General features: G+C 59.8%; 47 protein-coding genes, 2 tRNA genes and 7 pseudogenes. 24 read left to right on the top strand and 32 right to left on the bottom strand.

The window, feature by feature from the left end:
- Nucleotides 1–751: 751 nt before the first annotated feature.
- The 4 genes from AUQ37_RS02475 to AUQ37_RS02460 all read right to left on the bottom strand — a co-directional run bounded on the left by AUQ37_RS02475 (nt 752) and on the right by AUQ37_RS02460 (nt 2960).
- Nucleotides 752–1381: a hypothetical protein gene (locus AUQ37_RS02475; protein WP_058747271.1), complete on the bottom strand. Its 630-nt coding sequence runs from the start codon at nt 1379–1381 to the stop codon at nt 752–754.
- Between the two features lie 40 nt (nt 1382–1421).
- On the bottom strand, nt 1422–1991 hold the full coding sequence (locus tag AUQ37_RS02470) for a hypothetical protein (RefSeq protein ID WP_058747270.1): 570 nt from the start codon (nt 1989–1991) through the stop codon (nt 1422–1424).
- A 275-nt stretch (nt 1992–2266) separates the two neighbouring features.
- The gene (locus tag AUQ37_RS09860; protein WP_157844255.1) at nt 2267–2464 is read right to left on the bottom strand and encodes a hypothetical protein; all 198 of its coding nucleotides are present in this window, start codon (nt 2462–2464) and stop codon (nt 2267–2269) included.
- 422 nt (nt 2465–2886) lie between these two features.
- Nucleotides 2887–2960: transfer RNA gene (locus tag AUQ37_RS02460), tRNA-Ile, on the bottom strand.
- Nucleotides 2961–3068: 108 nt separating this feature from the next.
- On the opposite strand from AUQ37_RS02460, the gene AUQ37_RS02455 reads away from it, so the two are divergent.
- The 3 genes from AUQ37_RS02455 to AUQ37_RS11950 are packed head-to-tail and all read left to right on the top strand — an operon-like array spanning nt 3069 to nt 4035.
- On the top strand, nt 3069–3347 hold the full coding sequence (locus tag AUQ37_RS02455; RefSeq protein ID WP_058747268.1) for a hypothetical protein: 279 nt from the start codon (nt 3069–3071) through the stop codon (nt 3345–3347).
- Nucleotides 3320–3553, top strand: coding sequence for a hypothetical protein (locus AUQ37_RS02450; protein ID WP_058747267.1), 234 nt, complete (start codon nt 3320–3322; stop codon nt 3551–3553). The genes AUQ37_RS02455 and AUQ37_RS02450 overlap by 28 nt, the downstream gene beginning before the upstream one ends.
- The gene (locus AUQ37_RS11950) at nt 3550–4035 is read left to right on the top strand and encodes an RNA-binding domain-containing protein (RefSeq protein ID WP_082662355.1); all 486 of its coding nucleotides are present in this window, start codon (nt 3550–3552) and stop codon (nt 4033–4035) included. Before AUQ37_RS02450 ends, AUQ37_RS11950 begins: the two co-directional genes overlap by 4 nt.
- Nucleotides 4036–4081: 46 nt before the next feature.
- Here the strand turns inward: AUQ37_RS11950 and AUQ37_RS02440 are convergent.
- Nucleotides 4082–5272 (bottom strand): annotated as a pseudogene (locus tag AUQ37_RS02440) (hemolysin family protein); the annotation flags it as partial.
- A gap of 160 nt (nt 5273–5432) precedes the next feature.
- On the opposite strand from AUQ37_RS02440, the gene AUQ37_RS02435 reads away from it, so the two are divergent.
- Together AUQ37_RS02435 and AUQ37_RS02430 are read left to right on the top strand one after the other, a co-directional pair.
- Nucleotides 5433–5663 (top strand): YdbC family protein, encoded by a 231-nt coding sequence (locus AUQ37_RS02435; protein ID WP_058747265.1) that lies wholly within the window; start codon nt 5433–5435, stop codon nt 5661–5663.
- Nucleotides 5664–5726: 63 nt separating this feature from the next.
- Entirely contained in the window at nt 5727–6275 is a 549-nt protein-coding gene (locus AUQ37_RS02430; protein ID WP_058747264.1) for a zinc ribbon domain-containing protein, read from the top strand.
- Between the two features lie 203 nt (nt 6276–6478).
- Here AUQ37_RS02430 and rbr read toward each other — a convergent pair whose 3' ends face one another.
- Complete coding sequence (rbr, locus tag AUQ37_RS02425; RefSeq protein WP_058747263.1) at nt 6479–7018, bottom strand: rubrerythrin; 540 nt, start codon at nt 7016–7018, stop codon at nt 6479–6481.
- Nucleotides 7019–7169: 151 nt separating this feature from the next.
- Between rbr and AUQ37_RS02420 the strand changes: the two genes are divergently transcribed.
- Entirely contained in the window at nt 7170–7979 is an 810-nt protein-coding gene (locus AUQ37_RS02420) for an alpha/beta hydrolase (protein WP_058747262.1), read from the top strand.
- A gap of 9 nt (nt 7980–7988) precedes the next feature.
- Here AUQ37_RS02420 and AUQ37_RS02415 read toward each other — a convergent pair whose 3' ends face one another.
- The gene (locus AUQ37_RS02415; RefSeq protein ID WP_058747261.1) at nt 7989–8639 is read right to left on the bottom strand and encodes a lipopolysaccharide assembly protein LapB; all 651 of its coding nucleotides are present in this window, start codon (nt 8637–8639) and stop codon (nt 7989–7991) included.
- A gap of 51 nt (nt 8640–8690) precedes the next feature.
- Nucleotides 8691–9443, bottom strand: a complete 753-nt coding sequence (locus AUQ37_RS02410; protein WP_058747260.1) for a hypothetical protein — start codon at nt 9441–9443, stop codon at nt 8691–8693.
- Here AUQ37_RS02410 and AUQ37_RS02405 point away from each other — a divergent pair.
- Both AUQ37_RS02405 and AUQ37_RS13400 read left to right on the top strand, forming a co-directional pair.
- Nucleotides 9442–9876, top strand: coding sequence for a hypothetical protein (locus tag AUQ37_RS02405; protein ID WP_157844254.1), 435 nt, complete (start codon nt 9442–9444; stop codon nt 9874–9876). The genes AUQ37_RS02410 and AUQ37_RS02405 overlap by 2 nt on opposite strands.
- Before the next feature lie 144 nt (nt 9877–10020).
- Nucleotides 10021–10200, top strand: coding sequence for a CxxC-x17-CxxC domain-containing protein (locus AUQ37_RS13400; RefSeq protein ID WP_082662359.1), 180 nt, complete (start codon nt 10021–10023; stop codon nt 10198–10200).
- Between the two features lie 236 nt (nt 10201–10436).
- Here AUQ37_RS13400 and AUQ37_RS02400 read toward each other — a convergent pair whose 3' ends face one another.
- Nucleotides 10437–10835, bottom strand: a complete 399-nt coding sequence (locus tag AUQ37_RS02400; RefSeq protein WP_058747258.1) for a pyridoxamine 5'-phosphate oxidase family protein — start codon at nt 10833–10835, stop codon at nt 10437–10439.
- A gap of 524 nt (nt 10836–11359) precedes the next feature.
- On the opposite strand from AUQ37_RS02400, the gene AUQ37_RS02395 reads away from it, so the two are divergent.
- The 9 genes and pseudogenes from AUQ37_RS02395 (at nt 11360) to AUQ37_RS02360 (ending at nt 20899) form a co-directional block, all read left to right on the top strand.
- A complete protein-coding gene (locus AUQ37_RS02395; RefSeq protein ID WP_235584831.1) occupies nt 11360–12307 on the top strand; it encodes an NAD(P)/FAD-dependent oxidoreductase in 948 nt (315 codons plus the stop codon).
- A 60-nt stretch (nt 12308–12367) separates the two neighbouring features.
- Nucleotides 12368–13396 (top strand): hypothetical protein, encoded by a 1029-nt coding sequence (locus AUQ37_RS02390; protein ID WP_058747256.1) that lies wholly within the window; start codon nt 12368–12370, stop codon nt 13394–13396.
- A gap of 5 nt (nt 13397–13401) precedes the next feature.
- Complete coding sequence (locus AUQ37_RS02385; RefSeq protein WP_058747255.1) at nt 13402–13845, top strand: universal stress protein; 444 nt, start codon at nt 13402–13404, stop codon at nt 13843–13845.
- A gap of 26 nt (nt 13846–13871) precedes the next feature.
- Nucleotides 13872–14255 (top strand): universal stress protein, encoded by a 384-nt coding sequence (locus tag AUQ37_RS02380; RefSeq protein ID WP_058747254.1) that lies wholly within the window; start codon nt 13872–13874, stop codon nt 14253–14255.
- Nucleotides 14256–14260: 5 nt separating this feature from the next.
- A pseudogene (locus tag AUQ37_RS11945) lies at nt 14261–14553 on the top strand (CBS domain-containing protein); the annotation flags it as partial.
- A 63-nt stretch (nt 14554–14616) separates the two neighbouring features.
- Nucleotides 14617–15099: a CBS domain-containing protein gene (locus tag AUQ37_RS11940; protein ID WP_235584829.1), complete on the top strand. Its 483-nt coding sequence runs from the start codon at nt 14617–14619 to the stop codon at nt 15097–15099.
- On the top strand, nt 15096–16799 hold the full coding sequence (gene glyS, locus AUQ37_RS02370) for a glycine--tRNA ligase (RefSeq protein ID WP_058747253.1): 1704 nt from the start codon (nt 15096–15098) through the stop codon (nt 16797–16799). The genes AUQ37_RS11940 and glyS overlap by 4 nt, the downstream gene beginning before the upstream one ends.
- 137 nt (nt 16800–16936) lie before the next feature.
- Nucleotides 16937–18118 (top strand): CBS domain-containing protein, encoded by a 1182-nt coding sequence (locus tag AUQ37_RS02365; protein WP_235584828.1) that lies wholly within the window; start codon nt 16937–16939, stop codon nt 18116–18118.
- Between the two features lie 141 nt (nt 18119–18259).
- Nucleotides 18260–20899: a valine--tRNA ligase gene (locus AUQ37_RS02360; RefSeq protein ID WP_058747251.1), complete on the top strand. Its 2640-nt coding sequence runs from the start codon at nt 18260–18262 to the stop codon at nt 20897–20899.
- Nucleotides 20900–21091: 192 nt separating this feature from the next.
- Here the strand turns inward: AUQ37_RS02360 and AUQ37_RS02355 are convergent, their stop codons facing one another.
- The 3 genes from AUQ37_RS02355 to AUQ37_RS09395 form a co-directional block, all read right to left on the bottom strand.
- Nucleotides 21092–21637, bottom strand: coding sequence for a flavodoxin family protein (locus AUQ37_RS02355; RefSeq protein ID WP_058747250.1), 546 nt, complete (start codon nt 21635–21637; stop codon nt 21092–21094).
- A gap of 88 nt (nt 21638–21725) precedes the next feature.
- Nucleotides 21726–21902 carry a rubredoxin gene (locus tag AUQ37_RS02350; RefSeq protein WP_058747249.1) on the bottom strand — a complete coding sequence of 59 codons (177 nt, stop codon included), beginning with the start codon at nt 21900–21902 and terminating at the stop codon, nt 21726–21728.
- Nucleotides 21903–21904: 2 nt separating this feature from the next.
- Nucleotides 21905–22069, bottom strand: coding sequence for a rubredoxin (locus tag AUQ37_RS09395; protein ID WP_082662353.1), 165 nt, complete (start codon nt 22067–22069; stop codon nt 21905–21907).
- A 279-nt stretch (nt 22070–22348) separates the two neighbouring features.
- Here AUQ37_RS09395 and AUQ37_RS02345 point away from each other — a divergent pair, with 279 nt between their 5' ends.
- Nucleotides 22349–23782: a DEAD/DEAH box helicase gene (locus AUQ37_RS02345; RefSeq protein ID WP_058747248.1), complete on the top strand. Its 1434-nt coding sequence runs from the start codon at nt 22349–22351 to the stop codon at nt 23780–23782.
- A 16-nt stretch (nt 23783–23798) separates the two neighbouring features.
- Here the strand turns inward: AUQ37_RS02345 and ybaK are convergent, their stop codons facing one another.
- On the bottom strand, nt 23799–24305 hold the full coding sequence (gene ybaK, locus AUQ37_RS02340; protein ID WP_235584827.1) for a Cys-tRNA(Pro) deacylase: 507 nt from the start codon (nt 24303–24305) through the stop codon (nt 23799–23801).
- A 57-nt stretch (nt 24306–24362) separates the two neighbouring features.
- Between ybaK and AUQ37_RS02335 the strand changes: the two genes are divergently transcribed.
- The 6 genes from AUQ37_RS02335 (at nt 24363) to AUQ37_RS02305 (ending at nt 31495) form a co-directional block, all read left to right on the top strand.
- Nucleotides 24363–25844, top strand: a complete 1482-nt coding sequence (locus tag AUQ37_RS02335; protein ID WP_058747247.1) for a DUF1846 domain-containing protein — start codon at nt 24363–24365, stop codon at nt 25842–25844.
- An 83-nt stretch (nt 25845–25927) separates the two neighbouring features.
- Nucleotides 25928–26000, top strand: a tRNA-Gly gene (locus AUQ37_RS02330).
- A 273-nt stretch (nt 26001–26273) separates the two neighbouring features.
- Entirely contained in the window at nt 26274–27506 is a 1233-nt protein-coding gene (locus AUQ37_RS02325) for an ATP/GTP-binding protein (protein ID WP_058747246.1), read from the top strand.
- A gap of 225 nt (nt 27507–27731) precedes the next feature.
- The gene (locus tag AUQ37_RS02320; protein ID WP_058747245.1) at nt 27732–28421 is read left to right on the top strand and encodes a hypothetical protein; all 690 of its coding nucleotides are present in this window, start codon (nt 27732–27734) and stop codon (nt 28419–28421) included.
- A 99-nt stretch (nt 28422–28520) separates the two neighbouring features.
- A complete protein-coding gene (locus tag AUQ37_RS09760) occupies nt 28521–30188 on the top strand; it encodes an AAA family ATPase (protein WP_102134587.1) in 1668 nt (555 codons plus the stop codon).
- Nucleotides 30167–31495: a VWA domain-containing protein gene (locus AUQ37_RS02305; protein WP_320408842.1), complete on the top strand. Its 1329-nt coding sequence runs from the start codon at nt 30167–30169 to the stop codon at nt 31493–31495. The genes AUQ37_RS09760 and AUQ37_RS02305 overlap by 22 nt, the downstream gene beginning before the upstream one ends.
- 78 nt (nt 31496–31573) lie before the next feature.
- Here AUQ37_RS02305 and AUQ37_RS10625 read toward each other — a convergent pair whose 3' ends face one another.
- From AUQ37_RS10625 to AUQ37_RS02215, 19 genes and pseudogenes are all read right to left on the bottom strand, one after another.
- Nucleotides 31574–31792 (bottom strand): DbpA RNA binding domain-containing protein, encoded by a 219-nt coding sequence (locus AUQ37_RS10625; protein ID WP_201013656.1) that lies wholly within the window; start codon nt 31790–31792, stop codon nt 31574–31576.
- Entirely contained in the window at nt 31741–33339 is a 1599-nt protein-coding gene (locus AUQ37_RS02300) for a DEAD/DEAH box helicase (protein ID WP_201013655.1), read from the bottom strand. Before AUQ37_RS02300 ends, AUQ37_RS10625 begins: the two co-directional genes overlap by 52 nt.
- 137 nt (nt 33340–33476) lie before the next feature.
- The gene (locus AUQ37_RS02295; RefSeq protein WP_235584826.1) at nt 33477–34562 is read right to left on the bottom strand and encodes an ASKHA domain-containing protein; all 1086 of its coding nucleotides are present in this window, start codon (nt 34560–34562) and stop codon (nt 33477–33479) included.
- A gap of 110 nt (nt 34563–34672) precedes the next feature.
- Nucleotides 34673–35026: pseudogene (locus AUQ37_RS11935) on the bottom strand (4Fe-4S ferredoxin); the annotation flags it as partial.
- A gap of 86 nt (nt 35027–35112) precedes the next feature.
- The gene (pylD, locus tag AUQ37_RS02285) at nt 35113–35943 is read right to left on the bottom strand and encodes a 3-methylornithyl-N6-L-lysine dehydrogenase PylD (RefSeq protein WP_058747240.1); all 831 of its coding nucleotides are present in this window, start codon (nt 35941–35943) and stop codon (nt 35113–35115) included.
- Nucleotides 35943–36776, bottom strand: coding sequence for an ATP-grasp domain-containing protein (locus AUQ37_RS02280; protein WP_201013654.1), 834 nt, complete (start codon nt 36774–36776; stop codon nt 35943–35945). The genes pylD and AUQ37_RS02280 overlap by 1 nt, the downstream gene beginning before the upstream one ends.
- Nucleotides 36777–36779: 3 nt before the next feature.
- Nucleotides 36780–37025 (bottom strand): hypothetical protein, encoded by a 246-nt coding sequence (locus AUQ37_RS10615; protein WP_201013653.1) that lies wholly within the window; start codon nt 37023–37025, stop codon nt 36780–36782.
- 164 nt (nt 37026–37189) lie between these two features.
- Nucleotides 37190–38017 (bottom strand): pyrrolysine--tRNA(Pyl) ligase large subunit, encoded by an 828-nt coding sequence (pylSc, locus tag AUQ37_RS02275; protein WP_058747239.1) that lies wholly within the window; start codon nt 38015–38017, stop codon nt 37190–37192.
- 190 nt (nt 38018–38207) lie between these two features.
- Nucleotides 38208–39587 (bottom strand): annotated as a pseudogene (locus AUQ37_RS09390) (monomethylamine:corrinoid methyltransferase).
- 135 nt (nt 39588–39722) lie between these two features.
- Nucleotides 39723–41108, bottom strand: a pseudogene (locus AUQ37_RS09385) (monomethylamine:corrinoid methyltransferase).
- A 1-nt stretch (nt 41109) separates the two neighbouring features.
- Nucleotides 41110–41742 carry a B12-binding domain-containing protein gene (locus tag AUQ37_RS02250; protein ID WP_058747236.1) on the bottom strand — a complete coding sequence of 211 codons (633 nt, stop codon included), beginning with the start codon at nt 41740–41742 and terminating at the stop codon, nt 41110–41112.
- 564 nt (nt 41743–42306) lie between these two features.
- On the bottom strand, nt 42307–42441 hold the full coding sequence (locus AUQ37_RS12825; RefSeq protein WP_255354867.1) for a hypothetical protein: 135 nt from the start codon (nt 42439–42441) through the stop codon (nt 42307–42309).
- Nucleotides 42434–43828, bottom strand: coding sequence for a DMT family transporter (locus tag AUQ37_RS11930; RefSeq protein WP_235584825.1), 1395 nt, complete (start codon nt 43826–43828; stop codon nt 42434–42436). Before AUQ37_RS11930 ends, AUQ37_RS12825 begins: the two co-directional genes overlap by 8 nt.
- Nucleotides 43829–44042: 214 nt before the next feature.
- Entirely contained in the window at nt 44043–44183 is a 141-nt protein-coding gene (locus AUQ37_RS11925; RefSeq protein WP_235584824.1) for a hypothetical protein, read from the bottom strand.
- Nucleotides 44180–44338, bottom strand: a complete 159-nt coding sequence (locus AUQ37_RS11920) for a cobalamin-dependent protein (RefSeq protein WP_235584823.1) — start codon at nt 44336–44338, stop codon at nt 44180–44182. The genes AUQ37_RS11925 and AUQ37_RS11920 overlap by 4 nt, the downstream gene beginning before the upstream one ends.
- Entirely contained in the window at nt 44332–44679 is a 348-nt protein-coding gene (locus tag AUQ37_RS11915) for a B12-binding domain-containing protein (protein ID WP_235584822.1), read from the bottom strand. The genes AUQ37_RS11920 and AUQ37_RS11915 overlap by 7 nt, the downstream gene beginning before the upstream one ends.
- 74 nt (nt 44680–44753) lie before the next feature.
- A pseudogene (gene mttB, locus AUQ37_RS11910) lies at nt 44754–46175 on the bottom strand ([trimethylamine--corrinoid protein] Co-methyltransferase).
- A gap of 128 nt (nt 46176–46303) precedes the next feature.
- Nucleotides 46304–47713: pseudogene (gene mtbB, locus AUQ37_RS02220) on the bottom strand ([dimethylamine--corrinoid protein] Co-methyltransferase).
- A 60-nt stretch (nt 47714–47773) separates the two neighbouring features.
- Nucleotides 47774–48096 (bottom strand): B12-binding domain-containing protein (locus AUQ37_RS02215; protein ID WP_201013652.1); only part of this gene is annotated, 323 nt, incomplete at its 5' end.

Here is a 48096-nt window from a genome sequence, read left to right as displayed (position 1 = left end):
GCTTTTTTATCTGTACTTTGTACTACGAACAATAAAAATGAGTCGGAAGCTTTATATAAAACAGAAAGATAAATTAAAATGTTTATTCATTAAATGCATAAATGATGGTTATATTGGATAATTGCTGTATTTTTTAATATATTCTAAAACATCAGTTTGATAGATGATCGCGCATCTTTTCCTTTTGTATTTAGACGAATAAACATTTTTAAACATGCGTTTATAATCAGAGAATAATTAACGGACATGAATAATTCCTTTTTCACCGTTTTATGTAATCCGATGCTTGCCTGATGACTTTTAAAAAGAGCCAGACAATGAAATCGCAGGATCTACTCTTCTGCATCCGATGAGTGACTAGCACAATTGACATGTGCGAAGACGAAGAATTCAAACATCATAGGGAAAAATCTCTGATCATTGTTATCTATGGCATGAGTTGCGATAATCGACGTTTTCAAATCTCTGTACTTATCGTGAAAGACCCTAGCAGTCGCTTTGAGGTTCGAATCATCGCGCATTTCTGCATTAAGAAGAATCAGTAGACTACTGCCTGAGTTTACCGTCCATGCATTCCGAGAGGAATCTATCTTTTTGAATGCGTCTGACTGGATCTGCTCCGCAGGACCAAGGAAAAGGTAAGATGGGTTTCAATGGGACCCCGTCACAGAAGCATATACAGAAAGATTTTGATCGCTTCGTTATTCAAAGCCAGTATGGCGGCAACTCCCGATGCGGCGCCGAACTTTGTTCAGGACGAAGTCTGATCGGAATTCTTCATGACAATCTCGGCCTTAAGAGAGGAGAAATACCTGGTACCGTCGAACGTTATTTTTATGTCATGCTCGCCGGTAGTCCAGACAACGTCAGAAATACTCTCTGAGGTCATCAGCACCTTTTCCCCGTTATTCTGTCCCAGATAGACATAACAATGGCTATTGGCCGAATTCACAGTAGTGCTGTAAGTGGTCCCGTCGATGTTAAGTGTCATCGTAATAGATGAGATATTGACGCCTAAAAAGCTTCCAATGAACACCTCGAGGGCAAAAGCATAGCCCGCAGGGACGGTCACCTCAAGAGAAACACTGCCAAGCGCAGAGACCAGATTCGTGCCACCATTCCCATTGGTAACGTACGCTCCGTAGTTGCCGTCCGTGCGGCTTTCGTCTGCAACGAACGTTACGGAGCCATCTTGATTATACTCATTGAGAAGATCGACTACATCGGACGAGGAATTGACCTCAGATGCGACCTTCGTCAGGGTAACCTGATTGCCAGATACCGAAGTGACGGATTCCAAAGCTGCGGCCACCGGCATATAAGACAGGCAAAGAAGAGCCGCAACGCTCAGCAGGACAAAGAATCCGTTTTTCATGTTCATTCAATGCCCCCGTGAGGGGGAAAGAGGTTTGTTTCAACAATCAGTTAACATCCACTGAGAAAACGATGGTGTAGGTGAAAGCCACATCAGGCTTAGCACTAGTGTCACCGGCACCCAGAATGAGGGTGTATTCCTGGGAAGCTTCTCCACTCGTCAGCGTAACATCATTGAGTGCAGTTGCCGTATCGAGGGTTAGAGTTTTGCCATCCATGGTGAATGTAAAGGCACTGGATTTTTCGCAATTCTGCAGCGAGAGTGTTGCAGTGACTTTGGCAGTCGCCTTTGTCGTGTCAGTGCTGGTAATCTTCAGAATTCCCTTACCGATTTCTCCACCAGAAACAGTGTAAGTGAAGTTACCATTTGACTGAGTCGACGTGTAAGTAATGGCCGTCTGGGCGGAATTCGTGAAAAATCCACCTTCTCCGAGGGATTTTGTTCCATTATTAAGATCGACAACGAGTCCGGTTCCGCTCACCTGGTTGTTCTCATTTGTCGACGAGCTGGTCAGGCCGTATCCGATCCCGAGGATGGCCACAGCGCACAGCATGAGCGCGACAACAGGAACAATCAGCTTTTTGCGCGAGTCGTTCTGTTTTGTTTCCGTTTTCATTCCTCCGAACAGGCCTCTGATAGCCTGAACGTAGGCTCTATTATTTCGGATATATAAGCAGTTGCTTACTCAGTATCAGAAATTATGAAACAGTTACAACGTCTGGCCTCCATCCCCGTCGATGAAATCTTCGGTTTCTGATATTCAGTACAGACAATCCCTGCGGACTGACAATCCGGAGAAGAGCGCCGGCCTGCACCGCCGCATAAACTGATAAAATTACAGGAAGAAGTTTGAAGCGGGCTTCCGCCCGCTTCCCGACACACATGGCCCGATCAGTAGGCGATGTATCCGGTGTCGGAGTCGGTCATCTTCTCATACATGCGCTTGTACGCGACGAAGCCGATCGCTGCGATGAGAATCGCCGCATCCATGATGGCGTTACCAACGAGCCCAAGTCCGTCAACAACGTTGAGCGCGAGGATGGCGACCGCTGAGAAGATCCAGATTGTTGCTGCTGTGTAGAAGTCCATTTTCCAATCTCCTAGAGGGGCCTCGCCCCTTCTTGGTATTGATATTGTCACGGTCAACTTATATATGTTAGTAGATAGTATTAAATAATACTTTAAAAAACTATAAAACAAGTTACGAACATGTTCAATTAATGCCCGAACATGTGCATTCGGCGCAGAGGCATGAAAAATCTGTTTTTGCTTAACAGAAATGCACTTTCGGACCCGGTCCCGGAACCTCTGCCGCCCGACGTCCGCATATTCATTCATGATCATGAGAACAGGGCAATGCCCGGAATGCAGCCCGGCGGCAGATCCCGTCTTAGTATAATCGAAACGGGCGTGTCCGGATGAACGTACAGCCCGAATCAGTTCCCCCGAAGATCGTCAGAATAATCAAAGACCGCGAAAATCACAGACAGACCGGTCAAAGAGTGAGATAGTGGGCCCAATGCGATTTGAACGCATGACCTTCCGATTATCAGTCGGACGCTCCACCGACCTAAGCTATGGGCCCAACAGCCATTGTATCGAGATATCGTATTTAAAGATTCCCGATTTCCGGGCGGACGTCCAGACAATTGCGCCTGGTAACATTAAAACGAATGAACCCGATTAAGACCCGATGTCCGCTGATTTCGAGGAGCATGACAGGATATTCCAGCAGATGCCTTACATCTTCATGGTAGGTGTCTTCGCGGCTGCCAGCATATTCATCGCGGCCTGCGCCGCCCTCGATGTGGGCGGAACCCCCTGGTGGATGTTCTATGCCACCGCAGCTATCACTGTCTTCGTTGCCGTTTTCTGCCGCTGGCTCAGTGTGAAGATACGTGTAGAGGACGCGTCTTCAGCTCCGGGATCCTCAGGATGTACCCCGTGCCGCTGTCCGACATCATCGACGTGAAGACCGGGGACATCGACATCATGAGGAACTACAGCGGATGGGGCATCAAGAAGGTCAGGTTCAAGACCTATGCCTGCCCCGGGATAGACACTGCGGTCTCCGTCAAGGTGACCGGCAGGCTCGTCGTCACCGTCACCACTTCGGACCCGGAGGGGCTTGCCGCCGTCCTCCGCTCGGGGATCAAAGGCCCGGAGGCAGAGGAATGACGCACTCCGTGTTCCACTGGCTCAGGGTGGAGGCGTTCGTCTATGCCACAGAGAAGGAGGACCTCGTGAGGGAGACGTTCTCCTCGCTCGTGGGCACCGATGAGTTCCAGACGGACATAAGCGAGGGGGAGCACGGCAACCGCATGCTCATCCTCCAGTTCATGGCCTCGAGGCAGAAGGAGATGGATGCTGTGTTCGGATCTCTGGGGCAGAAGGTCCTGTCCGACCTGACGGCCGACCTGGAGAACCGCATCGACGACGACTGCGTGTTCTACACCCGCCTCGACAAGCAGAAGGCGGTGCAGGGCGAATGGGCGATCGCCCATCACGGCGACGTCATATCCATCACCGGCAAGGTCGCGTCCAACCCGGCGAAGAAGGAGATCGCGGTCGCCAATATGAGGAACTACCTCGGTTCCTTCGCTCCTTCTCAGGCTCCCCGGGAGGAAGCTCCGGAGCAGGCGGAACGATCTCGAACCTGACCTCCTTTATCCTCCGCCCGCCGGTGGCGGTAACGGTCATGCGGACGTCGCCGAACAGCACCGAATCCCCTACTCTGGGTATCCTCTGCAGACGATACCCGAAATAACCCCCTACGGTAGAGGAATCATATCCGGAGTCCTCGAACGACCTGCCGATCTTCTCGAAGACATCGTATATGTTGGCCGCCCCGTCGACCACGTACGAGCCGTCCGGCTCCTGCCTTATGGGGTAATCGACCGTGTCATTCTCGTCCCAGATCTCCCCCACGAGCTCCTCGAGCAGGTCCTCCATCGTCACGATGCCGACGGTCCCCCCGTAATCGTCGAGGACGACCGCCATGTTGAGCTTGGCCTTCTGGAGGTCGCTCATGACCTTCGCCACGCTCGCGTCCCTGGGGACGAACTTCACCGGGCGGATGATGTCCGTCACGCGGAACTTCTTCCCGGAGGTGTACTTCGCGAAGAAGTCCTTGATGAACACCGCTCCCACAATGCGGTCGATGCTCCCCTCGTAGACGGGGATGCGCGAGAACCCGGAATCGACGAAGATGTTCTTCAGGACCTCCGCGTTGACGCTCACGCTGGCCGCCGTGATGTCCACCCTCGGGACGCAGATGGCCTCCACCGGCTTGTCGTCGAGCTCCATGGCCGACTTGATCAGCTCGCTCTCGCTCTTCTCGAGCTGCCCCTCTTCCTGGATCTCGTCGATCATGACGCCGAGCTCCGCCTCGGTCATGGTGGGCTGCTTCTTGCCGTCGTCGCCGATCGCCGCGGTGAGGGCGTTGGTCACCTTGAGGAAGATCCAGGTCAGCGGAGACAGGGCGACTATGATGCCGTGCATCAGGCCGGCGTTGCGCATGGCCATCTTCTCCGGATGGTGCTTGGCCAGCGTCTTGGGGGTGATCTCCCCGACCAGCAGCAGGACAGTGATCATCAGCACAGTGGAGATGATGGTAGCGGTCCCGGCGTCGTATATCTCGGTAAGGACGAAGGTAGTGAGGGTGGACGACGCGATGTTGACGACGTTGTTCCCGACGAGCACCGTCGTGAGGAGCCGGTCGAAGTTGTCCATGTTGGCGAGCGCCCTCCGGGCCCTCTTGTCGCCGTCCTCGGCCATCTTCTTCAGGCGCGCAGTGCTAGCAGAGGTGTACGCTGTCTCGGTCCCGGAGAAGAACGCCGAGAATGCCAGAAGTAATACGATCACTGCCACCAGGATCGCGAGGGTTAGAGAATCCATGTGCCTGCTTCACGTCCGGGACGCCTGAACGTCCCTATGCGCTTTCTAACGGGCATCTGCCTTATAATGATTGCACCGGATGCGCCGTGCAGGCCGGGCCCTGCGCAGGATGCCACTAATTTTAAAATATTAGAGGGATACCGATGGCAAGGTAATCGAAATGCCCACCGAGTTCAAATACGAGATTGTGGAGAAGATCGCTGTGCTCTCCGAATCCTCCAAAGGATGGACCAAGGAGTTCAACCTCGTGAGCTGGAACGAGAAGGACCCCAAGTACGACATCAGGGAATGGTCCCCCGACGGCACCAAGATGGGCAAGGGGATCACCCTCTCCCCCGATGAGGCCGCCATCCTCAAGAAGGCCCTGAACTCCCGCAAAGACCTGGAGTGAACCTCTCTGCGGCGGAGGGCTGCTGCCCTCCCCGCGGACTGCCGGAGACGGAGGAACACTACAATGACAAGATACTGCACCGAATGCGGGCGCGAGATAGCCGACGGGGACAAGTTCTGCCCCTACTGCGGAGCGTCCGCCGAGCCCGACGCCACCTCTTCCGGGAACTGGTCCCCCGGGGCCGGATATCAGCAGGCCCCGGAGAACGCCCGCTGGCTCAATGATTACAGGCGCGTCACCGCCTATCTCCTCCTGCTCTGGGGGGTCATCGCCCTGATCGACGGCATCTACTCGGCCGTGCTGAGCGAGTCGAGCGCCGATACCATGATCGATGCCCTGGAGGATGCCGGGCTGTGGGAGAACGGGGAGTACATGGGGCTCGACAGGAACGACTTCGTGAACATCATCCTCGTCAGCAGCATGGCGGAGATCATCTCCGGGGCCCTGGCGCTCGTATCGGGGCATTTCACCTTCCGCGCGCAGAAATACAAGCTGTCGCTCTGGTGCTGCCTCCTGTCCACCATCTTCGCCTGTTTCGGCATCATAACGCTGATCTGCGGGATCTACGTCACCTACAGGATAAGCAACTGCAAAGAGTCGTTCGGGTCCTGAACCTAACGGCGCGGGCCGAACCCTCCCTGCCCGGGAGGGGAGGCTCCGGCGGTTATGTCTGGGTAAACGAAGTCCCGGCTGCCGCCATCCGTTTTTTTGTCAAAACAGTAAAGGAAAGAACTCTGCACCGCGAAGACCGCGGCGCATAGATAGGAAAAGTTTCAGCCGTTCGGAGACGGGGGCATTGCGCCCCCGTTCCGCATTCACCAGTTCTGAGCCTGGATCTCGAAGAAGGACTGGGGGTGCTTGCACACAGGGCAGATCTTGGGGGCTTCCTTGCCCACGTGGATGTGCCCGCAGTTCCTGCACTTCCAGATGTAGACCTTGTCCTTGGCGAAGACGGCGCCGTTCTGGATGTTGGCGAGGAGCGCTTTGTACCTCTCCTCGTGGTGGGCCTCGATGTCGCCGACCATCTTGAAGAGGTTGGCGATCTGGTCGAATCCCTCGGCCTTCGCGGTCTCGGCGAAGTCCTTGTACATGACGTTGGTCTCGTAGTTCTCGCCGTCGGCGGCCTCTTTGAGGTTGGAGATCGTGTCTTTGATGTCCCCGCCGTTGAGCTGCTTGAACCAGATCTTCGCGTGCTCCCTCTCGTTCCCGGAGGTCTCCATGAAGATGTCGGCTATCTGCTCATAGCCTTCTTTCCTCGCTTTGGACGCAAAGTAGGTGTATTTGATGCTTGCCTGCGATTCTCCGGCGAATGCCGCGCGAAGGTTCGCTTCGGTCTTGGATCCTTTCAGTTCCATTCTGATAATCCTCCGTTGGTCTTTCCTATTTCGGTTTATCTTTAAAGAGATTTCCAGCCAGACCCTTATTTTATGTAATAACGCTGGGAAAATCCCCTGCACTGCGCTCCGCGGACGCAGGTTTTTCTACATACCTGCCGATGGCGGGAACATGGAAGCCTCTTCGGGACTGGGAACGCTCTTCCCGTCCATCACCTCGCACGCCGGCATGGACTACGGCGGCGGAGCGGCGGACCTGTTCTACTCGGACGAGACCATGGGGGAGAGGCCGACCGTCATCTACTTCCCCAACTACACGTTCGACAGGTTCCAGAGGGGCCCGTCCCCCCAGCTGTGCGCGTCTATCGCCCAGCGCGGATGCGCCGTGTTCTCCGTCGACCTTTACGGCCGCTCCGCGCAGGACGGGGCCTGCGGGATGCTCGACGGCCTGAGGGATTTCATCGGATGGGCGGAGTCCAGGGCGGACGATTACCGCCTCGACCTGAAGAGGGCGGCCTTCGCCGGCAGCGGCACGGGCGCGGCGATGGCCCTCTGGGCCTCCCTCGCCTGCTGCTCCGGACGCGCCAGGGACGCCTACGGATCGGAGATCGGCATCAGGCCGGCTGGTATCGGCCTGTTCAGCGGGCTCACCGACCTTTCCGGGATCAGGTGCAGGAAAGCGGCCGCCGCGCTGAAGAGAGCGGACTCGGCGCGCCCCGGGATGGGGGAGGCGTTCGATCCCTTCACGAACCACGACCTCAGGGAGGTCCCGCCCGTGTTCCAGGCAGTGAAAACAACAGAGCCCGCCTGCAGGGACGCCAGGAAGCTGAAGGAGCTCCTGGACACGAATGCGGTCAGGAACCGCCTGATGGAGTTCCCGGAGACCGGGGGCCTCTCCGACTTCTTCGCCGAGAGATGCCCCCTGTGCATGGAATCCGTCCGTTCCGTGTCGGCGATGCTGGAACGTTTCGGCTGGAGATGAGCCGAGACCTCAGCGGCGCCTGATCCTGTCCATCAGCCCTTTCTTCAGGTTCCCGTTCTTATCGAACTTCCGGCGCATCAGGAGGTCGTAGTTCTTCTTGGCCTCCTCCGACCCGGGGCGGAGCCTCATGACCGTCTCCAGCTCCTCCTTGGCGGCCTGATAGTCCTTCAGGTCGTTCAGGAGGAGGACGGCGTAGTTCTGATGGTAGGCGTAGTTGTCGGGATCGGCAGCGATGGCCTTCCTGTACCATTCCGCCGATTTCTCGAAATCCATCTTCTGCTTGCGCAGGAACACCGCGTAAAGGCCGGCGACCTGGGCGAACTCAACGGGGTCGTTGCGGCCCGCGAGCAGATGTCCCAGATGCTCGAACTCCTCCTCGCATTCGTCGATCTTGGTCTTGTCGCTGGTCTTGATGCTGGTGGCGATCTTGAGCGCATCGATGTTGTCGGGCTCGAGGTCCAGGACGATGTCTATCTGCATGACGGCCGTCTTCGTGTCCTTCAGCCCGTACTGGTAGACGCGCGCGAGCTCCAGCCTCGGGGAGGTGCAGTGGGGATCGGTGGCGAGGTAGTTCTCGAGCGTCTCCGCCGCGCCGGCGAAGTTGCCGTTGCTCTCCTGGTTCTTGGCCTTCGTGATCGCAGCATATGCCGGGTCTGCCATGGCATGGCGGAATGCATACCTGTTCTTAACCAGTGCGACCCGGCAGGGCCGTCATCCCTTCCTGCGCCGGTGCAGGACGGCGAACCTGTCCGCGATCCCGTCCCTCAGGCCGCGGTAGAAGGTGTTGGCGTAGATGAAGGAGCTCACTGCGGACATGCACAGCACGAAGACGATGTACCCCAGGTACGAGAAGAATATCCTGACGGTGTCCGCTCCGGTGTAGAGGCATATCCAGAGGAGGGTGAGCATCAGGAAGACGAAGAGCCACCACCTGAACATCTTGGCCTTCATGCCCTTCCAGAGGACATAGGGGCGCGGCGCCGCCGAGACCGCCTCGGCGCCCAGAGAGCGCAGGATGCTGACGGGGACCACCAGGACGGTGATGAAAAGGGAGATCAGGACCATGGTCGCCATCATGTCCGTGAAGTTGATGGTGTCCAGGAAGACCGGGTTGAGGAAGAGGTAGGAGGCGATGATCAGCCCCGTCCCCACGGTGTACTTGAACACCCTCAGGAAAACATCCCTGCTGAAGCCGCCGGACTCCTCCGGCTCCAGTTCGACGTCGGTGACGTCGATTATGTCAGGGACGGCGAAAAGGGACAGGGAGCGCCTCTTGAGCTTGGACTCCCCCGGTTTCATCATCGACAGGAGGATCCTGTGGTAGTTCCTCCTGAAGTATGCGCAGACCACTGCCAGCACCCCGTAGGTGGCGAGGATGACGGCCGCCAGGAGGACGCAGATGCCGACCACCACCCCTTCCCAGGAGATATCCCCGTCCATCCCGACGGCCTCGGCGAAGATCATGATGAAGTCGTTGACCGACTCCTCCCCCGTCGCCGAAGACGAACCACAGCACCGTGCCCATCAGCGCGGCCGCGGCGAAGGACACGGGGACGGAGATGAAGGGGGGAACGATCCTCGGTCCGGAAAGTACGGCGGCGGGAAGACCCAGGATGGCGAAGCCGAGCGCGTAGGACAGCCCGAGGGCATAGATGAACTGACCCAGGGAATGGCTGTCCCAGGCAACGATGAACGCGGCGATGCCGATCAGCCCGAAGAGAACGACGAACGCCGGGAAGATCCTGATGATGGCCGAGTCGAGCGTCCGCTCGTTCCCGGGCTCATTTATCTCGCCCTCCACGTCGTCCTCCGGCGGTATGGCATACATCTCGGACGCTCATGGCGGGACATGATTAAAATAAATCGCCCGGAGAACGGGTTCGCAACCGCGTCCTAATTTCCATGCCAACTTATTTTAAGGTCCTTCAGTTAGACTCGGATAGGCATTCGGATACCCGGGACCCGCTGAGTAGGTTAGGAGTAAAAGAATACCCGGAAAAAGAAAAGAGGAATATATCATGGCCTACGGAGACAACGGCGGATACAGGGGAAACAGGAACGGCGGATACAGGGACAGGGACCAGCCAGGGAGTTCTTCAAGGCGGTCTGCTCCGACTGCGGAAAGGAGTGCGAGGTTCCTTTCAAGCCCACCGAGGGACGCCCCGTTTACTGCAGGGAGTGCTTCCAGAAGCACAAGCCCGAGAACCACAGGAGGTTCTGAGAACATCCTTGGCAGGGCCGAGGCCCTGCCGCATCCAAACCTCTTCCTTATTTTGCCATATTTTTCAAAGACCCAGCAGTCTGCGCATGAGCCTGTATGCGGTCCGCAGCATGCTGCGAACGGATGAACCGGAAAAACCAGATGAGCGGAACACCGGCAGTCTGTGCCAGCAACGCAATCGCAATAAAAGAGAGAAGAAAAAGGTGCGGGTCGGAGCCCGCTTGTTTGCTCGACGATCAGGCGATCTTCTTGCCGGCGTCGTGGTTGGCGCCCTGCTGGTAGACCGCGATGACATCGAAGAGGAGCACTTTCTGAGCGACAAGGTGCATGGCAGCGAGCTTCTGGTTGACGCCGTCCAGAAGGGGCCCGGAGCTGACGGTCTCCCTGAGGACCGCGTCGATCGAGTAGGACTTGAGGCCTTTGGTCACCAGGAAAGCGACCTTCTTGTTCTCCTCAGCGTTCTCGTACGTCCTGTGGGCGAGGACCTGGCTGATCATCATGGTCTTGTCGTCGAGGGCCCCGATGCTGCCCGCGGTAATGGCGTGGGGCTGACCGGACTTGTCAACGGTAGCGATCGATTTTACTGCATCACCCTCGGCCAGAAGGTCGAGAACCTCTTTGGGAATGGAAACCATCTGTTTCACCTAACTATCAAAATGATAGTTGAATATAAGTCGTTTTTCGACTATGAAACTCGGAGGCTACGCGAAACCGGGTAGATAGGCGGCGGCATCGGCCGGGCGGACGGCGTTTCCGGGCCGGACAGCGGCTGATCCGCAGGAGTCATGTCAGGTGCCGGAGAGCGCCGGCACTATTGGTATCAAAAAATGGATGGTAATCTGTTTTTCCTGCCGTCTTTCCCGGCAGGAAAGGGCGGTCAGTCCTTCGTTTTCTTCTTGTGATCGAAGATGAACATCGCAACAGCGTAGATGACACAGGCGACGATCGCAACGGCGAAGCTGCCGTAATCGATTTCAATCATGCGCGACGAATCTGGTTCAACATATTTATCCATTATGAACTGCGAATGGGCGCCGGTTTTGGCGGGTTCAGACGGACTTCTACGAATTTCGTAGATTAGTTCCTGTAAACTCTTGAAACCGCTTCATTTTCCACGTTTTTTAAACTGTTTATCAACATTCTTTTATATCCTGACTCGATGGAGCCGTCAATGGTCTATGATGTCGTAATCGTCGGCGCGGGCCCCGCTGGCCTCACAGCAGGGATCTACGCCAGATCCAAAATGATGAGCACGCTCATTCTGGAATCCGGGAAAGTAGGCGGACAGCTCGTCGCCCTCTATCCCGAGAAGGGAATACACAATTACCCCGGATTCGAGACAGTTCAGGCCAGGAAGCTCTCGGACAAGCTCTACGCCCAGGCGGAGAGCATGGAATGCGACATCAGGGAGAACGAGAAGGTCGAGGACATCATCGACGGCGACCAGAAGATCATCGTCAAGACCGCCAAAGGCGAGTACGAGACGATGAGCGTCATCATAGCCATCGGGATGGGGGATTTCATCCCGAGGAAGATGGGCTCCCCCGGAGAGGACGAGCTCACCGGGAAAGGCATCGACTACATCCTCCCGCAGAAGGAGGACCTGGTCGGCAAGAGGGTAGTGATGTTCGGCGGCGGCAACAGCGCCATTGAAATGGCGTTGATCGCCGATTCTGTCACCGACACCACGATTGTGCACCGCCGGCCCGAGTTCAGGGCGGACGAGATGAACGTGAAGAACCTGAACGAGAGCAACGTCCGCAGGATCATGAACGCCACCGTCAAATCATTCAACGGCAAGGACCGGCTCGAGAGCATCACGCTCGAGCAGGACGGGAAGGAGATGACCATCCCCGCCGACCTCGCCGTCATCAACATCGGGATCACCGCCGATCTGGGTATCCTCAAGAGATGGGGCCTCGACCTCACCGAGAACGGCCTCATCAAGGTCGGCGTCGACATGAGCACCAACCGCAACGGCATATTCGCCTGCGGGGATGTGGTGGATTACCCGGGGAAATACAAGCAGATCATCACGGGCTGCGGCGAGGCCGCCACCGCCTGCCTGATGGCATACAAGTTCGTCAAGAAGCCCTATTGGGCCTGATGCCTTCCCCCTGTCCGCGCTGTTCCCACCGCTTTTATATCCGCGGGACCGTGTAGGGGCATGCTTTGCCTGTCAGGATGGTTCCTCGACGGCGGGACCCTGCGCGAGGGCTATGTCCTCGCCGAGGACGGGATCGCCGCGGAGGCCGGCGAAGGGAGGCCCCCTGCGGAGCCGGACGCGTCCGGAATCATCGTCCCGCTGATGACCGACGGCCATACGCACTGCGCCGATGCGGGCGCCGCACCCCTGGTCCGCCCGGGCATGACCCTGGAAGAGCTCGTCGCTCCTCCGGACGGCCTCAAGCACAGGTACCTGAGGGAGGCCCCGCGCAGCGAACTGCTCGGCAGCATGGGGCGCTTCGATTCGGAGGCCGCCGCCAACGGGATCGGGAGATTCATCGACTTCCGCGAGGGGGGCCTGGAAGGAGTTCTCATGGCCAAGAGCGCCTGCCCGCACGCCATCGTGCTCGGGAGGCCCGTCTCCGGGGAGTTCGACCAATCCGAGATAGATGCCATCCTCGGGTCGGCGGACGGCATAGCCATATCCTCGCTCACGGACATCGGGAACAGGTACGCCGAGAAGATAGCCGACGCCTGCCGCAGGGCCGGAAAGCCCTTCGCGCTGCACCTCAGCGAGAGGATCCGCGAGGATGCCGAAGAAGCGCTCTCCCTGGAACCCGCGTTCGCGGTCCACATGTGCGAGGCGGCGGAAGGGGACCTCAGGATGTTCGCGGACGCCGATGTGCCGATAGTCTCGTGCCCGCGCTCCAACCGCTTCTTCGGGAAGGTTCCGCCGCTCGCATCGATGCTGTCCGCCGGATGCACGGTGGCGCTCGGCACCGACAATGCGATGCTCTGCTCCCCGGACCTCCGCCCGGAGGCCTCCCTCGCCGCAGACATCCTCAGGTCCCAGGGAGGGGACCCGGGAGCGGCCTGGGGCATGATGGCCTCTGCAGGTTCGAAGTTATTAAATCGCGCGCGTGCATTGGACGGAACAATAGAGGGGAGGCGCGTATGCGTGCTCCCGTGCCCGGGCAAGGACGCGGGGAGCGCGCTGGACTGCCGCTCCCCGGCATTTACACCAAGGTGATTCGAATGAGTATCGGGAAGATCCTGCTGCCGACCGACGGCAGCGTTTACACGAACCCCGCCATCGACAAGGGGCTTGAACTGGCCAAACTCTCCGGAGCTACGGTCACCGCATTCTACGTCCTAGACCAGTCCGTCTACTCCAACATGCCTATGGACGCGGCCATCGTCAACGTCTACGAGACCCTCGAGAAGGAGGGCCGCGAGGCCGTCGCCTATGTGAAGAAGAAGGCCGAGGACGCCGACGTCCCCTTCGAGGAGAAGATCGTCGAGGGGCTCCCGGCATCGGCCATCAACGAGGCGTCCAAGGATTTCGACATGATCGTCATGGGAACCCTGGGAAGGACCGGCATGAGCAAGGCCCTCATGGGAAGCGTCGCTGAGAAGGTAATCGAGGGCGCCAAGTGCCCTGTCATGGTCGTGAGGTCCGACGCTTCCAGGAAGAACTGAAGCGCGGACGCATCAGAGGGATTGAAATGAGTTTCCAGAACATTCTCGTGCCCACCGACGGCAGCGAGGCGGTCAAGACCGCGGTCGCCGAGGCAGTAGAGCTTGCTAAGACCGCGAAAGGGCACATCACCGCGCTCTTCGTCAAGGACAAGTACGCCACGGACGCCGCCGCGGATGCCGCGGTCGGATACGTCGAGGAACAGTGCAAGGCCGCCGGGATCCCCTTCGAGAAGACCGTTCTCTCCGGCGTCCCCGCCGAGGTCATCGCGAAGAAATCCGCGGACCATGACGTCATCGTCATGGGGACCCTGGGAAGGACAGGGATGAAGAAGCTCCTGGTCGGAAGCGTCGCCGAGAAGGTCGTCAAGCTGGCGACCTGCCCGGTGATCGTGGTCAGGAACTCGGAGTGAACGCGATGAAGACCGTAGCAGACATAATGACGCCCGCGCCCATAGTGGTGGAGGTGCCCGGCAGCCGCAACGAGGCCATCAACGTGATGGTCAGGAACAACCTCACCGGAGTGCCGGTGATCCGCGCTTCCGACGGGAAGCTCATGGGCATCGTGTCCCGCAGGGACATATTCAGGAAATTCGACGAGGAGCAGCTCTCTCTCATCATGAAGAAGGACTGCATCACCATCGGTCCCGACGCGAGCGTCGCCGAGGCCGCCAAGATCCTCTCCGGCAAGAGGATACACAGCTCCCGGTCGTCGACGACGGCCGCCTCATCGGGATCATCACGCCTACCGATATCCTCCGCGAGATCAGGGGCATGAAGACCGACATGACCGCGGAGGACGTCATCTGCACCACCTGCGTCACCGTCTGGGAGGGCGATCCCATGAGCTATCTGGTCAACGCGTTCAGGATCAGCGACACCGTCGCCGCCCCCGTCCTCGACAGCCAGGGCGGCCTCTGCGGGATCATCACCGATAGGGACCTCTTCAGCGACCAGTTCACCGAGGAGGACGCCAAGAAGCTGGGCGTCGAGGATGCCAAGCTCATCGGCCTCAGGAACGTCATGCCGCTGTTCTACACCTCCACGGAGATGTACAAGACCAACGACAGGGCGGTCAGGGACTACATGGTCAAGAAGCCCATCACGGTGTTCAGGAAGACCTCCCTCAGCGAGGTCGCCCGCCTGATGGTCGTAAACGACTTCGGACAGGTTCCCGTGCACGGCACGAAGGACGAGATCGTCGGCATGATCTACGACGTCGACGTCCTGAGGGCCATCACCGGGGCGAGCGAATGAGCAGCGCGGACGACCTGATGTCCCTGTGCAAACGCAGGGGCTTCATCTGGCCCTCCTACGAGATCTACGGCTCCGTGGCCGGCATGTACGACTACGGCCCCCTGGGGTTCAGCCTCAGGAACAACATCGTGGAGATCTGGAGGGACCTCTTCAAAGGCCGCGAGGGCTTCTCGGAGATCGACACCGAGACCGTGAACCCCAGGGAGGTCTTCAAGGCCTCCGGCCACCTCGACAAGTTCGCCGACAAGATAACCTACTGCACCAAATGCGGCGCCCCCTTTAGGGCCGACCACCTCATCAAGGATTTCTGCGACAACGCGGACGTCATGACCGAGAAGGAGATCGAACAGGCGTTCGCCGACCACGGCGTGGTCTGCCCCGACTGCGGCGGGAAGCTCGGACCGGTGGAGGACTTCAACCTCATGTTCAGGACCAACATCGGCCCCGGCTCCTCCAGGATCGGGTTCCTCAGGCCCGAGACCGCCCAGGGGATCTTCCTGAACTACCTCAACCTCTACAGGTACAACAGGGAGAAGCTCCCGTTCGGCGTGATGCAGACCGGCAGGAGCTACAGGAACGAGATCGCCCCCAGGCAGGGGATGATCAGGATGAGGGAGTTCAACCAGATGGAGGTCGAGCTGTTCTTCGACCCCCAGGAGCCCTTCTGGCCCCGCTTCGCGGAGATGAAGGACGAGGTCCTCACCCTCCTGCCCAACACCGGCACCGAGACCTACACCATGACGGTGGGGGAGGCCGTGGACAAGGGGATCATAAAGAGCCAAATCCTCGCTTACTTCGTCGGCACCATAAAGCAGCTCCTCGTTAGGGCAGGCGTCGACCCCGCCAGGCTCAGGTTCAGGGAGCACCTCAAGGACGAGATGGCCCACTACGCGAACGACTGCTGGGACGCAGAGGCCCTGCTCTCCATCGGATGGACGGAGATCACCGGCATCGCGGACAGGGGCAACTGGGACCTCTCCCGCCACGCTCAGTTCTCCGGAGCGGACCTCACCCACTTCAAGAGGTTCAGCGAGCCGAAGGAGATGGAGATCGAGAAGCTCAGGCCCAACCGCAGGAACATCGGCCCCGCCTTCAAGGGCAAGGCGAAAGAGGTCGCCGACGCCATCGACGCGGCGGTCCCCGGGGACGTGAAGGACGGGAAGCTCACCGTCACGGTCGGCGGGGAGACGATCGAGCTCGGTCCCGAGATGTTCGATAAGGCCACCGTGAAGGAGAAGGTCGCCGGCGAGAGGATCATCCCCCACGTCATCGAGCCCTCCTGCGGGCTCGACAGGATATTCTACACCGTCCTCGAGCACGCCTACACCCACGACGACGCCAAGGACTACACGGTCCTGCGCCTGAAGCCCGAGGTGGCCCCTGTGAAGGTCGGGGTCTTCCCGCTCATGGAGAAGGACGGCCTCGACGACTATGCCAGGAAGCTGTGCGACAGCATCCACACGCACCGCGTCGAAGCGTACTACGACGGCTCCGGGACCATCGGCAAGAGGTACGCGAGGATGGACGAGGCCGGCACCCCGTGGTGCATCACCGTCGACTACTCCACCCTCAGCGGCCCCGACGCGGGCACCGTGACCATCAGGGACAGGGACACCACCGAGCAGAAGAGGATCAGGGCGGAGGACGCCCCGTCCATCGTGGCCCGCCTCCTGGCCGGAACCCCCTTCGCCGACATCTGACGGTATAAATCATTTTTGCGGACGCCCGCTCCGGCGCCCGCGGATCCATCCAGGCGAGGGGCCGGCGCCTTCCGGACGCCGGCCGGCGCTGGATGGATGTGTTACTTTTATAGCAGTGCATTCCGATATCCACATCGGTGAGAAAAGTGGGAATCAAGGATCTCGAAGATCTCAAGAAGCTCTCGATGCTGAAGTCTCAGATCGATGCCGTGCCCGTCACCGACATCATGACTACGGACTTCCCGACGCTGAGTCCCGACAACACCGTGTCCGATGCGCTCACTCTGATGCGCAAGACAGGTTACCAGGAAATACCCATCATCGACGGGGGCATCTACGGCGGGATGATCCGCTACTCGGTCATCCTCAGGAAGAAGAGCGCGAGCCCGGATACCAAGCTCAGGTCCCTGGTATCGAGCCTTCCGGCCATGGATAACGAAGACGAGATCACGAAGATCGCAGAGACGATGGTCACCAACAACTGCAGGCAGCTGGCCGTCGTCACCGGCAAGAAGGTCATCGGCGTCGTCACCAGGACGGCGCTCATAGGGATCGCCGCGAAGACCAAGTCCCTGCAGGACGTGAAGGTATGGGAGATCATGACCACTCCCGTCGAGTACGTCAAGGACACCGCCATGCTCTCGGACGCCGTCGACACCATGAGACGCCTCGACATCAGGACCATGCCGGTCGTCAACTCCGCCGGCAGGCTGGTCGGCGTCGTCGGCATGAACGAGATCATCGAGAACGGCTGGAAGGCCGGGGAGAGGGGCGTCGGGACCAACGACGCGAAGACCCAGATCCCCGTGCAGTCCGTCGCTGTCACCGCTGTGGTGACCGTCGACTGGGAGGACGACATGCATGTGGCCGCGGACCTCATGGCCGAGAAGCACATCTCCACCCTGCCGGTTCTCGACAAGGACGAGATGGTGGGCATACTGACCGAGTATGACATCATCGAGATGATCTCGGCCTGCCGCGAGAGGGACCAGCTCTACGTGCAGATTAGCGGCCTGGAGGAAGAGGACAAGATCTACGCCGAGGCCATGTACGAGGACATCGGGAACGAGATGTCCAAGGTCAGCAAGATCCACAAGCCCGAGTCGCTGACCATCCACGTCACCCGCTACAACGAGAGCGGGGACAAGAAGAAGTACAGCCTCATCGGCAAGCTCTTCATCTCCGGCAGGACCTACAACTCCAAGGCGGTCGGCTGGGACCTCGTCCAGACCAACAAGGACCTCGTGCAGGCCCTCGGATCCCAGGTCAAGGACGAGAAGGACAGCCACGTCTCCCGCCGCAAGAAGACGAAGTCCTGAACGCAGGCCCGATGCTCCGGCAACCGCCGGAGACTCGGCGGGCGCCGGGCATCTTTACCCGCCCGGCGCCCCGGTCAAACCCCTTCCGCCGCCGTTTTAGTTTCCTATTTATACTCTGGGTATCTACACGCCAACGTTACCATGGCATACGATTCCTCCGTTATCGAGAAAAAATGGGAGGAGATGTGGAAGGAGAAGGCTGTCTACCGCTTCGACCCGAAGTCCGACAGGCCGGTCTTCAGCATCGACAATCCCCCCAGGTACACCTCCGGAGACCTGCATCTGGGTCATGCTACCGGATACTCCCTGATCGACTTCGCGGCGCGCTATCACCGCATGAAGGGGGACAACGTCTTCTTCCCTCTCTGCTTCGACGTCAACGGGACCCCCATCGAGGTCCGCGTCGAGAAGAAGTACGGCATCACCAAGAAGTCCCTCCCCCGCCAGGAGTACCGCAAGCTCTGTTCCGACTGGGCCAACGGGTATATCGCCAAGATGACCCACGACTTCGAGATGCTCGGCGAGAGCATGGACCCGTCGATCTACTACCAGACCGACGCCCCCTACTACCGCAGCATCACCCAGCTGTCCTTCGTCAAGCTCTACAACATGGGGCTGGTCTACAAGGCCAACTTCCCGGTCAACTGGTGCCCCCGCTGCGGCACCGCCCTGGCCGATGCCGAGGTCGACTACAAGGACAACGTCAACAAGTTGAACTATCTGAAGTTCGACATCGCCGGCCCCGACGGGAAGCCCAGCGGCGAGCACATGATGATCGCCACCACCCGTCCGGAGCTGCTGTGCACCTGCAAGGTGGTCGCCGTCAACCCCGCCGACCCGGTCAACTCGAAGTTCGTCGGCAAAGAGCTTATCACCCCCATCTACGGCAGGCACGTCAAGGTCATCTCCGACCCCAAGGTCGACATGAAGTACGGCACCGGGAACGTGATGATCTGCACCATCGGCGACAAGGCCGACCTCGAGTGGATCATGAAGTACCACCTCGAGCTCGAGAAGGGCATCGACGAGGAAGGGAAGATGACCCAGCTCGCCGGGAAGTACGCGGGCATGCCGGTCGTCGAGGCCAGGGCCGCGGCCATCGAGGACCTGAAGGCCATGGGCGTCCTCGTGAAGCAGGAGGACAACCCCCAGCAGGTCTCCGTCTGCTGGAGGTGCAAGACCCCCATCGAGTTCCTGCAGGTCCCCCAGTGGTTCCTGAAGACCACTGCGTTCAAGGATGCCATCCTCAAGAGGGCGTCGGAGATCAACTGGTTCCCGGACTTCATGAAGGTCAGGCTCGAGGACTGGACCAAGTCCCTGGAATGGGACTGGGTCCTCTCCAGGCAGAGGATCTTCGCCACCCCCGTCCCCATCTGGGAATGCGCCAAGTGCGGCTGCCCCGTCTGCGCCACCGAGGAGCAGGCCAGGAAGTACGTCGACCCGACCATCGACAAGGCCCCGGTCGACAGGTGCCCCAAGTGCGGCTGCACCGAGTTCGTCGGCTGCACCGATGTCTTCGACACCTGGATGGACTCCTCCGGGTCCTGCCTCTACAACACCTACTGGGAGAGGGACCCCGAGCTCCACAAGAAGCTCTTCCCCATGACCCTCAGGCCCCAGAGCCACGACATCATCAGGACCTGGGCGTTCTACTCCATCCTCAGGACGGAGCAGATCGAGCATGCCATCCCCTGGAAGAACATCATGATCCACGGGTTCATCATGGCCCCCGACGGGACCCCGATGCACACCTCCGCCGGGAACGTCATCGACCCCGTCCCCATCCTGGAGAAGTACGGCGCCGACGCCCTCCGCTACTACGCGGCCAACTGCTCCCTCGGCATCGACCATGCCTTCAGGGAGAAGGACGTCGTCCGCGGGAAGAAGATCTGCATCAAGGTCTACAACCTGGGACAGTTCGTCTCCAGGTACTTCGAGAAGCTGACCTCCGCTCCGGCCAGGCCGGCGTCGCTGAGGACGGCCGACCTCTGGATCCTCGGAAGGCTCTCCAAGACCCTCGCCGACGTCACCTCGTTCTTCGAGGAGTACCAGTTCGACAAGGCGATGAAGCGCGTCGAGGAGTTCATCTGGCACGTGTTCGCCGACGACTATGTCGAGATGGTCAAGGGCAGGGAGGACGATGCCGTCGTCTACACCCTGTACAAGGTCTTCCTCGACTCGATCAAGATGCTGGCACCCTTCATGCCGCACGTCACCGAGGACGTCTACCAGAACATCTATCAGAAGTTCGACGGCGCCGTCTCCATCCATGTCACCTCCTGGCCTGTCCCCGGAGAGGCGGACGAGACTGCCGTCAGGGCCGGCGACGCCGCCGCCGGTTTCGTCGCCGCCGTTCGCGCCTGGAAGGCCGAGAGGAAGATCGCCGTCGGGGCCGAGATCTCCGGCCTCGAGATTGTCGGCGGGGATTCCGCTCTCTACAGGATGTCCGAGGAGGACATCAGGCAGGGAGCGAGGGCGGCCAAACTGACCGTCGCCGAGAAGGCCGACCTGGTCGAGAAGGTCGCCTCCGTGAAGCCTGTCTACGCCAAGCTCGGCCCGGCGTTCAAGGACAAAGCCAAAGCGATCGCCGCGGCCATAACTGCCGCCGACCCTGAATCCCTCGCCTCCCAGATCGCCGCCGGGAACGTCACCCTGGACGTCGGAGGGGAGAAGGTGGAGATCGGCCCCGAGTTCTTCGAGGTCAGGAAATCCCTCTCGCTGGACGGAAGGGAGGTCTCCACCGTCCAGTGCGGGGACGCGCTGCTCGTCATCGAGCAGTGAGATGCCCTGGGCCGGGGAGAGACCCGGCCTTCCGGCATCTGTCCTTTTACCCTGCGGTGCCTGCCTTCGGCGGGCATCTGGGTCTTCTTCCGAAATCGTATCGGAGATCTGCCGGACCGGACCGTCCGGACACAGCATCAATGTAAAATAAACCGGGGAGGGGAAACCCCTCCCGTGAAAGCGTTTATCCGATCAGAACTTGGCGCCGATGGCCTTGCACTGGGTCTTGATGTCGGCGTTGTTCTCGACGGCCTTCTTGTCGTTCTTGGTGATGGCCGCGACCTTTCCGATGCACTCGAACTTGAAGAATCCGGTCATCCTCTTCTCGATCTCGTCGGCGAGGGTGTCGGCGCCGGCAGTGCCTGCGGCGGTGAAGACGGCGAACTTCTTGGGGGCGCAGATGGAGCTGAAGTCTCCCTTGAGGTAGCTGTAGAGCCTGTCCTCGAACATCCTGTACTGAGCGCAGGGCTGTCCGAAGTACACAGGAACGGAGAGGATAACGCCGTCGGAGTCGATGATAGCATCGAGGACCTCCTTGATGTCGTCCTTGACAGCGCACCCCTGGCCTTTGGCCTTGCAGAAATCGCAGGCCTGGCAGGGGCGGGCATTCTTCATCTTGTTGATGTAGTAGATCTTGACGTCCTTCCCGACGGATTTGACTCCCTCGGCGGCCGCCTGGACCATCATGTCGGTGTTCGCACCGATCTGGGGGCTGGAAACGATAGCTATGACAGACATAGTGTCCGGTAATCGGTTACGCGGTATTTGAAGCAGTCCATTGCTGGATGATAGGCGTAAGGATACCGGCGGATACTATGTTCCGGGATCACTCGAAACGCTCGTCCGAGTACAGGCGGAAGATGTTCTTCGGTGACCCGCACATGGGGCATTTCCAATCGTCCGGGACATCGGACCAGGGCATGCCCGGAGGGAACCCGGAAGGGGCGAACCCCCTTTCCTCGCGGTATGCGAAACCGCACATAGTGCAGACGTATTTCGACATGTTCACTCTTCGATCTTCTTGAACATGTCCTTGCCGGCGCCGCAATCGGGACAGACCCAGTCGTCCGGGAGGTCCTCGAATCTGGTCCCTGCCGGTATCCCGTCGGCGGGGATCCCCGCTTCCTCGTCGTAAATGTATCCGCACAGAGTGCACTCGTACTTCGCCATAGGCCCCTTAACGGTACGGGACCGTTATATTGATTTTGAATCCCGGAAGGCAGGCCTTGTTCCTCCAGGATATTGCGGCCGTCCCGCGCCCCGGGCCTGACCGAGCTGAACGATCCGCATGTGCCAGACACCGCCGCGTCCGTCCCGTCATATATAATAATCTCCATGTCACTTAACCATCGGCCTGCTGGGATACGTTTTTATGAGCCCCGAAACTATCCCGAACCGATAACAGAGCTTGTCTGCGGCCGTCGCAGGCTGATTACCGGAGCTGAACATATGGATTCCAAGTTTCTCGACCTCGGAGTGTCCGAGGATGTCGCCAAAGCCCTAGCCGATATGAAATGGGACGCCCCTACGCCGATCCAGGAGGAGGCCATACCCGCCGGCATGGAGGGCCGCGACATCATAGCGCAGGCCCAGACCGGCACCGGTAAGACGGGAGCCTTCGGGACCGTCATCCTCTCGGTCACCGAGCCGGGAGGTTCCAAGCCCGGAGCGATCGTCCTCGAGCCCACCAGGGAGCTCGCTATCCAGGTGGCCGACGACCTGACGGCGATGGCGAAGTACAGCGGCCACGTCTGCGTCCCCATCTACGGAGGATCCGACGGCCGCGCCAAGATCGAGAAGCAGGTGGACGAGCTCGAGCAGGGCGCCGATGTCATAGCCGGCACCCCCGGGAGGGTGAGGGACCTCATCGACAGGGAATACCTCGACCTCTCCGGCATAAAGGTCATCGTCATGGACGAATCCGACAGGATGCTCGACATGGGGTTCATCGATGACATCGAGTACATCTTCAACGCCTGCCCGAAGGACAGGCAGATGATGATGTTCTCCGCCACCATGCCGGAGGACATCAAGAACCTCGCCTCCGACTACATGAAGAGGCCCAAGGAGATCGACGTCTCCAAGGACGAGATAGTCCTCGACAACATCAGGCAGTACTACATCTCCGTCGGGAGGAGGAACAAGTCCTGGGCCCTCACCAGGATCATCGACATCGACAAGCCCAGGGCGCTGATCTTCTGCCAGACCATCAAGATGGTGGACACCCTGGAGGAGAGGCTGCAGGAGCACGGCTACAAGGTCGTCGCCCTCCACGGGTCCATGGGCCAGGGGCACAGGGAGCGCGCCGTGGACGACTTCAGGGAGGGCAAGACCGACCTCCTGATAGCGACCGACGTCGCCGCCAGGGGCCTGGACATCGACGACATAAACTACGTGATCAACTACGACATGCCCGAGGAGTTGCACACCTACATCCACAGGATCGGCAGGACCGGGAGGGCCGGCAGGGAAGGCACCGCCGTGTCGTTCGTCACCTCGGAGGAGGAGCACCTCATCCGCGAGTTCGAACGCCGCGTGGACGGCCTGAAGATCGAGAAGAGGGAGGTCCCTGAGGCCGAGGAGGGCTCGAAGGACACCATCAGGAAGGTCGTTGATTACGACCAGCTCTCCGACCCGTTCGGCATGGTGAAGTTCGGCATAGACATCGGGAAGGCTGACGGGGCCGGGAAGGTTGCGCTCGCCGATTTCATCATGAGATCGGGGCACATCATCGACGCCGCCATCGGGAAGATCGAGATCGGCAGGGACTCCTCGGTGGTCGAGGTCCACCGCGATTTCGGGAACCGCATGCTCAAGGATGTTCCCAAGACCGAGTTCAAGAGCCGCAGGGTGAAGGTCTGGGTCATCGAAAGGGATGACTGAGGCCCCCGCCTCCCATTCAGCGGCAGAGGTCCGCCACGGCGAATTCCAGGACCTTCGGCAGGTCCTTCGGGTCCATGCAGATCTGCAGCCCGATGCGCCCCGCGCTGAAGTACATCCTGTTCAATGAGGATACCGAGGAATCCACGACGGTCCTCAGCGGCCTCCTCATTCCCAGGGGAGAGCATCCCCCATGGACGTACCCAGTGGATGGCAGCAGTTCCTTCGATTTCAGCATCTCGACAGATTTCTCGCCCACCGAGACGGCGGCCTTCTTCAGGTCGAGCTCCTTCGCGACAGGCAGGACGAACACGTACATCCTGTCGGACTTGCCGCGGGTCACGAGCGTCTTGAAGGCCTCGGAAGGGTCCTCGCCCAGGGCGGCGGCTACATCGGGGCCGGACACCGCGCCCGTCGCTGTGTAATCCCTGACCTCGTATGCCACGCCCGCGCGGTCGAGGATGCGCATGGGATTGGTCTTGTCCATGCGGGGGGCAAGCATCTCCGCCCATTTCTTTATTGACATTCCCCGGAAGGCCCCGATGGGGATTTATCGCCGTTCAGCCATCCCAGGTCGTTTCACATGAGCAGAATCGGTTTCGACGGCGAGAAATACGCCAGGCTGCAGTCCCAGGAGATCAGGGACAGACTGGGCAGGTTCGGCGGGAAGCTCTACATGGAGATCGGGGGCAAGATCTTCGACGACTACCATGCGGCGCGCATACTGCCCGGATTCGAGCCCGACAGCAAGATCCGCATGCTGTCCACCATGAAGGACGAGCTCGAAGCGGTCATCTGCGTGAACTGCAACGACATCGAGAAGAGCAAGGTCCGCGGGGACATCGGCATCACCTATGACCTCGAGGCCCTCCGCATGGCCGACCTCTACCGCGGATACGGGATCAAAGCGGACACCTTCGTCCTCACCATGTACACCGGACAGCCGGCGGCCGACAAGTTCGCCGGGCTGCTGAAGGACAGGGGCATGAACGTCAGCTTCCACCACCCCATCCCCGGCTACCCGACGAACACCCCGCTCATAGTGAGCGACGAAGGGTACGGGAAGAACGACTACGTGCAGACGGAGATGCCCATCGTGCTCGTGACCGGCCCCGGGCCGGGCAGCGGGAAGATGGCAGTGTGCCTGTCCCAGATATACCAGGACGGCAAGCGGGGCATCAAGTCCGGATACGCGAAGTTCGAGACCTTCCCGGTCTGGAACCTCCCGCTGAACCATCCGATCAACCTCGCCTACGAGGCGGCCACGGCCGATCTGGGCGACGTCAACATGATCGACCCGTTCCACATGGAGGCGTACGGGAAGAGCGCGATCAACTACAACCGCGACATCGAGGCGTTCCCTGTCCTCAAGACCATTCTTGACGGAGTGATGGGCGAATCCCCCTACAGGTCCCCCACGGACATGGGCATCAACACCGTCGGGTTCTGCATCGTCGACGACAAGGCCGTATCAGAAGCGTCCAGGAGGGAGATCGTCAGGCGCTACTTCCATGCGGCAGCCGACCATCTCAACGGGAAGGCGACCGCGGCCACGGTCTCCAGGATCGACCTCCTGATGAAGAAGGCGGAGACCTCGCCGGAAAGCTTCCTCCTCTACCGCGAGGTCAGGAGGAGGGCGTCCGAGACCGGGGCATCGATAGCCGGCATCGAGCTCCCGGACGGGACGGTGGTCACCGGGATGGCGACCGGGGACCTGTCATCGGTGTCCGCCGTGCTCCTGAACTCCGTGAAGGTCTTCGCGGGGGTGGACGGGAGCTTCAACCCCATCCCCCCGGAGGTCCTGAAACGGGTGGAAGGGCTGAAGAAGAACGTCCTCAGGACGGACCCGAAGCTCCGCGCGGACGAGATGCTGGTGGCGCTCTCCATATGCTCCGAGGGATCCGAGGAGTCCGCCAGGGCGTTCTCCAAGCTGGGCAGGCTCAGGGGCTGCGACCTGCACGGTTCGGTCATACTCTATCCGCAGGACGTATCGGTCCTCAGGAAGCTCGGCATAAACGTCACCAGCGAGCCGGTGCTCAGGGACCGCCTCCTGTACCAGAACTGACATCGGGGCATCTGGCACACCTGGGCCCGCCCCGGCTGGCCTTCAAAAGCTTTAAATCCATTAAGCAGATGTGGAAGCCAGCTGTGGAAGTAGTGTAGTTGGTTATCACTTAACCTTGCCAAGGTTAGAACTCGGGTTCGAATCCCGGCTTCCGCACTCATCCTTTACTTCAATCTCCCTGAATCTGCATAAACCGCGCAGATACGGCGGTCTTTTTGTGCAGTTGCATCCTAATCGCTGTCCTCAAGCTTCTCCTTGCATCTCGTTGTTGCGATTGTGAATCGGCGGGTCGCTTTTTGAATCGAAATGTCTTTAGAGTGACAGCATGCGAATCCAAAAATGCTTATCAAACGAAGATTGCGTTTTAAAACAACCATTTTGTTTGAGATATGCCATTTATCTTCCTGATTAAGCGTTTGAATCGTTTTGGTGATTGAATTGCTCTTGGATTTCACTGTCTCTAACTACCGTTCGATCAGAGACGAATGCACGCTCTCAATGGAAGCATATACCAAAGACCGCAGGAACAAAGAATCTCTGATAAAGAACGGGAAAGAAGTCTGCCTTCCGACTGTAGGCATATTCGGAGCAAACGCATCCGGGAAGAGTGCCGTCATTGAGGCGATCGATTTCTTGAGAAAAATGGTACTGGATTCAGGAAACTACTCGGAAAAGAAACCGGTCTCCTGCCCTGGATTCGCCTTCTGCGACAATGCGAAACCCAGATCCTCCGAATTCAAAATCAGGTTCATATCGAACGGCATGGAATATGCGTACTCTTTCTCTGTCCTCGAGGATCATATGGAGGAGGAGACCCTGAGATGCAAGAGCAAGATCGTTTTCCGGCGCAGCGGCCAGAAAATAGATTTCCCGAACACATCGAAAACAGACAGAGCCAGGATGGAGATGATAAAAGACCTGGTGAACCCCAATTCGCTGTTCCTGTCCAAATGCTCCCAGTTCCAGATCCCTGTAACGAAAATTCCATTTGATTGGATTGCAGACAGCCTCGTGATTGTTAATAGCCAGACTCATGCATCGAATGAAAAGATCTTGGAACTGAAAGAAGAAGTTGTGAAGATGCTGTCCGCAGCGGATATCGGAATATCCGATATCCGGGAGATTGAGAAAGGATTACGCATCAGGAGCGCTGGCACAGACATCGTAACTGTGAAAATGCTGGGCATAACACACATAATCCGCGGTTCCGAGGGAGAAAGGACCCATGAACTCAGCGAAGATGAGGAATCAGACGGAACTATACGTCTGTTAAGCCTCATCCCATATTGGTTGGATGCACTGAAAAAAGGCAAAGCCGTCATCATTGATGAGATAGAGAAGCATCTCCACCCGGCCATTGTGGATTATCTCATCAGCCTGTTCACAAACCCAGCTGATAACGCGAACGGCGCCCAATTGATATTCACGACCCATGATGCAGCGATACCCGACAGAACCAACATGAGGCGCGATCAGATTTGGCTCACTGCCAGGGACCCGAACATCGGAGCCACTTCGCTATATTCCCTCCTTGATTTCAATGTCAGGTCCGACCTTCGGTTCACAGCCAATTATCTGGCTGGAAGATTCGGAGCAGTCCCAGTCATAGACAGAAGCCGCAATGGAGGCAGGATCGATGGTGAGAAGGAAAAGTCAGTGTAAAAGCACAGGCCTGTTCGTGATCCTGTCCGAAGGAAGGTGTACAGAACCGAACTGTTTCTGTCAGTTCAGAGAAATGCTTTCCAGCGATTCTCAGACAGACTGAAGATGAACGACTGCAATGGGCATCTAACAAAAGCACCGGTATGATTTCGATTCCCGATTATTCCAGCACGGCAATACGGTTATTTATCCAATTTAACATCGGGCACCCAGGAAGGCAGTATCATGACCAGCGATACACCGAAGACCGAGGGAACCGCTCCGCAGAAGGAAGGGCCCGAGGGTGATGAGCGCAGGATCGAGGAGACCAGGTGCCCATACTGCGGCGGCACCTGCGTTCTGAACGCGGCGCACACCAAGGCCACCTGCCAGTACTGCGGCCACACCTTCGACATCACCAAGAAGAACGATGCCGACAAGCAGGCATGGGAAGGCGTCGAGGCCATCAAGAGCGCCAGGAAGATGCTCTTCGACCACGAGGGCGACCACATCGTGTACGACCCCAGGCTCGACGGCTACGCCGCCAAGGCCAAGGAGAGGGTCCCGGACATGGCGGACGCCATGTTCCTCGATGCCGCCGTCACCCTGCTGAAGACCAAGAAGATCACCCGCACCGTCAAGACCGACCTGGCGGCGGCCAGGAAGAAGGGCAAAGGCGAGTACTTCACCGAGGAGGACTACATTGCCGTCCTCAAAGAGGTCGCGGACAACGTCCAGGATGACAACAAGATCATGATCTACTCCATCGGAGGCTTCGGCCTGCTGTGGGGCCTCATCTGCATCGCGCTCGGCATCTTCGTCGGGGAGATAGGCGGGGCCGTCCTCATCGGCTTCGGGGTCTTCTGGATGATCGTCATGGCTGCCGTCGTGAAGTCATCGCTCTCCAAGGTCCCCAAGTACGAACCGAGCGACTGAGCGCTTCCCGGGACGCCCTAAACATCTTAATCAAAACCAATTAACGGGGATTGTGCCGAATGCCTTTTATCAGTGCTTCCCTGTCCGCATCCCGATACAATGGCAACCAGGCATTCCAGCATGTTCCCGTTCGCGGCCATCGTCGGACAGGACCAGATGAAAAGGGCCCTCCTCCTGAACGTAATCGACCCCGGCATCGGCGGGGTCCTCATCAAGGGGGAGAAAGGGACCGCCAAATCCACCACGGTCCGCGCTCTCGAGCAGGTCCTCCCGCCGCGGACGGTCATAAAGGGATGTCCGTTCGGATGCGACCCCGCCCGCCCCGAAAGGTACTGCCCCTACTGCGCCGAGAAGTACGGCCCGGGGAAGGAGGCCCCCGAGACCGTTCAGGTCCCCATGACCGTGCAGGAGCTCCCCCTGTCGGCGACGGAGGACAGGATCGCAGGCACGCTGGACCTCGAGTCTGTCCTGCAGACCGGGAAGAAGAAGTTCGAGCCCGGCATCCTCGCGAGCGCCAACGGCAACATACTCTACGTCGACGAGATCAACCTGCTCGAAGATTATATTGTTGACATGCTCCTGGACTCCGCCGCCATGGGCGTGAACTATGTCGAGAGGGAGGGCGTGTCCTTCACCCACCCTGCCAGGTTCGTCCTGGTGGGGTCCATGAACCCAGAGGAAGGGGACCTGAGGCCCCAGCTGCTGGACAGGTTCGGCATGTCGGTCGATGTCGTCGGCGAGAAGGACATGGGCGAGCGCGCCGATGTCGTCTCCAGGAGGCTGGAGTTCGACAGCGATCCGGCCGGGTTCACCGCCAGGTACGCCGACGAGACCAAGCGCATAGCCGAGAGCATCGCGAACGCCAGGAAGCTGCTCGGAAGCGTGAAGACGAACAGGAAGCTCATCGAGGCCGCGGCCTACCTCTCCATCTACTTCAAGATGGAAGGGCACAGGGCTGACATCACTATGATCCGCTCCGCCAGGGCCAATGCGGCCTTCGAGGGCAGGACCGAGGTCGCCAAGGACGACCTCGAAGCGGTCGCCCCCCTGGTCCTGAGCCACAGGCTGAAGAAGAAGCCGTTCGACAGACCCCCGACTACGACATCAGCGACGTGCACAAATGTCTCCAGGACCTCTGAAGTACCCGTTCTCGGCCGTCAGCGGCGAAACCGCCGCCAAACGCGCCTGATGTGCCTCCTGGCGGACGACAGCCTGTGCGGGGTCCTCATCAAAGGGCCTTCCGGCACCGCCAAGAGCGTTCTCGTGCGTTCCCTCTCCGGCATATCCGGCCGGGAAATAGTCAATCTCCCGGCGGGCGCCGGCGATGAGGACATATTCGGCGGGATGGACCTCGAGAAGGCCATAGGGGACGGCAGGACCGACCTCAAGGAGGGCATCCTCGGCCGCGCCGACGGGAACATCCTCTGCATCGACAACATCAACCTCCTTGACACCCGCACGGCGGACGCCGTGATGGGCGCCGTCGAATCCGGGCGCGTCGAGGTAGAGAGGGAAGGCGTCTCCGCCGAGTATCCCCTGAGGACCTCGGTGGTGGCGACCATGAACCCTGCGGAGAAGGACCTCCCCGATTCGGTCGCCGACCGCTTCGAGATCTGCATCTCGACCCTCGCGGACAGCGATGCGCAGACGAGGGCGGACATCATCGAGAGCGACCTCGCCTTCCGCGAGGACCCGGAGGCTTCGCCTCCCGTTTCTCCGAAGACGACAGGAGAACGGCCGAGAGGATCGCGAGGGCCAGGGAGCTGATCCCCGGCATAAAGATCACCCGCCGCGACATATACGACATCGTCACCGTCTGCAAGAAGATGAACGCCGTCGGGCACCGCGGCGACATAGCCTGCGCCAGGGTCGCGAGGGACCTCGCCGCCCTCGACGGCAGGGACAGGATAACCGCCGACGACATCCGCGACGCCTCGGTCATGTGCCTCCTCCACAGAAGGAACCCCAAGCTCCCGGCCGTCGGGAAGAGGGAACTGGGCCTCAGCGGCGACAGCGATGACGCCGCCCCCGATGCAGATGATGACGAGCAGGAGATCTCCGCGGAGGAGATCGCCGAGGTCGCCAGGATGGAGAAGTCGGGAGAGCTCGACACCGACAGCGAGGAGATCCTGAAGGAGGCCGAGGAAGAGGCGATCAAGGCCGACGGGGACGGCTCGAAACCGGAGAAGGAATCATCGGATGAGGAAGAGGACGATGACGGCCCGATCCCCGATGTGGACGTCATGACCCTGCTCCTCGACGATGTGCAGAACAACCTCGCGGAGATCGACCGCATCGAGACCATCAGCCTCAGGAACGTCGTCGGGCAGATACCGAGGGGCGCCGAGAGCGGGGACCGCAACGGCCGCGCCCACGGGTTCCGCATCCCCGAGGGGAAGACCTCGGACCCGGCCATCGTGCCGACCATCCGCGCCGCGGCGCCCCATCAGAAGACCAGGAAGCCCAACGGCCTCAGCGTGGTCATAGAGAACCGCGATATCCGCGAGAACATCCGCATAAGGCAGAGCGTCTGCTCGTTCATGTTCGCCGTGGATGTCAGCGGCTCCCTGGACAACACCGGGATGCTCGAGGAGGCGATGAAAGCCGTCCGCGCCATGCTGGAGGACGGATACGTCCGCCGCGACCGGGTCGCCCTGCTCACCTTCGGGCAGCACCTCGTCAACCTCGCGGTGCCGTTCACCCGCAACGTGGAGGCCATCTTCGACGCCCTTTCCAAGACCGTCACCGGAGGATCGACGCCTCTGGGACAGGCGATGATGACCCTCGACAAGTACATGCGCAATTACACGCGCAAGAACCCGGAGCAGAAATGCTACGTCATAATGATCACCGACGGGTCCCCCGACATACCTGCCCTCAAGGGAGAGCCGTGGGCCGAGCTGAAGAAGATAGTCGCGACCATCAAGGTCCCGAACACCGAGTGGGTCATCATAGACAACGGCCCGAGGCACCGCAGGATAAACTACGCCCAGAAGCTCGCGGACATGCTGAAGGGCCGGTACATCTACATAGACGACCTGACCGGGCGCTTCGAGGATGAGAACGGAGACTGAGCGAAACTCTGCCCCAAAACCTGTGAAAAACCCTTTTTAAATTGTTTTCAGCCGGGGCGGATGCCCCGGCCTTCCCTTTCACTGCTTGTCGGAAAGGTTCGAGACCATCACGCGGCGGCCGTTGACGGTGTGCCCGAAGAGCTCGTCGACGACCTCCTGGGACCTCCACCTGACGACCTGCACCCTGGACTTGCTGCCGTAGACGTGGATGTTCCCGACGTCCTCCCTCCGGATCCCGGCGGTCTTCAGGACGAATTCGAGGAGCTTGTCCTGGTCGATGCCGTCGTCGGACCCCACGGAGATCTCCAGCTGTCGAAGGACATGTCCTTCTCGGGAGGCGCGGCGCGGTCGATCTTGACGTACTTGTGGAGAACCTTGGGATGGGCGGGGACTCCCTGCGGCCTCGGCATCTGGGATTTGCCGTTCTGAGGCCTCTGCTGGGTCTGCTGGCGCCCTTCCTGGGGCTTCCCGGCCCTGCTGCCTTTGGCCCCTTTCTGCCTGCCTGACGGGGCGGAAGCCTCTGCGGAAGCGGACCTGGACTTCCTGCCGCGGTCGAGCTGGCCCTTCAGGGTGCGCCCGGTCGCCTTCATATCGGGGTCTCCGGATTCCTGGGCCGCCTTGATGGCTGCCTCTGCGGCCGCTTTCAGCGCCGATACCCTGCGCTTCTCGGCCTTGGCCTTCTTCTTGGGGGCCCTGTCCTCCTTGGGGGATTCCGGGGCCTCGTAGTAGAGCTTGGAGGTCGGCTTTATCTCGACGATGTTCCTGCCGATGGCCTTCTCGATCTTGGCCAGCATCTCCTCGTCGTCGCTGTTCACGAACGTTATAGCGCGCCCGTTCCTGCCGGCGCGGCCTGTCCTGCCGATGCGGTGGATGTAGGTCTCCACCTCTGCGGGGATGTCGAAATTGACCACCAGGTCGACGTCGGGGACGTCGAACCCCCTGGCCGCGACATCGGAGGCGATGAGGACCCTGAGGTCCCCGTCCTCGAACGCCCTGAGGGTCTTCTCCCTCTTGTTCTGCGGCATGTCGCCGTGTATGGCGCCGACGACGTATTCGTCGCGCTTGAGCTTCCTGGACAGGTAGTCCACCTTGCGCTTGGTGCGGCAGAAGACCATGATTTTGCTGCCCTCGTCGATCAGGCGGGCCAGCTCCTCGCGCTTGGAATCGCGGGTCGTCCTGATAAAGTACTGCGCGGTGAGGTCCACGGTCGGCTCGTCCGGGGAGACCTCGATCTCCTTGTGGTTGATCATGTGCTTGACGACGAGCTTCTTGACCTCTTCGTTCATGGTCGCCGAGAACATCAGGGTCTGCCTTTCCCTGGGCACCTTGGAGAGTATCATGTTCACGCTGGGGGCGAACCCCATGTCGAGCATGCGGTCGGCCTCATCGAGCACGACGATGCGCACCGAGTTGAGGGACAGGGTCTTCCTCTCCAGGAGGTCTTTGAGCCTCCCGGGGGTGGCGATGATCACATCGGACCCTTTGCTCAGTTCCTTGACCTGGTTCTCGATGTTGACCCCGCCGTAAACGGGGATGCACCTGTGTCCGCTGAACTTCGACAGAGCGTTCAGCTGATCGGAGACCTGCGTCGCAAGCTCCCTTGTAGGCACGAGAACCAGGGCCGACGGGTCTTTCCCGTTCGGCTCGGTTTTGCTCAGGATGGCGGCGCCGTATGCCCCGGTCTTGCCGGTTCCCGTCTGGGCGAGGGCCAGAATGTCATCGCCTTTCATCTCGGCGGGGATCGCGGCAGACTGCACGGGGGTGGGAACCTCCCATCCTACGGACCTGACGGCTCTCAGAACTTCGTCCGAGATGCCTAGGTCCTCAAACTTGCCTTCTGTCATTTCATTCACTTTCGCTGGAAGATAGAAAATAAAGAAACCCGGGAAGCCCCGGGCTAAGTTAGTTCCTGTTTAGGTTTATCGAAAACCCATTTATATTCTTTGTCGGGGGACCGCGGAGCCCGTCGGGCCCCGCCTGCTCAGGCCGTCGGCTTCCCGCCGTCGAGGTGCAGGACCTTCTGGGGGCAGACACGCTCGCAGCGGCGGCACGCCGTCCCTCCGCAGCGGGCGGAGTCCACGCGGAAGCTGCACCCGGAGGGCCCCTTCACGATGGTGAGGGCCTTCTCGGGGCACTCTTTCATGCACTTCCTGCAGTAGATGCAGCCGTCGATGCGGGCGGTCAGGAATGTCCCGGACTCGATGACCTTCACCGGGCACTTGTCGGTGTCCGGAAGGTCGGTCATGCTCTTCCTCTCGACAGACACGTCCTCGGAGGGCTTACCCAGGGGAGGCAGGTTGTAGATCCCGAGCATCTCGTCGTACATGGACATCGGCATGCCGGTGCACCAGACGGAGTACTCGATGGAGTAGATCTGCTTGAAGGTCTCCGAGGTCGCGAACATGCAGTGGGTGGCCTTGAGCTTCTGGGCGAACTGCTTCAGGAACTCCATGTCGATGGTCCCCATGGCGATCCTGCGGGCCATCTCGATGGAGGTGTTGCCGAACTGGATCAGATGGGTCGCGCCCGGGACGACCATGCCGAGCCCGAGGGCCTTGACCGCATCGACATAGAGGCCGGAGGCGCCCGACATGTACGCGGTCTTGACGTCGCCGGTCCACATGCCGGCCTCGTGCAGGAGGGTCAGGAACCCTGCGCGCATGGCGCCGATGGCCTTCCCGGCCTCATCGACATCGTGCGATGTGATGTTGATGCCGTTCATCAGGTGGAGCTTCCCGTCGGGGGTGTTGATGTTGGGGCATGTGGGGATGATCCCGGATTTGATGCCGTCGTAGAGGGCGGCGACGGTGCCGGTCCCGGTGATGCCGATGGCCTCGGCCTTCCCCTTCCTCACGGTGCGCCCGTCCATCGGGTCGACGGTGTCCCCTTCCGTGTCGATCATGGACTTGTCGAGGACGGTGCATTTCCATCCGTCCTCGACGATGTCCACGTCCGATATGGCACCGGGGGCGGCGAGCATCCCGCGCTCGATCTCCTGTCCCTCCATGGCCGGGCCGGCGGCGGCGGAACCGGTGATGATCCTGCCGTCTCCGCATATGAGGGCCATCTCGGCATTGGTGCCGTAATCGACGACCAGGGTGGGCTCCTTGCGTCCGCGACGCCGGTGATCAGCAGCATGGCGATGGCGTCCGCCCCGATCTCGTGCCTGACCGCCGGCGGTATGATGACGACGGTGTCATCGGCGACCCCTTTGATGCCCATGCTCCTGGCGTTGATCACCGCGCCGTCCCTCTTGGGAGGGACCACGCCGAGGTCCTTGAGCATGTTCTGGCCGGCATAGGCCAGGTCCCTGATCTCGATGTTCTGGAACAGGGACATCTGGAAGGTGTTCCCGCAGACGCCGATCCTCTTCACCTTGGACAGGTCGATGCCCAGAGAGGCGAACAGCTGGTTCGCGCAGTCCACCAGCAGGCGGTTGGCCACATCCTCGCCCGATTTGATGGCGAAGTTGACGTGGTCGATGACGTTCATCCCGGGGATCGGGTGCCTCTGGGTGATGGCGGTGCCCACGGTCTCCCCGGTTCCGAGTTCGATCGCCTGCGCGCGCAGGCGCTTGTTCCGATATCCAATGCGATTCCGTATTCTGTCAAATAGATTCACTCCTGCAGGAAACAGTCCTTGCCCAGCGAGAAAGAAATGGCCTGGGCCACCATCGGCGCGGTCCCGATCGCCAGCGGGTCGTGGATGAACTCCGCCTTGGCGAGCGTCTCCTCGTCGTAAACGTGGGGGATGCCCGGCGTAGAGACTATGGCACCCTCCTTGATCTGGTCGCCCGGTATGGGCGTGGGTGACGCATTGAGTATTAGGTCCGCCTTCCTCGTCGATGCGTCTATGTCCGTGGCCACTATGGTGCCGGGGTTGGCGTATGCCACTGCGGACGCCCGGTCGGGGAGGATGTCGGCCACGGTGACCCTGGCGCCCAGCTTCCTGAGCATGGCCACCATGTTGCCTCCGACCCTTCCGGCTCCGCGGACCAGCACGTCCTTCCCTTTCAGGCCGCCCGCGGCGCCGCGGAGGGCCTCCACGTACCCGGCCGCCGTGCAGTACGAGTTGTTGGCGTACTTCCCGGCGGCGACGCTGTACGCCATGTACTGCTCATCGTCCGCCATCAGTATGATGTCCGCGCCGAGGTCGAGGGCATCGCCGAAGCCCCAGACATCGGTGTGCTCCGTGACGGTGCACTCGATGCCCATGGCGGAGACGATGTCGGCGACGCTCCTGGAGAACTTGCTGATGATCCCGAGGCCGGAGGTGATGGGCACCGCCGCGGCCCTGTATTTGGTAACGTCGACCTTCGCAGGGTCGACGCCGATGGCCCTGAAACCAAGCGTCCTGAGGTCCATCCCGGTGTCGCGGATCAGCATCTTGTCGATATCGCTCAGCTCTCCGGACAGGCCGGAGATCATCTTGGGGGTCAGCCTGGTCATCAGACCACCTCCGGGGAGCCGTCGATGAACTCCTCGATGCCGCACTCGTCCATGATGCGGGCGATGGCGTCCTTCCTCTTCCAGAAGACCTCCTCCCTGTCCTTCCCGGACGTGATCATGGTTGCATGCCAGCGGGACCTGCCGGGTGCATAATCGGTGATCATCTCATCCGACCCGAACAGCCCCTTCTCGATGCGCGGGCTCTCCACATGGGAGAACGCCTTCTCCCCGGTGGTGTACATGCGCGCCCCGTCGATGTAGAAATGCTCGTACGAGGACGCTCCCGGCCTCCTCACCGGGTCCGAACCCCTGCCGGAGAGGGTCAGGTAGAGCTCCTTCAGGAGGTTGATGCCGGTGCCTGCCAGTATGCATGCCGGCGTTTGGCTGGGGATCCTCGCGTCGATCTCGAGGACCTTGAACCCCGCGTTGCCGCCGATCGCCTCCATGTCCATCAGTCCGCGGAGATGCATGTCCTCGGCGGTCATCCTGATGCACTCCCCGAACTTCTCATCGGCCTCCGGGCTGAGGATGCCGGGATCGCAGATGACCTGTTTGCAGTCGTACCCGCTGTCGAGGACCACCTGGGTGGTCACGTAGGCCCTCGCCTTCTCCCCGTCCCCGATGGCCTCGACGGACAGGCTCTTCCCGTGGACGAACTCCTGGACCACAGGTTCGTCATGAAGCGCGGAGACCTTCTCCAGCGCCGCCTTCATCTGCTCATCGTTCTCCACCTCGGAGACGCCGACGGACCCGCTCTGGGACGACGGCTTGACGATGACAGGGTAGCCGCATTCCGGCCACGGCTTCGGCATGGGGACGCCGAACTTCCCCATGATCTAATTGGACCTCAGCTTGGATGACGAGATCCGGTAAGCATCGATATCGAAAAGATACGGCCCGGCGAAACCGCCCTTGATCTTCTCAAGGCTCTCGAGGGCATCCATCTCCTCGAGCGCCGGTATGACGGCATCGCAGTCCCCGAGGGCCTTCGCGGCCTTCTCCGGGTCCTTGGCCACATCGACTGTGACCGAGCCGTCCGCTATGGAACGGGCGGGAGCATCCTCCCTCCTGTCCAGGACCAAAGTCTCATATCCGGCCTTCTGCGCGAGATAGGCCGCCTCGATGCCCTGAAGCGCGCCTCCTACAATACCTAGTTTCAGTCTACTGCCCCCTGGAATCCATGGCCTTTTGCCTCGGCACCCGCATCTTCTGCATATCAGATGAACGGAATTGCGTATATGTTCGGTCAGTCCATCTTGGCGCCGTTAAGGTAGGTGGTACTGGCGCCGCCCTTCATGACGGTGCTGTATCCCTGCCTTATCGTGAGCAGGCGCTCAAGGCCGAACCCGGCCCCCGCCCAAGGCTCATGGACGTCGTGGGCGGCGTCGAGGTAATGCGGTCCGACGGCCGCCGAACAGACCTCCTGCCCGTTGATCTCGACATCGATGGTCTCCTTGTAGACGTCGGATTCCTCATGGACGAGCTGGTAGTCCGGAAGGCCGGCGGCCTTCATGACGATCCCGATGTACTTCTTGAGGGACTCCGTCGCATCGCCTGCCGGGCCCATGTCGACGAGGTTCAGCATCGTGAACTCCTCCAGGTGCATGCCGCTGTGGGACTCCTTCCTGAAGCACGAGCCCATCTCGAAGATCTTGACAGGGCCGTCCGTGTGGTCGCGGAGGGACCTCATGACGGTGTACAGGCTGGGCGCGAGCATGGGCCTGAGGGCCCTCTTATCATCTATCCAGAAAACCTGTTTGAACAGGGGCTTGTCAGGCGTGATCGTCATCTTGGCGAGCGCGTCCTTGGAGATGATGATGGGGGTGCGGACCTCGATGAAACCGTCGGCAACGAGAGCATCGGCGATGTCGTTCATCAGCCGGCTCAGGCCCTGCCTGGCGGGATGGGCGATCATGCCCTTCAGCGCGGATTCGTTGTCGCGGGAGGCGTCGGACATGAGCTTGGTGAACGCTTTCTCCCTGGCGGAGACATCCGCGAACTCCATGTCCTTGTAAGTGCCGTTCCCGTACTCCCTCAGCCGCTGGATCTGCGCATCGGTAAAATGTTCCGCCATCTGGAATTACCCCGAAATATCAAATGAAAGTGGCGAGAGACCGGGGTGTCGATCCCCGCTGGCTAGGTTTTAGAGACCCGCTGATCGCCGGATCGTCCCCCACGCAGGACTGTAATCCAATCCAACGAGTATAAAGATTTCCCAGATAGCATCCATCGATGCGGGCGCGGCCGCTCCGGAAGGGCCGGGATCATATCTCGAGACCGCATTTGTTCAGGGTCTCAACGGCCTTGTCGTAGATCCTGAGGTACTCCTTCGAGGGGGTGATGGAATCGACATCGTAGCAGTCCTGGAAGCGCTTCCCGGACGGCGGATGGCTGTAGCTGTTCTCGTAGAGGGATACGATGTTGTCGATGACCCTGTTGGCGCGCTCGATGTCCATGCCTGCCGATGCGATGGCCGATTCGCCCATCATGCGGGCCTCCATCCCCGTCCCGCGGTCCTTGACCACGCCCTTGGACGCAGCGACACCGGAGATCAGGTCCCTTCCGGAAACGCTGTCGGTGACCGCCTGGGCGGCAGTCTCCAGCAGGCACATCTCGGTGCAGGGGCCGGCAAGGGTGTAGTACTGGTTCGCGATGATCAGGTTGGTGTTGATATCGATGGCGGCCGCCGCATGCGCAGCGATCTGGAGCGTCTCGCGGGCGGTCGTGTTGCCCCACCTGATGTGGACGGGGCCGTCGAGATGCATGTCCGTGCCCAGGATGGTGAACGATGCCAGGGTCGAAGCGACGTCGCAGATGGCCGTCTCCTCGATCCCTCCGCAGTATCCGCCGAACATGGGCATCTGCTCCGCGAGTATGAGGTCCCCGGCGGCCTTCCAGCCGGCGACCATGTTCATCAGGTTGGAGTCCATCTTCATCTCGTTCATGAGCGAGCACTCGTGCAGGTCGTGCTTCTTCAGGCTGATCTCGCCGAGGTCGGCCGAGAGGCAGGCGGCGCTGGACAGCGCGGTCTGGGGCCCCTATATGCACAGGCCGGGGCGCCCGCAGATGGCGCAGGCATCGCGGATGTAGCGGATCTCCTCCACGGTGGCGCGGATCTCCCAGGGCGTGTTGGTGTTGACCGGCTGGCCCCTCACCGTGTCCAGGACCCCGCTGACGATGGCGTCCACGGACGGCTCCTGGGCATAGGACATGATCATGGGAGTGAAGATGCTCTCGGACACGGGGGCGCCTGTAGGCCCGGCCTCGATGACAGGAGCGCGGCGGTCGCCCATGCGGCGGGATTTGCAGCTGACGCGCTCGTTCCCGTATCCGAGCGAGATCTTGCGGGGAGCGCGGCGGATGGCCTCCAGCACCTCATCCTCGGTGGGGCAGAGGACCTTCCCCAGGCTGCTGTTGTATATGCCGGTGGAAATCAGCATGTCCATGCCGGCCTGGAAGAGCCTGTCGGCTATGTCCTCGTCCTCGGGTATGATGTTCTTGCCGAACGCAATCTTGTATTTCTCTTTCATGCGGAGCGCGTTCGTAGGAACGGTGACGTAGTCCCACTGGTCCTCCCTGGTCTTCTTCCCTTCCGAGAAGCGGGTGAAGGATTCGAACACGTCGAGAGGTCTCGATGCAGCCATTGTACTTGCAACTCTGTTTGATTGAAAAAGGATGCCTACGGATGAGGCATTATAAGGTACGGGCCGCAAACTGCGGCCCGCGGGAGAAATAAATAGCAGGGAGCCGGGGCCCCCTGTGTTTCACAGCCTTCCCGATCAGTGCTTGATGGGGAGTCCGGCGTCGCGGAGGTGCTGCATCGCCTGGTCGTAGACCTGGAGGTATTCCGCGGTGGGCTTGACGGTCTTGACGTCGTAGCACTCCTGGAACCTCTTTCCGGCGGGAGCATCGTTGTAGTGCTGCTCGTACTCGGAGACGAGGGTGTTCATGATCTCGTTAAGGTCGGACACCTTCATGCCGGCAGCGGTCAGAGCGGCCTCGCCCATGGCGCGGGCCTCCATTCCGGTGGTCTTGTCCTGGACGACACCCTTGGCGGCGGCGGATCCGGAGAGGAGCTCCCTTCCGGAGCCGGTATCGTTGATCGCCTGGACGGCGGTCTCGATCAGGCACATCTCGGTGCAGGGGCCGGCCATCGGGTAGTACTGGTTGGCCAGCAGCAGGTCGGTGTTGGCGTCGACAGCGGCGGCGGCGTGGGCCGCGACCTGCAGGGACTGCCTGTTGGTGGTGGTTCCCCAGCGGATGTGGATGGGTCCGTCGAGGTGGAAGTTGCCGTTGAAGAGCGCGAAGGATGCGAGGGTGGTGGCGACATCGCAGATCGCGGTCTCCTCGAGCCCGCCGCAGTACCCTCCGAAGATGGGCATCTGCTCGATCATGATGGTGTCGCCGTTGACGGTCCAGCCGGCCAGCATGTTGAGGCCGGTCATGTCCATCTTGAGCTCGTTGAGCTGGGAGCACTCGTGCGCGTCGGTGACGCGGTGTCCTGCGTGGACCATGTCCGCTGCAAGCCTGGCGGCCTCAGTCAGCGGAGTCTCGGGTCCCTAGACACCCAGTCCGGGACGGCCGGCCCTCTCCCTTGCTTCCCTGGTGGCACGGAGCTCGGCCATGGTGGCGCGGATCTCGTAGGGGGTTCCGGATTTCGCGGGGTGGCCCTCGAGGGAGGTCATGACACCGTCGACGAGGTCGTCGACGACACCCTCCTGGGCGTAGGACTGCATGACCTGGACGAAGACGTCCTCGGAGATGGGGGATCCGGTAGGTCCTCCCTGGATGATGGGCTTGACGGGGCTGTTGCCGTGCCTCGGGTAGAAGCGGGCGATATCCCTGCCCTCACCGAGGATGAGCTTTGTGGGGGTCTTCTTGATGCCCTCCCAGACTTCCTCCTCGGTCACGTGCATGACCTTTCCCATGTCCTTCAGGTAGTACCCGGTGTTGACGAGCATCTCAAGGCCGGCCTGGAACAGGGCGTTCTTGGTCTCGTTGTCCTCAGGGATGAAGGTGTTGCCGAAGTCGAGCTTGTACTTGTTCTTCAGCTCGGTAGCGTTGGTGGGGATGATGTTGTAGTCCCACTCGGACTCATCGACTTTCTTCCCCTTCCTGAACCTGTCATAGGTGTCGCATACGGAAAGAGCTCTCTCTGCTGCCATTTCAATCACTCATCAGTTTGTTAACGAGGTCTACCATGCTGGAAGCGGTCTCGGAGTATCCGTCCGCTCCGATCTCATCGCACCACTCCTGAGAGCAGGGCGCGCCTCCGAAGATGCAGAGGTAGTTCCCTCCGTCATCCTTGTTGGCGTTGACGATATCCCTCTGGGACTCCAGGGTGGTGGTCATCAGCGCAGATCCGGCGAGGATCTTCGCGTCGTTCTCCTCGGCTGCGTCGAGGAACTTCTGGGAGTCAGCGTCGGGTCCGATGTCGATGACCTTGTATCCTGCTCCGCGGAGCATCGCGCAGCAGACGTTCTTTCCGATCTCATGGATGTCGCCCTCGACAGTTCCCATGACAATGGTTCCCTTCATAGCGGTAGCTCCGCCGGTCATAAGGGGCTCCAGCATCTTGATGGCCATTTCCATGGTCTTGGATGCAGCGACGACCTGGGGCAGGAAGATCTCCGCGTCGTTGAACCTCTGTCCGATGGTCTCCATTCCCTTCCCGAGGCCCTTGTCCATGATCTCGGAAACGGGCATCTTCGCGTCGATAGCTTTCTGGGTAGCTTCCTTGCAGAGCGCGAAGTTCCAGGTCTCGACGGCCTTTTTTAAGATCCGCCAGAATCTCTTCATTTGCCATATTACCACTCCAGACGCCGAAAGACTGCCGCATGACTTTCCGTACATGCTTCCGGTCTTCTTTTGTCTGATTTAATAGATGGAAGTAATCTATTTAAATATTTTCTGGCGAATTAGATTTTTTCAGAATTTTATATTTAATCTTTTCTATTTTAAAGTTTATTCGTCAAGTTTTTTCTGAATAATTAGTCATTTGTTCACTAATTCAGAAAATTGTGAATTGATATCTAATTTCGACAAAAATACGTAGAAATAACGGCTGCAATCGGAATCGAAAAACACAGAGTTCCGGACGCTTGGAAAGATGGCATTCATCCAACAGCCCCTCTTTTTAGCAAATCTTTAAATACTGAAGGAAAAGAAGACTTTCCCAATCGATTCTGAGAGAATCCGCGTACTTTCGTTGGGGCGCAAGCGGGAGTATGAACAGCCGCATACTGGCTTCCTGCAGATCCCGCAGGCAGTCTTCCGCGGCGTTCGTTATAATAAAATAAGAAAATGGGCGAAAAGATTTCAGAGCGTTTGGCGGGGGCCCGAAGGCCCCCTGTTCATGCCCGTTCAGAGCTGCTTGTACATCCAGCGCGCGATGATGACGCCGAATGCGCAGAGGGCAACGATGAACACGGTGCTGATGATCTCGCCGGCAGGTATGCCGTCGGCGAAATGGCCCGCGTATGCATCCCAGTTACTCATAGAACCTCACCTTCGACTTGAGTCCATCGACAGTGGTGATCCCGAGATCGGTGATAGCGTACTTCACGAGGAGATGGTCCTTGTTCAGCTTGCCCTCGGTATCGATCTCATAGCCTTCTTCGCTGAGGAATCCGGCCGAGGTCATCTCGATCAGGTCGTAGTTCACCATGTGCTTGTCGTGGTCGGACTTCATGCCGTACTCTTCGCACAGCTTGTCGACGATCTCGTAACTCCACATCGGACCTCCGTTCTCGAGGATCTGCATCAGGCGGAACTTGATCGGCGCCTTCTTGATGATCTTGCCGTGGTCGTCCATAGGCACGACGGTGGTCTCCACATGCCCGTCATCTGTCTTGGTCTCTGTCCTGAGGCTGACGAGACCCTCGCTGTCCTCAGTGGCGATGAGGAAACTTCCGATGAGGCAGATGATCAGCCCGGCGATGGTCGAGCCGACGATGAGCGCCATGGAGTCGTCATCGTACCCAAGGGCGTCCTCGGGTCCGAAGAAGATGATCAGGAAGATGACCGCGCAGGCGGCGTACAGGCTTCCGACAGCCTGCCCTCTGGCCACTCCCAGGAACGGGAAGGACTTGTACCAAGTTACATAGCACCATGCGAAGGAAAGACCCAGCATGAGCACGACGACAAAGTCGGCAGGGTCGCAGAGGACATCGCCGATGGCGTAGAACAGGTTGTATCCGCATCCGGTGAAGATGAGCATGACGATGATCCAGAAGAGCGCCTCGAAGCAGAACCTGAGGTGGAGGCCGACATCGGGCTCGCAGATATCGAGCGCCTTGCCGGCAACGACTCCTTCGAATCCCCAACCGACAGCGGCCATGATACCGCCGATCGCACCGAGCGTAGGGTTGGAGCTCTCAGTGTTCCCTGCGATGAGGGTTCCGGAGTAGAGAGTGATTCCGCCCGCCAGCAGCACGATGATAGCCAGATATCCCCTCTTGGAGACCTTCTGCTTCAGGTACAGGACGGACATGATGGTCCCGATTATAGGGTACAGCAGGCCGGCGATGGCCGCGAAACCGGGGCTGAGGAAAGTTGCAGCGATGTAAGTTCCGGAGACAGCGCAGGCCCCGCAGATGCCTGCGAGAAGGAAGTACTTGCTGGCCGCCTTGAACTCCACAAGGGTCCTGTGGAATTCGGGAAGCTTCCCCAGAGCGCCGTTCCAGATGAACAGAACGAGAGCGCACGCGATGGCGTTCAGACCGGTGAGGAACACGCATACCATGAGAGTGTTCGCGTCGGTGCTGAGGCTGGGGTGGTTTTCTGTAAGATTAGCTGAAAGACTGTTAAGTAGGTCGGGAAGATCGTATACGGCGTACCCGGGGACATACCACACTCCCCAATACAGCGCGCAAAGGATTCCCATGATGAGGCCGAAGCGGATTTTCTTCTTATGGTCCGCCTTCACAAGGGTCTCTATATCGACAGGCGTTTGATTCGGCCTGGAATCGACCGGATTAGCCTGAGGCTCAATGTTCTCTGCCATATTACCACACACCGCGGCTTTCAAGCCGGCGCCGCGAGCCTAAGGGGTTTTGCACCCTCCGCCGGAAGGCGGAGGGCGCGGGAAATGATCAGCTTCACGGCCTTGACCATCTTGGCGACGCAGTCTGGGCGTTCTCGGAGTAGACATCCGCTCCGATCTCGTCGGCCCAGTCCTGGGTGACAGGGGCCCCGCCGACGTTGGTGAGGCACTTGCCCTTCAGGCCCTGCTTCTTCATGATCTCCTCGAGGCCTTCTGGTTGACCATGGTGGAGGTCATGAGCGCGGAGGTCCCGACGGCGACGGCGTTGTTGTCGGCGACGGCCTGGGCGATCTGCTTCAGGGGGATGTCCCTGCCGAGGTTGATGACGTCGAACCCGGCGACCTTCAGCATGATGCGACGATGTCCTTGCCGATGGAGTGGATGTCCCCCTCGATGGTGCAGATGACGAACTTGCCGAGGGACTCGGTCTTGTCCGATTTGTCACCGAGGTGGGGGGTCAGCAGGTCGACACCGGCGTTCATGGCGTTTGCGGCGGCCATGATGTGGGGGAGGAAGAGCTTCTTCTGCTCGTAGAGGTCTCCGACCTTGTTGATCCCGACGGTGTACCCGTTCTGGATCAGGTCGACGAGGTCCGCTCCCTGGTCGAGGGCGTCCTGGGCGACTTTCTTGGACTCGTTGATGTTGTAGGTCATCACAGCTTTGATGGCCCTGTCGTTAAGTTCCTGGCTCATTTCTATTTCTCCTCTAGATGAACCCTCCGGGCGGACCCGGAGGTAAAACGTTTCGGGGTTTCCCCCGTTATCGTTTACTGGTTCTCCTCCTGGGCAGCCCTCTTCAGGTATGCCTGGTCGGCCTTCTTCGCGATCTCTTCCATCTTGGCGAGCACGTCGGCCTCGATGGGCTTGACCTCGTGGTTCTTCAGGACATCGACGACGATGTCGTGGGCGGCATCGGCGGCGTCCTTGTAACCGGCGTTCCTCCAGTCTCCGAGCATGAGCCTGTTGAAGACCAGGGGGTCGGAAGCGAGCTCGATGTTCTCCATGGTGGAGGGGTGGGCGATGAAGTCGTTCCCGACTCCGATCTCCTTGATGGCGTCGACGGCGAGGGTCTCGTCAGTGACGGGGACGCCCTCCATGAACCTCCTCTCCATGCGGATGATATCGTTGTCGATGACCATCTGCTCGAGGGAGAAGGTCATTCCGAGCTCCAGCATTCCGCTGCCGTAGATCATGTTGACACCGGCGAGAGCGGCTGCGAGGGAGGTGATGGTCTTCTCGTGTCCGGCCTGTCCGTCGGGCACCTTGGCGTCGGTCTACATACCGGCGGTGAAGACGGGCATTCCGTAGTACTGGCCGAGCTTCGCGACGGACGCGGAGATCAGACCGAGCTCGGGGGATCCGACAGGAGCGGTTCCCCTCTTGAGGTCGAAGGTGGTGGTCGAGGATCCGTACCAGACCTTCGCGCCGGGGCAGGCAAGCTGAGAGAGCACGATACCGGACAGGACCTCGGCGTTGTGGGTGACGAGGGTTCCCGCCAGGAAGACGGAGGAGGATCCTCCGGCCATGGCCATGGACAGGACGTTCACCGGGATGCCGTACCTGGCTCCCTTGATGATGCACTGGGACGCGTTGTAGGACAGCTCCAGCGGGGAGGTCGGGCAGACCAGCATGGACATGATGGGCTTGGCGCGGGCCTCGGCCTCGTTCCCGTGGTAGTACGCGAGAACCATGTCGCGGTAGAACTCGACGTTGCCGGCGACGGGGTCGATGTGGTGGAAGTGCATCGTGGTGTTCTTCAGGGAGGTCAGGAGCTCGTGGACATCCTCAGCACCCTTTCCGGCCCAGTTCCTTGCGGAAACAGGCAGGGAGAAGTAGGAGAGGCCGTCGCACCAGTCGCAGAGCCTCGCGATGTTGGCGAGGTCCTCCTCGTTGGAGTCCCTGGTCTCGTATTTTCCGTGTCCCTTGTAGTCGCAGACCTGGATACCGGTTCCGAAGCAGGTGTAGTGCACCTTGCCTTTCCACTCCTGAGAGAAGGTCCTGCTCTCGTCCCTGCCGTAGCAGTAGAACTTCTTGGGGACGGTGGCGAGGGCCTTGTCGAGGACGTATCCGGGGATCTTGACCATGTGGGTCTCCTCGTCGACGGGGCAGCCGGCAGCCTTGAAGATCTGGCGGCCTTCCTCATCGGACACCTGGACACCGTAGGTCTCCAGGACATCCCTGGTGGCCATGTCGATCCTGCGGATCTCGTCTCGGTGAAAAGCTCGAAATTGATTCCGTTCAGCTGAGTCTGAGCGGGGTACTCGGGTACAATAACTCCCATTGTTTTCTTCCTCCTTTTAAGCGTTAGTGATTAGGTTTAGTTCTTGAGGCTCTGCCTGAACTTCTCGCAGCTGTTGATCTTGATGCCGAGCAGCTTCTCGATGTTCATCTTGGCCGCGATTCCCCTGGGCGCGCCGGGCACTCCGGTGACGACTCCGATTCCGAGGTCCTCCCTGAGCTCCCTCATGACGTGCTCATCGGCGATCTCGAGGGTTGAGACACCGAGCTTCTTGGCGACGTACTCCTTGGCGGCGCCGACCTTCATGTTCTTCGCGTACTCCATGCGGGCAACGAGGTCTCCAGCAGTGCGGATTCCGCCCATTCCGGAGGCGATCATGTGGGCCATGTCCATTCCGACAGGGTCCCCGACTCCGATCTAGACACCGTCGCAGTGCGCGATCTCGACCATGGCCTTGCTGGCCCTGGAGACAGCGTCGATCGGCGGGGTCTCGAACATGGGTATTCCTCCGACACCCATTCCGAGGTCGCAGTGCACGGGTATGTTGGCCTGCTTGACGCACTCCTTCACGAAGGTGACAGCGCGGGCCATGTTCCAGGCGAGCGATTTGCTGGTGTTGGTGTTGCAGACGGCTCCGAAGACGTTGGCTCCGGCCTCCTCGCACATCTTGACCTGCTGGTGGGGGAACATTCCGGCCACGGTCTTCCCGTGGAACTCGATTCCTCCGTGGATTCCCATGACGGATTCTCCGGCCATTCCGGTGTTGATGTATGCCAGGGGGTTGGCCTTCCTGAGGGCCTCGACGCCCTTGAGGCCGCCGACGAAGTCTGCATCTCCGGCGGATGCCATGGTGTCGAAGTCGAAACCGTCGGCGCCGGCGGAGAGGATCTTGTTCCCGACGTACTCGATGTCGCGGGCCATGTGCTCGGACGCGAGCTCGGACTGCTGCATGGACTCGTCGATCTTGAACTCCCTCATCAGGTCGGCGGGGTTCCCGTAGGGGCCGTCGGGAGCGTAATAGAGGCCCATGTTGGGCATCGCTCCGTAGAAGTAAGGCGCGACGATCTCCTGCTGGATCTCCTCCATGGTCTGCATCTCCATAGCGATGACAGGCTTCACGGGTTTGATCGAGTAGTCGGAGTGCGCGAGTTCGAAGGTATCGGCACCGAGCGCCCTCTCGTGGAGGAGAGCGGCCTCGAGCCTGCCCATGTCGACTCCGTTTCCGGAGTTTCCGTTGTCGCCGGTGAAGTCGAGCTGTCCGATATCGTAGGTCAGGACAACCTCGTTCCCGGGCTCGACGGAGACGACCCTGTTCTTGTCCATGATGATGTCGGCGATCCTCGCCATGTCATCATCGGTCAGTGCGGGGATGGACCCCATGTCCGCGGCGTCCGCGGTACCGGCCTGGATGTCGGCCATGATCTGCTCTTTGGTCATGGTGACTCTCTTGCCGTCTCCCATTCTGGTGTAATATTCCTGTGCTGCCATAGGTACCACTTGGTTGAGAGTATGATTAGATGTTTTGATTCGCTTCTGCTTCCGGCCCTTTCAGAGGTCCTTGACCTTCGAAACAGTCTCGGAGGCGGACTCTCCGTAGATGTCCGCGCCGATCTTGTCGCAGTAGGACTGGGTGATGGGGGCTCCGCCGACCATGACGACGGTCTTGTCGCGGAGGCCTGCGTCCTTGAGCATCCCGATGACGTCCTTCATGACGGTCATGGTGGTGGTCATGAGGGCGGACATGCCGCAGTACCCTGCGCCGGCCGCGACCTCGTCGACGAACTTCTGCTTCGGGACGTCGCGACCGAGGTCGTGGACCTCGAACCCGGCGCACTGGAGCATGGTGGAGCAGATCGACTTGCCGATGTCGT

This window comes from Candidatus Methanomethylophilus sp. 1R26 (assembly GCF_001481295.1).
Lineage (GTDB): Archaea > Thermoplasmatota > Thermoplasmata > Methanomassiliicoccales > Methanomethylophilaceae > Methanomethylophilus.
Note: the sequence above shows the minus strand (reverse complement) of the source record. Positions and strands in the feature narration are given on the sequence as shown.

What these genes read in the sequence shown, in the direction of transcription:
- AUQ37_RS09395 (WP_082662353.1), bottom strand. Translation starts at nt 22,069, where the DNA reads ATGGCGAAGTACGAGTGCACTCTGTGCGGATACATTTACGACGAGGAA.
- AUQ37_RS02360 (WP_058747251.1), top strand. Translation starts at nt 18,260, where the DNA reads ATGGCATACGATTCCTCCGTTATCGAGAAAAAATGGGAGGAGATGTGG.
- pylSc (WP_058747239.1), bottom strand. Translation starts at nt 38,017, where the DNA reads ATGGCGGAACATTTTACCGATGCGCAGATCCAGCGGCTGAGGGAGTAC.
- AUQ37_RS11930 (WP_235584825.1), bottom strand. Translation starts at nt 43,828, where the DNA reads ATGGGAATCCTTTGCGCGCTGTATTGGGGAGTGTGGTATGTCCCCGGG.
- AUQ37_RS12825 (WP_255354867.1), bottom strand. Translation starts at nt 42,441, where the DNA reads ATGAGTAACTGGGATGCATACGCGGGCCATTTCGCCGACGGCATACCT.
- AUQ37_RS11940 (WP_235584829.1), top strand. Translation starts at nt 14,617, where the DNA reads ATGAAGACCGACATGACCGCGGAGGACGTCATCTGCACCACCTGCGTC.
- AUQ37_RS02300 (WP_201013655.1), bottom strand. Translation starts at nt 33,339, where the DNA reads ATGACAGAAGGCAAGTTTGAGGACCTAGGCATCTCGGACGAAGTTCTG.
- AUQ37_RS02410 (WP_058747260.1), bottom strand. Translation starts at nt 9,443, where the DNA reads ATGATCTTCGCCGAGGCCGTCGGGATGGACGGGGATATCTCCTGGGAA.
- AUQ37_RS02430 (WP_058747264.1), top strand. Translation starts at nt 5,727, where the DNA reads ATGACAAGATACTGCACCGAATGCGGGCGCGAGATAGCCGACGGGGAC.
- AUQ37_RS02415 (WP_058747261.1), bottom strand. Translation starts at nt 8,639, where the DNA reads ATGGCAGACCCGGCATATGCTGCGATCACGAAGGCCAAGAACCAGGAG.
- AUQ37_RS02420 (WP_058747262.1), top strand. Translation starts at nt 7,170, where the DNA reads ATGGAAGCCTCTTCGGGACTGGGAACGCTCTTCCCGTCCATCACCTCG.
- AUQ37_RS02400 (WP_058747258.1), bottom strand. Translation starts at nt 10,835, where the DNA reads ATGGTTTCCATTCCCAAAGAGGTTCTCGACCTTCTGGCCGAGGGTGAT.
- AUQ37_RS02345 (WP_058747248.1), top strand. Translation starts at nt 22,349, where the DNA reads ATGGATTCCAAGTTTCTCGACCTCGGAGTGTCCGAGGATGTCGCCAAA.
- glyS (WP_058747253.1), top strand. Translation starts at nt 15,096, where the DNA reads ATGAGCAGCGCGGACGACCTGATGTCCCTGTGCAAACGCAGGGGCTTC.
- rbr (WP_058747263.1), bottom strand. Translation starts at nt 7,018, where the DNA reads ATGGAACTGAAAGGATCCAAGACCGAAGCGAACCTTCGCGCGGCATTC.
- AUQ37_RS02390 (WP_058747256.1), top strand. Translation starts at nt 12,368, where the DNA reads ATGCTTTGCCTGTCAGGATGGTTCCTCGACGGCGGGACCCTGCGCGAG.
- pylD (WP_058747240.1), bottom strand. Translation starts at nt 35,943, where the DNA reads ATGACCAGGCTGACCCCCAAGATGATCTCCGGCCTGTCCGGAGAGCTG.
- AUQ37_RS09760 (WP_102134587.1), top strand. Translation starts at nt 28,521, where the DNA reads ATGGCAACCAGGCATTCCAGCATGTTCCCGTTCGCGGCCATCGTCGGA.
- AUQ37_RS02280 (WP_201013654.1), bottom strand. Translation starts at nt 36,776, where the DNA reads ATGGGGAAGTTCGGCGTCCCCATGCCGAAGCCGTGGCCGGAATGCGGC.
- AUQ37_RS11920 (WP_235584823.1), bottom strand. Translation starts at nt 44,338, where the DNA reads ATGCTGAAGGTCGCCGGGTTCGACGTCATCAACCTCGGCAGGGACATC.
- AUQ37_RS02385 (WP_058747255.1), top strand. Translation starts at nt 13,402, where the DNA reads ATGAGTATCGGGAAGATCCTGCTGCCGACCGACGGCAGCGTTTACACG.
- AUQ37_RS02350 (WP_058747249.1), bottom strand. Translation starts at nt 21,902, where the DNA reads ATGTCGAAATACGTCTGCACTATGTGCGGTTTCGCATACCGCGAGGAA.
- AUQ37_RS02355 (WP_058747250.1), bottom strand. Translation starts at nt 21,637, where the DNA reads ATGTCTGTCATAGCTATCGTTTCCAGCCCCCAGATCGGTGCGAACACC.
- AUQ37_RS09860 (WP_157844255.1), bottom strand. Translation starts at nt 2,464, where the DNA reads ATGGACTTCTACACAGCAGCAACAATCTGGATCTTCTCAGCGGTCGCC.
- AUQ37_RS02470 (WP_058747270.1), bottom strand. Translation starts at nt 1,991, where the DNA reads ATGAAAACGGAAACAAAACAGAACGACTCGCGCAAAAAGCTGATTGTT.
- ybaK (WP_235584827.1), bottom strand. Translation starts at nt 24,305, where the DNA reads ATGTCAATAAAGAAATGGGCGGAGATGCTTGCCCCCCGCATGGACAAG.
- AUQ37_RS02475 (WP_058747271.1), bottom strand. Translation starts at nt 1,381, where the DNA reads ATGAACATGAAAAACGGATTCTTTGTCCTGCTGAGCGTTGCGGCTCTT.
- AUQ37_RS11915 (WP_235584822.1), bottom strand. Translation starts at nt 44,679, where the DNA reads ATGAGCCAGGAACTTAACGACAGGGCCATCAAAGCTGTGATGACCTAC.
- AUQ37_RS02320 (WP_058747245.1), top strand. Translation starts at nt 27,732, where the DNA reads ATGACCAGCGATACACCGAAGACCGAGGGAACCGCTCCGCAGAAGGAA.
- AUQ37_RS02335 (WP_058747247.1), top strand. Translation starts at nt 24,363, where the DNA reads ATGAGCAGAATCGGTTTCGACGGCGAGAAATACGCCAGGCTGCAGTCC.
- AUQ37_RS11950 (WP_082662355.1), top strand. Translation starts at nt 3,550, where the DNA reads ATGACGCACTCCGTGTTCCACTGGCTCAGGGTGGAGGCGTTCGTCTAT.
- AUQ37_RS02405 (WP_157844254.1), top strand. Translation starts at nt 9,442, where the DNA reads ATGATGAAGTCGTTGACCGACTCCTCCCCCGTCGCCGAAGACGAACCA.
- AUQ37_RS02250 (WP_058747236.1), bottom strand. Translation starts at nt 41,742, where the DNA reads ATGAAGAGATTCTGGCGGATCTTAAAAAAGGCCGTCGAGACCTGGAAC.
- AUQ37_RS02380 (WP_058747254.1), top strand. Translation starts at nt 13,872, where the DNA reads ATGAGTTTCCAGAACATTCTCGTGCCCACCGACGGCAGCGAGGCGGTC.
- AUQ37_RS02435 (WP_058747265.1), top strand. Translation starts at nt 5,433, where the DNA reads ATGCCCACCGAGTTCAAATACGAGATTGTGGAGAAGATCGCTGTGCTC.
- AUQ37_RS02455 (WP_058747268.1), top strand. Translation starts at nt 3,069, where the DNA reads ATGTCCGCTGATTTCGAGGAGCATGACAGGATATTCCAGCAGATGCCT.
- AUQ37_RS02395 (WP_235584831.1), top strand. Translation starts at nt 11,360, where the DNA reads ATGGAGCCGTCAATGGTCTATGATGTCGTAATCGTCGGCGCGGGCCCC.
- AUQ37_RS02295 (WP_235584826.1), bottom strand. Translation starts at nt 34,562, where the DNA reads ATGGCCCTCATATGCGGAGACGGCAGGATCATCACCGGTTCCGCCGCC.
- AUQ37_RS11925 (WP_235584824.1), bottom strand. Translation starts at nt 44,183, where the DNA reads ATGAAGAAGCAGGGCCTGAAGGGCAAGTGCCTCACCAACGTCGGCGGG.